At 39.2% G+C, this 55,417-nt stretch carries 55 protein-coding genes and 5 tRNA genes; 14 read left to right on the top strand and 46 right to left on the bottom strand.

Annotated features, from left to right (window positions below):
• Positions 1 to 83 precede the first annotated feature (83 nt).
• Together FWJ32_RS10855 and cmr1 are read right to left on the bottom strand one after the other, a co-directional pair.
• A complete protein-coding gene (locus FWJ32_RS10855; protein ID WP_149545977.1) occupies positions 84 to 401 on the bottom strand; it encodes a hypothetical protein in 318 nt (105 codons plus the stop codon).
• The gene (cmr1, locus tag FWJ32_RS10850; RefSeq protein WP_149545976.1) at positions 380 to 1,189 is read right to left on the bottom strand and encodes a type III-B CRISPR module RAMP protein Cmr1; all 810 of its coding nucleotides are present in this window, start codon (positions 1,187 to 1,189) and stop codon (positions 380 to 382) included. Before cmr1 ends, FWJ32_RS10855 begins: the two co-directional genes overlap by 22 nt.
• A gap of 510 nt (positions 1,190 to 1,699) precedes the next feature.
• Here cmr1 and FWJ32_RS13780 point away from each other — a divergent pair.
• A complete protein-coding gene (locus tag FWJ32_RS13780; protein ID WP_338028705.1) occupies positions 1,700 to 1,924 on the top strand; it encodes a recombinase zinc ribbon domain-containing protein in 225 nt (74 codons plus the stop codon).
• Positions 1,925 to 1,990: 66 nt separating this feature from the next.
• A complete protein-coding gene (locus FWJ32_RS10845; RefSeq protein ID WP_149545975.1) occupies positions 1,991 to 2,230 on the top strand; it encodes a hypothetical protein in 240 nt (79 codons plus the stop codon).
• A gap of 198 nt (positions 2,231 to 2,428) precedes the next feature.
• Here the strand turns inward: FWJ32_RS10845 and FWJ32_RS10840 are convergent.
• The 3 genes from FWJ32_RS10840 to FWJ32_RS10830 form a co-directional block, all read right to left on the bottom strand.
• Positions 2,429 to 2,505 (bottom strand) — tRNA-Met (locus FWJ32_RS10840).
• Positions 2,506 to 2,510: 5 nt separating this feature from the next.
• A tRNA-Met gene (locus tag FWJ32_RS10835) sits at positions 2,511 to 2,586 on the bottom strand.
• Positions 2,587 to 2,608: 22 nt separating this feature from the next.
• A tRNA-Leu gene (locus FWJ32_RS10830) sits at positions 2,609 to 2,698 on the bottom strand.
• Between the two features lie 438 nt (positions 2,699 to 3,136).
• Here FWJ32_RS10830 and FWJ32_RS10825 point away from each other — a divergent pair.
• Entirely contained in the window at positions 3,137 to 5,140 is a 2,004-nt protein-coding gene (locus tag FWJ32_RS10825) for an oxidoreductase (RefSeq protein ID WP_238988866.1), read from the top strand.
• Positions 5,141 to 5,185: 45 nt separating this feature from the next.
• On the opposite strand, the gene FWJ32_RS10820 is transcribed toward FWJ32_RS10825, so the two are convergent.
• Entirely contained in the window at positions 5,186 to 6,100 is a 915-nt protein-coding gene (locus tag FWJ32_RS10820; RefSeq protein ID WP_149545974.1) for a LysR family transcriptional regulator, read from the bottom strand.
• Positions 6,101 to 6,660: 560 nt separating this feature from the next.
• Between FWJ32_RS10820 and FWJ32_RS10815 the strand changes: the two genes are divergently transcribed.
• From FWJ32_RS10815 to FWJ32_RS10800, 4 genes are all read left to right on the top strand, one after another.
• Positions 6,661 to 7,539, top strand: a complete 879-nt coding sequence (locus tag FWJ32_RS10815) for a shikimate dehydrogenase (protein WP_149545973.1) — start codon at positions 6,661 to 6,663, stop codon at positions 7,537 to 7,539.
• A 388-nt stretch (positions 7,540 to 7,927) separates the two neighbouring features.
• Positions 7,928 to 9,127, top strand: a complete 1,200-nt coding sequence (locus tag FWJ32_RS10810; protein WP_149545972.1) for an MFS transporter — start codon at positions 7,928 to 7,930, stop codon at positions 9,125 to 9,127.
• Positions 9,127 to 9,882: a type I 3-dehydroquinate dehydratase gene (aroD, locus tag FWJ32_RS10805; protein WP_149545971.1), complete on the top strand. Its 756-nt coding sequence runs from the start codon at positions 9,127 to 9,129 to the stop codon at positions 9,880 to 9,882. Before FWJ32_RS10810 ends, aroD begins: the two co-directional genes overlap by 1 nt.
• Positions 9,883 to 10,013: 131 nt before the next feature.
• The gene (locus FWJ32_RS10800) at positions 10,014 to 11,198 is read left to right on the top strand and encodes an MFS transporter (RefSeq protein ID WP_149545970.1); all 1,185 of its coding nucleotides are present in this window, start codon (positions 10,014 to 10,016) and stop codon (positions 11,196 to 11,198) included.
• Between the two features lie 249 nt (positions 11,199 to 11,447).
• Here the strand turns inward: FWJ32_RS10800 and FWJ32_RS10795 are convergent, their stop codons facing one another.
• The 5 genes from FWJ32_RS10795 to yabP form a co-directional block, all read right to left on the bottom strand.
• On the bottom strand, positions 11,448 to 12,323 hold the full coding sequence (locus FWJ32_RS10795) for a Ppx/GppA phosphatase family protein (protein WP_162523605.1): 876 nt from the start codon (positions 12,321 to 12,323) through the stop codon (positions 11,448 to 11,450).
• A gap of 57 nt (positions 12,324 to 12,380) precedes the next feature.
• Complete coding sequence (locus FWJ32_RS10790) at positions 12,381 to 12,794, bottom strand: S1 domain-containing RNA-binding protein (RefSeq protein WP_149545968.1); 414 nt, start codon at positions 12,792 to 12,794, stop codon at positions 12,381 to 12,383.
• A 76-nt stretch (positions 12,795 to 12,870) separates the two neighbouring features.
• Positions 12,871 to 13,167, bottom strand: coding sequence for a cell division protein FtsL (gene ftsL, locus FWJ32_RS10785; RefSeq protein WP_149545967.1), 297 nt, complete (start codon positions 13,165 to 13,167; stop codon positions 12,871 to 12,873).
• Positions 13,168 to 13,207: 40 nt separating this feature from the next.
• Positions 13,208 to 13,627 carry a spore cortex biosynthesis protein YabQ gene (gene yabQ, locus FWJ32_RS10780; protein WP_149545966.1) on the bottom strand — a complete coding sequence of 140 codons (420 nt, stop codon included), beginning with the start codon at positions 13,625 to 13,627 and terminating at the stop codon, positions 13,208 to 13,210.
• 43 nt (positions 13,628 to 13,670) lie between these two features.
• Positions 13,671 to 13,955, bottom strand: a complete 285-nt coding sequence (gene yabP / locus FWJ32_RS10775) for a sporulation protein YabP (RefSeq protein ID WP_149545965.1) — start codon at positions 13,953 to 13,955, stop codon at positions 13,671 to 13,673.
• A 293-nt stretch (positions 13,956 to 14,248) separates the two neighbouring features.
• Between yabP and FWJ32_RS10770 the strand changes: the two genes are divergently transcribed.
• Complete coding sequence (locus tag FWJ32_RS10770; protein WP_149545964.1) at positions 14,249 to 15,799, top strand: S-layer homology domain-containing protein; 1,551 nt, start codon at positions 14,249 to 14,251, stop codon at positions 15,797 to 15,799.
• Here the strand turns inward: FWJ32_RS10770 and FWJ32_RS10765 are convergent.
• The 10 genes from FWJ32_RS10765 to FWJ32_RS10720 all read right to left on the bottom strand — a co-directional run bounded on the left by FWJ32_RS10765 (position 15,796) and on the right by FWJ32_RS10720 (position 28,037).
• The gene (locus FWJ32_RS10765; protein WP_149545963.1) at positions 15,796 to 17,028 is read right to left on the bottom strand and encodes an MFS transporter; all 1,233 of its coding nucleotides are present in this window, start codon (positions 17,026 to 17,028) and stop codon (positions 15,796 to 15,798) included. The genes FWJ32_RS10770 and FWJ32_RS10765 overlap by 4 nt on opposite strands.
• A gap of 200 nt (positions 17,029 to 17,228) precedes the next feature.
• Positions 17,229 to 17,438 (bottom strand): hypothetical protein, encoded by a 210-nt coding sequence (locus FWJ32_RS10760; protein ID WP_162523604.1) that lies wholly within the window; start codon positions 17,436 to 17,438, stop codon positions 17,229 to 17,231.
• A gap of 95 nt (positions 17,439 to 17,533) precedes the next feature.
• Complete coding sequence (locus tag FWJ32_RS10755; RefSeq protein ID WP_149545961.1) at positions 17,534 to 18,460, bottom strand: transketolase family protein; 927 nt, start codon at positions 18,458 to 18,460, stop codon at positions 17,534 to 17,536.
• A complete protein-coding gene (locus FWJ32_RS10750; protein ID WP_149545960.1) occupies positions 18,453 to 19,283 on the bottom strand; it encodes a transketolase in 831 nt (276 codons plus the stop codon). Before FWJ32_RS10750 ends, FWJ32_RS10755 begins: the two co-directional genes overlap by 8 nt.
• Before the next feature lie 56 nt (positions 19,284 to 19,339).
• Entirely contained in the window at positions 19,340 to 20,176 is an 837-nt protein-coding gene (locus tag FWJ32_RS10745) for a YitT family protein (RefSeq protein ID WP_149545959.1), read from the bottom strand.
• Complete coding sequence (locus tag FWJ32_RS10740) at positions 20,158 to 20,904, bottom strand: WecB/TagA/CpsF family glycosyltransferase (RefSeq protein ID WP_149545958.1); 747 nt, start codon at positions 20,902 to 20,904, stop codon at positions 20,158 to 20,160. Before FWJ32_RS10740 ends, FWJ32_RS10745 begins: the two co-directional genes overlap by 19 nt.
• Positions 20,891 to 21,979: a polysaccharide pyruvyl transferase CsaB gene (gene csaB / locus FWJ32_RS10735; RefSeq protein WP_238988867.1), complete on the bottom strand. Its 1,089-nt coding sequence runs from the start codon at positions 21,977 to 21,979 to the stop codon at positions 20,891 to 20,893. Before csaB ends, FWJ32_RS10740 begins: the two co-directional genes overlap by 14 nt.
• A gap of 5 nt (positions 21,980 to 21,984) precedes the next feature.
• On the bottom strand, positions 21,985 to 23,970 hold the full coding sequence (locus tag FWJ32_RS10730; protein ID WP_149545956.1) for a DUF5693 family protein: 1,986 nt from the start codon (positions 23,968 to 23,970) through the stop codon (positions 21,985 to 21,987).
• 146 nt (positions 23,971 to 24,116) lie between these two features.
• Entirely contained in the window at positions 24,117 to 26,009 is a 1,893-nt protein-coding gene (locus FWJ32_RS10725; protein ID WP_162523602.1) for an HD domain-containing phosphohydrolase, read from the bottom strand.
• 303 nt (positions 26,010 to 26,312) lie between these two features.
• Positions 26,313 to 28,037, bottom strand: a complete 1,725-nt coding sequence (locus FWJ32_RS10720; RefSeq protein ID WP_149545954.1) for a methyl-accepting chemotaxis protein — start codon at positions 28,035 to 28,037, stop codon at positions 26,313 to 26,315.
• Positions 28,038 to 28,373: 336 nt separating this feature from the next.
• Between FWJ32_RS10720 and FWJ32_RS10715 the strand changes: the two genes are divergently transcribed.
• Positions 28,374 to 28,934 carry a tyrosine-type recombinase/integrase gene (locus tag FWJ32_RS10715; RefSeq protein WP_149545953.1) on the top strand — a complete coding sequence of 187 codons (561 nt, stop codon included), beginning with the start codon at positions 28,374 to 28,376 and terminating at the stop codon, positions 28,932 to 28,934.
• A gap of 361 nt (positions 28,935 to 29,295) precedes the next feature.
• Here the strand turns inward: FWJ32_RS10715 and FWJ32_RS10710 are convergent, their stop codons facing one another.
• The 11 genes from FWJ32_RS10710 to FWJ32_RS10660 form a co-directional block, all read right to left on the bottom strand.
• A complete protein-coding gene (locus FWJ32_RS10710; protein ID WP_149545952.1) occupies positions 29,296 to 29,754 on the bottom strand; it encodes a hypothetical protein in 459 nt (152 codons plus the stop codon).
• A gap of 191 nt (positions 29,755 to 29,945) precedes the next feature.
• Positions 29,946 to 31,952, bottom strand: a complete 2,007-nt coding sequence (locus tag FWJ32_RS10705) for a methyl-accepting chemotaxis protein (protein ID WP_162523601.1) — start codon at positions 31,950 to 31,952, stop codon at positions 29,946 to 29,948.
• A 62-nt stretch (positions 31,953 to 32,014) separates the two neighbouring features.
• On the bottom strand, positions 32,015 to 32,365 hold the full coding sequence (locus tag FWJ32_RS10700; RefSeq protein WP_149545978.1) for a type II toxin-antitoxin system PemK/MazF family toxin: 351 nt from the start codon (positions 32,363 to 32,365) through the stop codon (positions 32,015 to 32,017).
• A gap of 5 nt (positions 32,366 to 32,370) precedes the next feature.
• On the bottom strand, positions 32,371 to 32,640 hold the full coding sequence (locus FWJ32_RS10695; RefSeq protein ID WP_149545950.1) for a CopG family ribbon-helix-helix protein: 270 nt from the start codon (positions 32,638 to 32,640) through the stop codon (positions 32,371 to 32,373).
• Positions 32,641 to 32,725: 85 nt separating this feature from the next.
• The gene (gene alr, locus FWJ32_RS10690; RefSeq protein ID WP_149545949.1) at positions 32,726 to 33,880 is read right to left on the bottom strand and encodes an alanine racemase; all 1,155 of its coding nucleotides are present in this window, start codon (positions 33,878 to 33,880) and stop codon (positions 32,726 to 32,728) included.
• A gap of 17 nt (positions 33,881 to 33,897) precedes the next feature.
• Positions 33,898 to 35,439: an NAD(P)H-hydrate dehydratase gene (locus FWJ32_RS10685; protein ID WP_149545948.1), complete on the bottom strand. Its 1,542-nt coding sequence runs from the start codon at positions 35,437 to 35,439 to the stop codon at positions 33,898 to 33,900.
• Positions 35,387 to 35,812, bottom strand: coding sequence for a holo-ACP synthase (gene acpS / locus FWJ32_RS10680; RefSeq protein ID WP_149545947.1), 426 nt, complete (start codon positions 35,810 to 35,812; stop codon positions 35,387 to 35,389). Before acpS ends, FWJ32_RS10685 begins: the two co-directional genes overlap by 53 nt.
• Positions 35,813 to 35,894: 82 nt before the next feature.
• Entirely contained in the window at positions 35,895 to 36,260 is a 366-nt protein-coding gene (locus FWJ32_RS10675; RefSeq protein WP_149545946.1) for a DUF6514 family protein, read from the bottom strand.
• A 442-nt stretch (positions 36,261 to 36,702) separates the two neighbouring features.
• A complete protein-coding gene (locus FWJ32_RS10670; protein WP_149545945.1) occupies positions 36,703 to 37,092 on the bottom strand; it encodes a bacteriohemerythrin in 390 nt (129 codons plus the stop codon).
• Positions 37,093 to 37,192: 100 nt separating this feature from the next.
• Positions 37,193 to 37,981: an SDR family NAD(P)-dependent oxidoreductase gene (locus FWJ32_RS10665; RefSeq protein ID WP_149545944.1), complete on the bottom strand. Its 789-nt coding sequence runs from the start codon at positions 37,979 to 37,981 to the stop codon at positions 37,193 to 37,195.
• Positions 37,982 to 37,984: 3 nt separating this feature from the next.
• Positions 37,985 to 38,215 carry a hypothetical protein gene (locus tag FWJ32_RS10660; protein ID WP_149545943.1) on the bottom strand — a complete coding sequence of 77 codons (231 nt, stop codon included), beginning with the start codon at positions 38,213 to 38,215 and terminating at the stop codon, positions 37,985 to 37,987.
• A 287-nt stretch (positions 38,216 to 38,502) separates the two neighbouring features.
• On the opposite strand from FWJ32_RS10660, the gene FWJ32_RS13355 reads away from it, so the two are divergent.
• On the top strand, positions 38,503 to 38,652 hold the full coding sequence (locus FWJ32_RS13355; RefSeq protein ID WP_162523600.1) for a hypothetical protein: 150 nt from the start codon (positions 38,503 to 38,505) through the stop codon (positions 38,650 to 38,652).
• Between the two features lie 294 nt (positions 38,653 to 38,946).
• On the top strand, positions 38,947 to 39,684 hold the full coding sequence (locus FWJ32_RS10655) for an RDD family protein (RefSeq protein ID WP_162523599.1): 738 nt from the start codon (positions 38,947 to 38,949) through the stop codon (positions 39,682 to 39,684).
• 250 nt (positions 39,685 to 39,934) lie between these two features.
• Here FWJ32_RS10655 and FWJ32_RS10650 read toward each other — a convergent pair whose 3' ends face one another.
• Together FWJ32_RS10650 and FWJ32_RS10645 are read right to left on the bottom strand one after the other, a co-directional pair.
• A complete protein-coding gene (locus FWJ32_RS10650) occupies positions 39,935 to 40,276 on the bottom strand; it encodes a DUF4064 domain-containing protein (RefSeq protein WP_149545941.1) in 342 nt (113 codons plus the stop codon).
• A gap of 29 nt (positions 40,277 to 40,305) precedes the next feature.
• Complete coding sequence (locus tag FWJ32_RS10645) at positions 40,306 to 40,851, bottom strand: DUF4352 domain-containing protein (protein WP_162523598.1); 546 nt, start codon at positions 40,849 to 40,851, stop codon at positions 40,306 to 40,308.
• A 145-nt stretch (positions 40,852 to 40,996) separates the two neighbouring features.
• On the opposite strand from FWJ32_RS10645, the gene FWJ32_RS13350 reads away from it, so the two are divergent.
• From FWJ32_RS13350 to FWJ32_RS10635, 3 genes are all read left to right on the top strand, one after another.
• Positions 40,997 to 41,170: a hypothetical protein gene (locus tag FWJ32_RS13350; RefSeq protein ID WP_162523597.1), complete on the top strand. Its 174-nt coding sequence runs from the start codon at positions 40,997 to 40,999 to the stop codon at positions 41,168 to 41,170.
• A gap of 327 nt (positions 41,171 to 41,497) precedes the next feature.
• Positions 41,498 to 42,598 (top strand): glycerol dehydrogenase, encoded by a 1,101-nt coding sequence (locus FWJ32_RS10640; RefSeq protein WP_149545939.1) that lies wholly within the window; start codon positions 41,498 to 41,500, stop codon positions 42,596 to 42,598.
• A 407-nt stretch (positions 42,599 to 43,005) separates the two neighbouring features.
• Positions 43,006 to 44,667 carry an HD-GYP domain-containing protein gene (locus FWJ32_RS10635; RefSeq protein ID WP_149545938.1) on the top strand — a complete coding sequence of 554 codons (1,662 nt, stop codon included), beginning with the start codon at positions 43,006 to 43,008 and terminating at the stop codon, positions 44,665 to 44,667.
• Positions 44,668 to 44,935: 268 nt separating this feature from the next.
• Here FWJ32_RS10635 and pdxA read toward each other — a convergent pair whose 3' ends face one another.
• The 12 genes from pdxA to FWJ32_RS10575 form a co-directional block, all read right to left on the bottom strand.
• Positions 44,936 to 45,919: a 4-hydroxythreonine-4-phosphate dehydrogenase PdxA gene (gene pdxA / locus FWJ32_RS10630; protein ID WP_149545937.1), complete on the bottom strand. Its 984-nt coding sequence runs from the start codon at positions 45,917 to 45,919 to the stop codon at positions 44,936 to 44,938.
• A gap of 16 nt (positions 45,920 to 45,935) precedes the next feature.
• The gene (locus FWJ32_RS10625) at positions 45,936 to 47,186 is read right to left on the bottom strand and encodes a four-carbon acid sugar kinase family protein (protein ID WP_149545936.1); all 1,251 of its coding nucleotides are present in this window, start codon (positions 47,184 to 47,186) and stop codon (positions 45,936 to 45,938) included.
• Positions 47,187 to 47,202: 16 nt separating this feature from the next.
• Positions 47,203 to 48,147, bottom strand: a complete 945-nt coding sequence (locus tag FWJ32_RS10620; RefSeq protein ID WP_149545935.1) for a 2-keto-3-deoxygluconate permease — start codon at positions 48,145 to 48,147, stop codon at positions 47,203 to 47,205.
• Between the two features lie 17 nt (positions 48,148 to 48,164).
• Positions 48,165 to 49,322, bottom strand: coding sequence for a UxaA family hydrolase (locus FWJ32_RS10615; protein ID WP_149545934.1), 1,158 nt, complete (start codon positions 49,320 to 49,322; stop codon positions 48,165 to 48,167).
• On the bottom strand, positions 49,319 to 49,609 hold the full coding sequence (locus FWJ32_RS10610) for a UxaA family hydrolase (RefSeq protein ID WP_149545933.1): 291 nt from the start codon (positions 49,607 to 49,609) through the stop codon (positions 49,319 to 49,321). Before FWJ32_RS10610 ends, FWJ32_RS10615 begins: the two co-directional genes overlap by 4 nt.
• Positions 49,610 to 49,940: 331 nt before the next feature.
• On the bottom strand, positions 49,941 to 50,312 hold the full coding sequence (locus FWJ32_RS10605; RefSeq protein ID WP_149545932.1) for an ATP-binding protein: 372 nt from the start codon (positions 50,310 to 50,312) through the stop codon (positions 49,941 to 49,943).
• Between the two features lie 68 nt (positions 50,313 to 50,380).
• Positions 50,381 to 52,288, bottom strand: a complete 1,908-nt coding sequence (locus FWJ32_RS10600) for a sigma 54-interacting transcriptional regulator (protein ID WP_238988865.1) — start codon at positions 52,286 to 52,288, stop codon at positions 50,381 to 50,383.
• Positions 52,281 to 53,126, bottom strand: coding sequence for a D-amino-acid transaminase (dat, locus tag FWJ32_RS10595; RefSeq protein WP_162523596.1), 846 nt, complete (start codon positions 53,124 to 53,126; stop codon positions 52,281 to 52,283). The genes FWJ32_RS10600 and dat overlap by 8 nt, the downstream gene beginning before the upstream one ends.
• A gap of 67 nt (positions 53,127 to 53,193) precedes the next feature.
• Positions 53,194 to 53,370, bottom strand: a complete 177-nt coding sequence (locus FWJ32_RS10590; protein WP_149545929.1) for a sigma factor G inhibitor Gin — start codon at positions 53,368 to 53,370, stop codon at positions 53,194 to 53,196.
• Between the two features lie 43 nt (positions 53,371 to 53,413).
• Positions 53,414 to 54,964, bottom strand: a complete 1,551-nt coding sequence (locus FWJ32_RS10585; protein ID WP_149545928.1) for a CCA tRNA nucleotidyltransferase — start codon at positions 54,962 to 54,964, stop codon at positions 53,414 to 53,416.
• A 131-nt stretch (positions 54,965 to 55,095) separates the two neighbouring features.
• Positions 55,096 to 55,172, bottom strand: a tRNA-Ile gene (locus tag FWJ32_RS10580).
• Between the two features lie 5 nt (positions 55,173 to 55,177).
• Positions 55,178 to 55,253: transfer RNA gene (locus FWJ32_RS10575), tRNA-Ala, on the bottom strand.
• Positions 55,254 to 55,417: the final 164 nt, after the last annotated feature.

The following is a 55,417-nucleotide window of genomic DNA, read 5'->3' as shown; positions in this document are numbered from 1 at the left end:
GAGTAAAGTTTTTATGTGCTGCCATTGATTTTGACCTCCCTTAAGAGAAATTTTATCATTTTGTGTGTTTTAGTCCAATTCTCTTAAGGGGCCAATATGTTTTGATTCACCTTCTCTTTTATCTGAGATATTTTTTCTTCATCTAAAAAGACTATAGAAATAAAACCATATTCATAATTATCATCATTTGTCTTATTTATCCATGGTATAATTTTTGTAGCATTAACATGGCCTTTCTCTTTGCCAAACATATAATGACGCAAAAGTTCATCTGAGTATTTGCTCTTAAAATCTGTTCTTGCTTGTGCCTTTTGAGATAAAAGATCTTTTATTATATCAGTTATATTTTTTAGTTGACTATTCGTTACCCTATACAATCCTATTTTATCAACAGTATACAAATCCTCAATTTTTTTACCTCTTCAACTACATCTTCAATATTAGATAAGTTAGTATCGTTTGTATAAGCAGAAAAATCAAAATCATTATAATTACTAAGAGCCTTGTTTTCAATACTAAATTTTACACGTCCAAAACTTAAATTATTTTTGCCTCCTATAAAACCATAATTTTCAACAAAATTTAATAATGGATAAAATATTTTTTCTATTGTGTCATTATCTCCTATTTTAAACGTGACATCAAAAGAACCAAAGAAATATTTATCTGGGAAATACCAAAAATGATAATTTTTAATTTCCTGTTGTTCCCTTAATTTTTGTTCCCTTAATTTCCTCCTTATTTTTTCGTGATCTTCTTTTGTTTTTATCTCAATAAAACTTTGATCACTTTTCTTTTTATAAATTGCAAAAGGTAAGTCTAAAGTATTACCAATATTGGTACTATCAAAATTAATTTTATCTATTTCTATCAATCCTTTTAAGCCATTACATCCAAAAATCAATGAAGGCAAAAATAACTTCTTACTCATTGACTTTATTTCTGCATCTCTTAAAGACATTCCATCATTTATAAATTGTAGAATATTCTTTTTATATTCTTTTGCATTAAATTCCTCACTCTTATAATCATAATTATTATTTAACTTGTCAGCCGCCTTCAAATAAGTTTCAAACCAAAACCTTAATGACCCTATTATAGACTGTGGTTCTATTTCGCTCATATTCCCAAAAGCATTACCCGTATAAAGTGGAGTCACGGTATCTACATTTATACTAATTTTCTTCATTACATTTACCACCTCTAATATTACAATTTATATAATATTAAAAGTCACACAAAATTACATAAAAAAGCAAATCAAAAATCCATCATAGGTAAGCTAAAAAACATTCAAATACTTCTATAAAGCTATAAGTTTTATTTAAATTCTAAAATAGCTGTCAAATTTAAAGCTTAGTAATGCTATAAAACGCAGTATTCTAAACAATTTCTGAAAATATAATAATGTCATCGATCTCTCACATTTTTCACACTATTTAAGATAGACGACAATTTACTTTTTTAAGTAATATTTTTAGTCTTCATTTAGATAATTATATTCTACACAATTCTGCAAAATCCTTCTTCAATTTCACTTTTTGTACTTAATAACAATGGCAGCAAAAAATTATGAATATTCTTAAATATCCTTGATAGCCATGGTAAAATACTCATAACCAAACATAAGTTTTGTTATACTAAATGAGGAAATAAGGTTACAAAGAAAAATCACAGAAATAATAAAGAGGATGTATTTATTATTGGCAACGCTATTCCTACAATCATTGAAAAAAATTTGTTTGAAGGAATGCAAAAGAAAATGGATGAAAGAAAAACAACACGCAGAGCTAACTCTGCAAAAAGAACTTATATTTTGTCTAGTCTTGTTTATTGTGGCATATGTGGCTGTAAAATAGTTGGATGTTTGAACCGTGGAAAATACGTAACATATAGATGTAATAAAGAAGATAGAACTAAATAATGTACAAATAGATATATAAACAAAGATAAATTGGAAATTTTTATTATTGGAGAATTAAATGAAAGGATGTTTGATCCAGAAGTGGCACCAATATTAGTTAAATTCCTGAATGAAGAAAAGCAAAAACTTAACAAAAAAAGAATGGAAGAAATAGCATTATTAAAGAAAAATTACAATAAAATAGGAGCACAAATAAAAAATATAGTCGATGCTATTGCTGAAGGCATGTACCAGCCAATAATGAAGGATAAGATAAAAAAACTTGAAAATACAAAAATAAAACTCTCTACAGACTTTCTGAAATAGAGAAGAAAAAAAACAAGTTTTATTACACATAAAATGACTACGCAAATATTCAATAAAGACAGAAAAATAATTAATTCATCAAATAATCCACAGAGGATAAAAGCTGTACTTAAAAATTATATAAAAAAGTCACCATCCATCCAGACGAAATAAAATACGAATTCTATTTCTGGATAGGTGACGATTTCCGTTCTTTGATGGTAGCGGCGAGTGGATTTGAACCACTGACACTTCGGGTATGAACCGAATGCTCTGGCCAACTGAGCTACGCCGCCATATTTGGTTGCGGGGGTAGGATTTGAACCTACGACCTCCGGGTTATGAGCCCGACGAGCTGCCAGCTGCTCCACCCCGCGATATTTAATTAAACTAAGCCCCTGGTGCCGGAGACCGGAATCGAACCGGTACGGGCTTTGAGGGCCCCCGGGATTTTAAGTCCCGTGCGTCTGCCAGTTCCGCCACTCCGGCAACTGACAAATTATATTATATTGCCTGTATGCTGTTTTGTCAATACCTTATATTAAATTAGTGTGGTTATTTTATGATAATGTCACCTTGTAGGCTATAGTGACAAAATGCCACTATGGGGAATGAGGTTTATTAAATATATATAAATATAAAATTCATAAATTTCATTTAAAACTGCTGATTGAACACCCACTGCACATTAATTAGCATTTTTTAATTGTATCTATCTTTTTATTTTAGTGTTATTCTAATATATTGTTTTTAAATTTCAAACATAAATCAAATATTTATAAAAAGGGTACTTTATCTATAGATGCAGTCTATCATAATCCAGATAAATATCTATTGGACTTATATATTTAACCGTTTTATACTTTTTATAGTTTGATATTTATTTATCGATTCATTAACAAAAATAATTTTTGGGGGGGAATTGCTTTGAAATATCCAAATATATTTTCACCACTTCAAGTAAAAGGCATGACACTTAAGAATAGAATAATCATGCCGCCAATGGGAACAAACTATGCGACTTTCAACGGAGAAGTATCTGAAACAATGATGAACTACTATGAGCTAAGAGCAAAAGGAGGAACAGCTTTAATAATCGTAGAAAATGCTTGTGTTGATTTCCCTATGGGAACAAATGGAACGAAACAATTAAGAATTGATGACAATCAATTTGTACCTGGTCTTTATGAATTAGTAGAAAGAATCCATGCATATGACGCTAAAGCATCTATTCAGTTGAATCATGCCGGAGCTTCAGCTTATGTTGCAAGACTTGGAGGAAAGCAGCCGGTTTCAGCTTCAAATATTCCGTCTAAGACAAACGGCAGCATTCCAAGAGAGTTAAAAGTTGAAGAAATTTACGAAATAGCGAAAAAATATGGAGAAGCTGCCGCAAGAGCACAGCTTGCAGGATTCGATTCTGTAGAGATCCACGGAGGACATTCCTATTTAATATGCCAGTTCATGTCCCCTTTATATAATAAAAGAACAGATGAATTTGGCGGAAGCATTGAAAACAGGGCAAGATTTGCCAGCCTTGTATTAGACAGTGTAAGAGCCGCAGTTGGACCGAAATTCCCAATTTCATTTAGAATAAGTGCAGATGACTTTTTAGAGGGTGGAAATACTTTAGAAGATACATTAGAAATAATGAAGTATCTGGTAGAAAAAATAGACATAATTAACGTATCAGCTGCAGAAAATGATTCTATACAATATCAAATAGATAAAATGGACTTAGCTGATGGCTGGAGAAGTTATTTAGGGAAAGCATTTAAAGAAAAGTTTAACAAACCTGTGGTAGTATCAGGTAATATTAGAAATCCTCAAATTGCAGAAGAAATAATTGCAAGAGGAGATGCTGATTTAATTGCTATAGGAAGAGGGCTTATAAGTGAGCCAAATTGGGTTAATAAAATAGCCAGAGGTGAAGAAAAATATTTAAGAAAATGTATTTCCTGCAATATAGGTTGTGCTGACCACCGCATAGGAAGATCACAGCCAGTTCGCTGCACCATAAATCCTGATGTAATTTTTGAAGACGCATATAAGAAAAATCATGTTAAAAAGAATGTTAATGTGGTTGTTATAGGTGCAGGTTCAGCGGGTATGGAAGCTGCATGCACAGCAGCAGAAGTTGGCTGTAATGTTACACTATTAGAAGAGAAAGACAGAGTCGGCGGTTTATGTTGGATGATAGGTTTAATACCATCTAAGAAAAGAATACATGACTTTGTAACATATTTAGAAAATAGAATGGCAAAACTACCCAATTTAACATTGAAACTAAATACAAAAGCTACAAGAGAATTATTGGATAAATTAAATCCAGACTTAGTTGTAAATGCTACAGGTTCAAAGCCATTATTACCTCCAATTCCAGGTTTATGTGATTTTGTTGACCAGGAAGGGTCTAAAATTAAATCTATATTTGGTTTCTTAAATAATGTGAAGTCTTTTGAAAACAGCAAAGGCAGAAAAATTGTAGTTGTAGGCGGAGGAGCAGTCGGCTTAGATGTTGCTGAATTCTTTGCTGAACATGAAGCTGATGTAACAATTGTAGAAATGATGCCGCAGTTAGCAAAAGACTTAGATTATATAACAAAAATTTCTATGTTTGATATTATTAAAAAGCATAATATTAAAGTATTAACAAATACAGCACTTCAACGTGTAAATGCAGATTCTTTTACTGTTAAAAATCCTGATGGCAGCATAGAAGATTTAAAATTTGACTATGGCTTTGTATGTCTTGGAATGAGATCAGAAGTCAGTGACTATAAAAACTTAGAGAATTATGTTCAGGAAAAAGGAATTAAATTGTATAACATTGGTGACAGCAAAAGAGTAAGAAAAATAATAAATGGTGTTGAAGAAGGAAGAAATGTTGTTAAAATTTTGGAAGTTATGGGTGCATTTACTAATAGATAAATATTGTAATAGAAGAGAGAGCAGAAAATTAAATCTGCTCTTTTTTTATATGTTTTCAATATGTTCATCTTCTTTGTCAATATGATACCTTTCAAATATGAAATCCAAAAACTTCTGCGGTGCAGGCGCAAGCTTTCGATTTTTTTTATAAACTAAGTATATTTTTCTCTCTATTTTGGGATTTTTAATTGGTATAACTGCAAGGTTAAAACTTGATAATGTGTAAATTTTAGGTATAACTGCAATTCCATAATTACTCTCTACAAATCCACAAATTGTGTGATCTTCTTCAATGCTGCACTTTACAATAGGTTCAAAACCGCTTTTTTTAAATATGTCTTGAATATACTTGTACAATCCACTTCTTTCTCCATATACTATAAAGGGGTAATCCTTCGCTTCTATTAAATTTATTTCATCATATTTAGCAAGAGGATGGTCTTTAGCTGTAATTAGTACAAGTTCTTCCTTGGTAATGCTTTTAAAAACTAGATCTCCTTCATTTTCAAGATATGAAGAAAAAGCTATATCACATTTTCCATCTTTTAGCATTTTCAACACTTCTTTGCTTGTACCTTGTACCAAACTAAATGTAATGTTTTTGTTTTCCTCGATGCCCGAAAAAGAGCTTACAAGCTTAGGAACAAACTGATGCCCCATATTGTAAATAAAAGCAAGATCAATATGGCCGTGTGATGGGCTGCCGTAATTTTGTACCAACTGCGTCCCTCTTTCAATTTCAGATAAGCTCTTGTTCACATATTCTAAGAAAATCTTACCATATTTTGTTAAAACAATATTACGTCCCTTTTTTTCAAACAAAGGAGTATTTAATTCTTCTTCCAAGCATTTAATAGAATATGAAAGAGACGGCTGGGTAATATACAACGCTTTAGCTGCTTTAGTGAAATTTTGTGTCTCCGCTAGTTTTTTAAAATAATACAATTGATTTAATTTCATGTTTTTACCTCCTTTTTATGGACATATTATTGTCAAAAGTTTTTATATTAATTTTGATGTATATCCGTGTTTTATTAACTTTTATCGTATTTTAACTTGCCTTCCCTTTATTTTTGAAATATTTTAGGTTATTTTAAACCCCCAAAAAACTTTATTAACATTGAGGTTTTGCATATATTTTCAAAAGATCCGCCTCGTCTTGCAAACCATTGACAAATTTCTTTAAGCCAGATAATAGAATTGATATGTTAATGACTTATTAAAGTTAGCTTTATATCTGCTTACTTCGATCTTTGTGCTTCTAAATTACTATTTGGTTCTACTTTATCAAGGGCAACAACGCTATTTTAACGTTTATTACCATTTATCTTAACATAATATGTGCCACATTCTATTTTTTTAGGCCACCACAAATATTCTATCATAAGATTATATTTATATATAGATAACATCTATAGTTAGTTCAAAATTTATCTATTTGACTAATGAATTGTTAAATATTATATTATCTTTGATAATAAAATGTTAATCTAGATTATATTAAAATTGGAGGGTAAAAAATGGGTAAAATAGCAGTTACAGAAAGAGTTACAGGGCATACAGAATTGATTGGATTAATAGGATATCCTATTAGACATAGTATGTCTCCTACAATGCATAATGAAGCATTTAAAAAATTAGGGTTAGATTACGTATATGTAGCATTTGAAGTAGATAATGATACTTTGGAAGATACAGTTAAAGGCATGAGAGCAATGAAAGTAAGAGGATTCAACGTTACAATGCCAAATAAAAGAAAAATAGTTCAATATTTAGATAAATTATCTGATGCTTCTGCCTTGACTGGTTCAGTTAACACTGTTGTTAATGACAATGGAGTACTTACAGGCTATATTACAGATGGCATAGGTTGCATGAGAGCATTAGCTGACAAAGGTGTGGATGTTAAGGGGAAAAAATTCACTATTATGGGAACAGGCGGTGCCGGAACTGCCATTATTGTTCAGGCTGCTTTAGATGGTGCGAAAGAATTATCAATTTTTAACCGCAACGATTCATTTATTGAAGAAGCAAAACAAACAGTAAAAAAAGTAAATGAACAGACAAATTGCAAAGCAACATTATATATGTTAGAGGATCAAGATAAATTAAGAGCAGAAATTGCATCCAGCGATATATTAATAAATGCAACTTGTGTTGGAATGAAGCCTCTTGAAGGTCAATCTTTAATTACAGATCCAACTATGCTTCATCCAGGTTTAATTGTGCATGACTGCGTTTATTCTCCAAGAGAAACAAAATTATTATCTATAGCGAAAGATGCAGGCTGTATAACAATGAATGGTCTTGGCATGATGTTATATCAAGGTGCTGCAGCATTTAAACTGTGGACTGGTAAAGATATGCCAACAGATTATATAAAGGATATTTTATTTTAAAGGTTCGTTGTAAAATTAATTGCAACAACAAAATGCAGTAAAAAAATGAACAACCATAGTGAGAAATCATGTATGATTAAGGTGTCTAATCTAAACATACAGGGGGTCTCTACTATGGCTGTTCAATCCAATTTCACCACAATAACACGTTTTTTTAAGCACCTAAGCGTCTTTGAACGAAGTCAAATTGCTGCTCCCCTAAAAGAAGATAAAACTCAGCACTATACTGCAAAAAAAGTTAAACCGCACATTTGCTCAATAAAGTAGCCAAGAATGACTTAAAGATGCTTTATTCTTTAAAATCTTAATCATGATGATTTTGCAATGTGTGCTGCATTTAATATTGCAATTTAGAATTTTATTTTAAATAAATCGGAGGTTTTCAGACATGAAAAATAAATATTTTCCAACAGTATTAAGCCTGTATATAAATTATTTTGTACATGGTATGGGAGTTATTATACTTTCACAAAATATGGATGCATTAGCAACTAAGTGGAGTACAAATAGTGCAGGAGTTGCGTGGGTTATATCAGCCCTTGGTATTGGACGATTAATTGTTTTGCTAGTATCAGGGAAGTTATCTGATAAATTTGGGCGTAAACCATTTGTTATTTTGGGAATGATCACATATTTGGCGTATTTCGTAGGTATATTGCTAAGCCCAAATATACAAATAGCATTTGTCTTTGGTATTTTAGCAGGAATTGCAAACTCATTCTTAGATGCAGGTACTTACCCAGCTTTGATGGAATCATATCCTAAAGCAAAGGGTACAATGAACGTATTGATTAAAGCCTTTATATCTGGTGGACAATTCTTACTGCCATTAATAGTAGCATTTATCGTAAGCAACAACATGTGGTATGGATATTCCTTCATATTATGTATTGTAATTTTAGTTATAAATGGAATTTTCATAGCAAAGGTTCCATTTCCTCCTCACACTGCAGAAGAAGCAGCTAAAGAAGGTTTAGAAGCCTCAGTAATAGAATTTAAAAAACAACCAAAATGGTATATTGATGGGATTGTCTTTGTAGTCTATGGATACATCTCACAAGCAACATTTTATTTGGTAAGTCAGTGGTTAACAAAGTATGGTTTATCAGTAGTACAAATGGGTGAATTAGCTTCACGTTCACTTATGAGTTACTATTCAGTAGGTTCTTTAGCTTGTGTATTTATATCATCATTTTTACAACAAAAAGGTGTTAAACCTCGTGCTTTAATAGTTGTTTATACATTTATCTCAATGATCACACTTGGTGCTGTTTATTTGTTCCCATCGCCAACCGTAACCAGCATTGGTGCATTTGCAATTGGATTCTCAGCAGCAGGTGGAGTAATGCAATTAGGGTTGACATTAATGAGTGAAATTTACCCCTATGGAAAAGGAACAGTTACAGGAATATTCTATACATCTGGAAGTATTGCATCATTTACAATACCAGTTATAACTGGAATAATGTCAACCACAAGTATAGCAAGTATAATGGGATTTGATGCAGTTATTGCTGTGATTGGATTTGTTTGCGGAATCATTATAGCAATCAGACATAAACAAATTGTAAAGGAGGCAACAAGATAATGAAAACAGTTAAAGTAAAAGATATTACTTTTAATGAAGGAGCACCAAAAATATGCGTTCCTTTAGTAGGAAAAACAGAAGCTGAAATTTTAGATGAAGTTGCCTATTTAAATTCTGTTGATTTTGACCTAGCAGAATTTAGAGCAGACTTTTATGAAGACGTAGAAGATTTTGCTAAAGTACAATCATTGCTTAAGAAAATACGAGAATCATACAATAAACCACTTTTATTTACCTTCAGAACACATAAAGAAGGCGGAGTTCATGAGATGTCAGAAGAAAAGTATTTTGCACTCAATCGTGCTGCTGTTGAAAGTAGATGTATTGATTTGATAGATGTTGAATTATTTAGCACAGAAGAAGAAGTAAAGAAATTCATCGCATTCGCAAAAGAAAATAATGTTAAAGTAATAATGTCTAATCATGATTTTTGTAAAACTCCATCTAAAGAAGAATTGGTAAATCGATTAGTTAAAATGCAGGAACTAGGCGCAGACATAACCAAAATAGCGGTGATGCCAAAATCTGAAGAAGATGTACTTACACTCCTTTCTGCCACATTAGAAATGAAAAAAGAAAAGGGCGATCGCCCATGTATTACAATGTCTATGGGATCACTTGGAGTAATAACTAGATTATCAGGAGAGTTATTTGGCTCGTGCATGACATTTGCAGCAGCAAAACATGTTTCAGCTCCAGGTCAGATAAGTGTAAAAGATGCAAGAAATATATTGAATCTGCTGCACATCTCCTAGTTAAACTCTAATGATGGCGAAAAGATTGTTACATACTTTTCATATATATACTTTATATATATGAAACAATCTTTTTATATTATTAAAAGTAAAATATTATAAACATCGTATGTAGTAAGAAAGGAGTACTCATGAAAAATAAGTATCTTTCTACCGGAATAGGGCTATATATTAACTATATAATTCATGGTGCTGGAACAATAATTTTAGCTCAAAATACAGAATTCTTATCGGAAAAGTGGGGTGTCAAAACAGGGGTAGTTTTGTGGGTCATATCAGCTTTAGGATTAGGCAGGATATTTTCCATGGTATTCTCTGGAGCTTTGTCAGATCGTTTTGGACGTAAACCTTTTATTCTATTAGGTATTGTAACATATATTTTGTTCTTCTTAGGAATTTTATACAGCCCTACGCCCCAAATAGGTTTTATATTTGCATTTTTAGGTGGAATAGCAAATGCCTTTTTAGACACTGGAACTTATCCAGCTTTGATTGAAGCTTTCCCAGAGAGGTCCGGTGTTGCATCTATACTTGTTGGATTTGCTGTATCTTGGGGACAATTCCTTTATCCATTATTGTTGGCATTTCTAGTTTCTAGAGAGTTATGGTTAGGATATTCCTTTATTATTCCAGCGATATTTATCGGAGCAAATGCGGTCTTCATAGCGACAAGAAAATTCCCAAAATATGTGAAAAATATAAAAAATAGTACTGATGAACAAGTTATAGGCTATGAAAAAAATGAAAAAGTCAGATGGTTTGATGCTGTTGTGTGTGTACTATATTCTTTTTTCTGTCAAGCAACCTCATATGTGGTAGTAAATTGGTTAGCTAATTATGCATCAGAAATAGCAGGAGTTAGTGTATCAGGTTCAAGAATCATAATGAGTTTGTATGGAGCAGGTGCGATTTTATGCGTTCCATTGACATATAAACTCGAAGATCATGTAAAGAACGATTCAAACATAGTGCTTATTTATTCATTAGTATCTGTAGCAGCAGTAATGCTCTTGCTGCTTTTTAAAACTCCATTAATGTGTGGAATCTTTGCAATGCTCATTGGCATTGCTTGTGAAGGTGGAGTCATGCAGCTTGTACTGACTATCATGACACAATTTTTTCCGCAAAGCAAGGGAAAATGTACGGGTTTTTATTATTCCTCATCTGGTTTAGCAACATTTAGTATCCCAATAATAACAGGTAAAATAATGATCTATGGATTACAGATGATTATGGTTTTTGACTTAATTGTCGCACTTATTGCCTTAGTATTAGCAATTATTATATATGAGAGATATAGAAGAATATTTGGATAAAACCCCCATATTCATGAAACAAATAAACAATAAATTTACTGAATAAGCTAACTAAAAATATAGATATTTAAGGAAACCGCATAATTACCTGAAGGCATTTCTTCAATGTTAACAATGTGGTCTTAATTTATTAATTGCTATGTGCAGGGAAAAAGGAATTAGCGAAAGCTTATCGTAGGCCAGGCCGTCTTCCGTGGATTTTCCCTGCCGAATTTTCTTATATACCCTAAAAGCCCGCCTAAAATACAATTATTTCTCCTTGCTCAGAATGTATCCCTCAAGGTTGTCCCAGTCGCTTACATATATGCCGTCTGATTCCAGCAAATCCAGGCACTTCTCAAGGATGGCGGTACCAGCCAGTATTATGTCCTCCCTTCCTTTCTGAAGGCCCTTGACATTCCTCATCTCATCCGGGGATATCTCGCAAAGCTTTTGCCTTATCTCTTTTATCTTTTCTACTCTTAAATAATATCCCTGTACCCTGGACTCGTCATATTCATCCAGTTCCATGCTGACTGCAGCTAGGTTTGTGATAGTACCTCCTATGCCTATTATTCTTTCTGCACCTTTAATATCATCCAGGTGAGGTCTTAAAAGATCTTCCACCTTTTTATATAGTCCGCATATATTGTCAACTACAATAAACCTCTCGGTAAATCTGACAGAGCCCATATCCAGACTGAACTTATTCAGAATATTATTCCTGCCTTTGATAAACTCCGTGCTGCCCCCGCCTATATCTATTACAAGCTTCAGTTCGTCATCTGGAAACAGGGCCGATGCCCCTATAAAGCCAATCTCGGCCTCTGTTTCGCCATCTATAACATCCACCCATATGCTTGTCTCGTCTTTTACCATACGCAAAAATTCATCCTTATTTTGGGCACTCCTGACAGCACTGGTAGCATATGCCATTACACTGCATCCGTAGTTTCTGGCTTCGCTGACATACCCCTTTATGACATTTAGTGTCCTTTTCATTGCTTCCTCTCTTAAAAAGCCACTGTCTACTCCCTGCCCCAGCCTGGTTATGGAGACCCTTTTTAGAATCCTCTTCTTTAAAAGGGTGTCCATTATAAGGAGTCTTATAGAGTTGGTCCCTATATCTACTGCTGCCTTTAACATACCCCACCTCATTGAAAAGGCATCTCACATTAGGTGAGATGCCCTGTATTTTGGTATTTAGTATTCAAAACTCTTTACCCTTGTATTCCCCCTGCCACCTCGTGATTCATGGTGCTTTTTAAGTTGCTGCTGCTTTTCCTCACTGTCTTTTAGAAACTTTGCCAGCCTATCCTCAAAAGACTGAAAGTTTTCCTGTTTTCTCCCTCTGTCATACTCCATTGGCCCACTCTTCTTTTTTTCAACAGCTCTTTTAATGGAGAGGCTTATCTTTCCTCCATCGTCTACCGAGAGCACCTTTACCCTTACCTTGTCATTTTCCTTCAGGTGATCCCGAATATCCTTTACATAGATGTCCGCCACCTCCGAAATATGGACCAATCCTGTTTTCCCATCAGGGAGCTGGACAAAGGCACCAAAGTTTGTAATGTTTTTCACCGTGCCTTCAAGAACGGCTCCAACTTCAATTGGCATAAATGTTACAATTCCTCCTTTTAATTTTCACTATGATTATACTATACTATAAAAAAAGAGAAAATACAATATATCCCTATTGCCCAGCCCCCTTTAATGGGTCACTGGCCCCACCCACATCAACATAGATGATGTCCCCATCCTTTACAAGATTGAGCTTTTCTCTTGCGACCTTTTCGACATAGGAATCTGACGAGGCTTCTTTTAATTCTTGCTGTAATCTCTTGTTTTCATTTTTTGCCTCTACTATCTGAGTATTCAGCTCTGCTTTTCTTAATTCCAACTGTCTTATGGTCATTTGCTGGTTTATTACTGTTATTGATGTATAGAGAATAAATGCTGAAAAAAGTATTATTTTAAATAACTTTTCCATGTGGACATCTCCTCGGTAATATATATTCGACAAATGTTAATCAATTCCTTTTATTTTTACAAAAAAATTTTATAGAAGTAATCTTTTTCGCCGCCCCTTTTATTGTATGCCGTACTCTTCTCAACGTTGCCGAGATAAAACTGAAGGCTTTGATTATTGTCGTAAATGCAAAGTCAAGTATTCTTACCACTAACCATCTCAATGTATGATAATATACAGTAAAGCCAACTGCAGCTCCAAGCATTGAAAACATCCGGATTTCACCGTAGTTGCTCCAGTACAAAAATAAAAAAAGAACACCTGCCTGTACTATCCAAAACAATATGTCTTCAATAGGACCCATAATTGGCCCTCTTTTGAACAGTCGCCTTTTCTCACAGTATACACTAAATAAAATACCCATAACTATCCCACAATACACCATAGTAAGAAATGCATAGACCTCTGCATTTATGTCCATATGCACACCCCTATACACAAAAATAGGCTACTTGATTTGTAGCTTATTTAAATATCCGCTTTATCATTCCGCCTTCTTTTTCTTTTGGTCTCTGGCTCTGTGTATAAGCTATGCTGTCTATCTCACCGTCAATCATTAATTTTCCGTCCTCTAAACTGTATCTGGTGATATGCATATTTTTACCTTTAATTAACAGCGTACCAAGGGTAGTCGAAAGGGTTATATTATCATCACTGAAGCCCTGAACGTCCTCAACTCCAGTAACAGTCACCTTTTTTCTTCCTTCCAGTGATATGTCATGCTCTCCATTTACTTTTTTATCATCCATGAAAAAGCACCTCCCGTATATTATTTTATGAGGTTAGGGTACATGATTAGACCTGTCATTTTATAGCATACTCCTGTATTTTTAAATACATCTTTGAATCCGCAGTTTATCCCCTGGTAGAAATGAGTTATAAACTTTCACCTGTGCCGCCATGTGATAATCATGTGAGAATAATGATACAGTGCCTGCTCATTAACCGCATCTAATATATTACTCTTATGGAAATCATATATACTTGTGATGTGCTTCTAAGTTATATAAAATGGTTTTAGAATTTCCATGGGGGGATTCACTTGAGATACTACATCAGAACAGTTTACGCTGTGCTCATCATGTCTTTGATTTTTTCAATGTCAATACATACAGCCGCAGTAAAAGGCATTGACAGGATGATTGTGATGGGTTATGCAACCAAGGATTATCCAGAGGACTATGCATCAATACAGTCTATAAACTCTAACAGGGGCAGGTTTGACATGGTCTCCTCTTTTTCCTATCTCATATCAAAAGACGGCCTGGCCGGAGAAGACCATGCAGAGATAATAAAGGTTTCCCAAAATAGCGGGGCGAAGCCTCTTATGGTGATACACAACTACAGCCATGGTTTTAGTTCTAAACTGGCTGAAGAGGTGCTCGCATTACCCGAAAACCGCAAAAAACTCATCGATGCGATTATGGAGAAGATGAAATTGGGTTTTGAGGGTGTAAATATAGATATTGAGGGTATTCCCTACAGCCTGCGGGATGAATACAACGATTTCTTAGAAGAGCTAAAAGACAGGTTTGATGGTAAATATATCCTTACAGCAGCAATCCCTGCCAAGACATTTGACAATACGGACGGGTGGTCTGGAGGTTTTGATTACAGCAAAATCGGTAAAACCGTGGATTATGTCATGATAATGGCGTATGACGAGCACTGGCCCGGAGGCCTCCCCGGCCCCATAGCATCCATCGGTTGGGTAGAAGAGGTGGTAGAGTATGCAGTGGACAACATTGACCCGGACAAAATTTTACTTGGCCTGGCCGCATACGGTTATGACTGGTCTGAGGTAGGAACCAGTGTCATCAACCAAAAAGATGCCGACAGACTTACAAACCTGCCCGGGGCTAAGGTCAAATTTGACAGCAGGGCAAAAGAGGTTAACATAGAATACTACAAGGATGGGTACAAACATACAGTCTGGCTGGAAGATGAGCACAGCATAGGTCACAAGATAGACCTGGTTAAAAAATACGGCCTAGCCGGCGTAGGGATATGGAAATTGGGCGATGAGGACAGCAAATTCTGGGACGTGCTCATGGGAGATGAAACATACAATTATATAGCATTTAATGATGTCATAGGACACTGGGCTGAGGATGAAATCATCAGTCTCAAATCGAAAGATATTATTAATGGATATGAGGATGGGGGTTTTCATCCGAACTATACCGTGACCAGGGCCGAGTTTTCAAAAATGCTGAGTACTGCCTTAAATCTCAATAATCAGGATACGTCTTTCAGAGACACATCATCCCACTGGGCAAGGGGATATATCGGTGCACTTCAGAGCAGAGGCATCATAACAGGCTATCCTGACAGAAGCTTTAGGCCCGACAGCAAGATTACAAGAGAAGAAATGGCCGCAATTCTGGCTAAATCGATTAATTTAAATCCAGAAAGCGGCAACACATTCAATGATACAGGCGGGTCATGGGCAGAGGGATACATAAATGCAGCCTATAAGGCTGGACTTATTAAAGGCTATTCAGACGGCAACTTTAAACCGTATAGTTATGCGACAAGAGCAGAAGCAGCCTCAATGATAAACAACCTGCTTAAAATCATAGAAGGAGATTAATCCTTCTGGGTTTTTCTATACTGTGCTTTTTCTTCATATGAGACACATGAACGGCCGTGTATGAAATACCATACTGAAAACAGTACAGCCACCAATCCGCTGCATACAAAGTACACATCAGCGTCTATATAGTTTAAAAGCACACTGGCCACAGCAATGCTTAACGGCACGGTCGCCACGCCTATTACTGCCAGTGTGCCCGATACCCTGCCCAAAAAATCCGCTGGTGTGGTCTTTTGTATAAGGACTGTCACTAAAACGTTAATTATTCCAGTGCCTATCCCCACAACAGCCATAGCAAATACTGCGTAGTACAGGTTTTCAAAGACACCTGTTGTGGCCAGGCCAGCACCTATAGAGATAATCCCAACCCCAATTAACATACTAAAGCCCAGGTAATTCACAACAAAATTGACAGCAGCAGCGCCCATCAAAGAACCGACAGCGTAACTGGAGAGCATCATGCTGTACCCCTCTACAGCCATCCTTAATGCATTTCTTGCATAAACGGGCAGTATGACATTCAGGGGACCTAAAAGAGCATTTAAGATAAACATCAAGGTTAATACGAGCTTCAAGTCTTTTCTCCCCAACACGTATTTAACCCCTATGGCAAGGTCAGTATAAAGACTCTTAATCCCCTTTATCTCTTCAGCTTTTCCAACCTTTCCTTCAATACGAATAAGATATGTAAGCAGGGCTCCAATGAAAAAAGAAAAAGAATCAGCATAGATCGTCGCAGTAGTGCCATATAGCTTGACAACAACTCCAGCTAATGAAGGACCAACTATGTTTATGACCTGAATGGTGGTAGTCAATGTAGAGTTCGCCAGTACCAGTGAATCATTCCCCACTATCTGCGGGAGGATTGAACTTGAAGCAGGACCATAAAACTGGCTTACTGTAGAAAGTATGAATGTTATAACATAAACTGAGGCCAGCGACCACCTGTCATTATTTATAAATACCGGAAGGATTAAAAGTATAATGCCACGAGCCATGTCACTGAGCACCATGATCAGTTTCCTGTTGTACCTGTCTGCCAGTATCCCGCCAAAAAAACCAAACATAACAGAGGGCAGGAAGAACATTATGAGGTTCATACCCATTGCAATAGTGGACCCCGTACGGTCATAGATGAATAGCGTAAGTCCAATTTCAAAAAGGGCATCTCCAAGTAGAGATATGGTCCTGGCACACCATAGCAGGTCAAAGGATCGGTTCTTCATTATGCTGACATCCAACGGCAACACGTCCTTTTAATTATAATATAATTATATAAAATTTATAATCATTTATTCCACAGATATGGTCATATATAATTATATCACATTAATTGTTATAAGATGAAAAATTTTTTAAACCTCATAAAAATTTTTCTCGGGATATGTTGCCATATAAAAAAGCTGCCATTAAGGCAGCAAATAAACTATTTCTTGACAATTTCAGCTTCCCAATACTCTTTTGCTTTTGTCATCCTCTCAATCTCTTTCTCCCTTTCCACGATGATGTCATGATACATTATCTCGCACCCCTCTACTGGGGCATCTTTGGCATACTCCTTGTAAAGCTCCAGGTTCTTTTTCTCCATCTCTATGGCTTTTTTAAGATTTTCTACATGCCTTTCGGGATTTCCCATTTTTATCCTTCCTTTCTTAATTCCAATCATACCACTTAATATAACACATGCAAAATAAATCCCCATTTAAGCAGTTGCTCAAATGGGGATTTATGCTACAGCAGCTCCCTCGCTGCCATTACTATATCCTCTGATGTAAGGCCATATTTCTTCAGGAGCTCGTCGGGTGTGCCTGATTCTCCAAATGTGTCTTTTACTCCTATCCTCTTTACCCTTACCGGGTAGTTTTCTGATAGGACCTCACATACCGCTGAGCCCAGTCCTCCATATATGTTGTGCTCTTCGCATGTGATTACCCTGCCTGTCTTCCTGGCTGTGTCTATTATAAGATCTTTGTCTATGGGTTTTATGGTGTGTATGTCTATGACTTCGGCTGTTATGCCTTCTTTTTGTAGCGCATCGGCCGCTTCCAGGGCTTTTGATACCATTATGCCTGCGGCTATTATGCTTATGTGTTTTCCTTCTTTGAGTTTTATTCCTTTGCCTATTTGGAATTGTTGTGTGTCTTGATATATTACGGGTACTGATGGTCTGCCCAGTCTTATATATACGGGGCCTTTGTGTTCTGCTGCGAGTTTTATGAGGGCCTTTGCGGATGTGCCGTCGGCTGGTGTTATTACTGTCATGTTGGGTAGGCTTCTCATGAGGGATATGTCCTCTAAGGCCTGGTGGGTGGCTCCGTCTTCTCCTACTGTTAGCCCGGCATGGGTGGCTGCTATTTTTACGTTGAGGTTGGGGTAGCATATGGAGTCTCTTATTTGGTCATAGGCTCTGCCTGTGGCGAAGACTGCAAAGCTGCTGGCAAAGGGTATTTTGCCGCAGGTGGCCAGGCCTGCTGCTGTGCCTATCATGTCCTGTTCTGATATGCCCATATCAAAGAATCTTTCGGGGTATGCCTTGGCAAATTCGTTGGTCTTGGTGGATTTGGATAGGTCGGCGTCTAATACTACTATGTTATTGTTTTGTGAGCCTAGTTCTAAGAGGGTTTTCCCGTAGGCGTCTCTTGTAGCTATTTTATCCAATCCTTTCACCTCTTTCTTTTAGCTCTGTTATTGCTTTTTCCATTTGTTCTTTGTTAGGGGCTGTGCCGTGCCAGCCTACCTGGTTTTCCATGAATGATACTCCTTTGCCTTTTATGGTGTCTGCTATTATTATTGTGGGTTTGCCTTTTGTTGTTTTAGCTTCTTCTATGGCATTTATTATTTGTCCTATGTTATGGCCGTCTATTCTTATGGTGTGCCATCCAAATGCTTTCCATTTGTCTTCTATGGGTTCTATGTTCATTATGTCTTTGTTGGGACCGTCTATCTGAAGGCCGTTGTGGTCTAATATGGCTGTGAGGTTGTCCAGTTTATAGTGGGCTGCTGTCATGGCTGCTTCCCATATTTGTCCTTCCTGGCATTCTCCGTCTCCTAATATGACGTATACCCTGTAGTCTTTGTTGTCGAGTTTGCCTGCTATGGCCATGCCGTTGGCTGCAGAGAGGCCCTGCCCCAATGAGCCTGTGGTCATGTCTACTCCGGGTGTGTCGTTCATGTTGGGGTGTCCCTGGAGTCTGGAGTTTATTTTCCTGAATGTCTTTATTTCTTCTCTTGGGATGAAGCCTTTTTCAGCTAAGGCTGCATACCAGACTGGTGTGGCGTGCCCTTTGGACATTACGAGCCTGTCCCTGTCTTCCCATCTGGGGTTGTTGGGGTCTACCCTCATTTCGTGGAAGTAGAGTACTGTTAGTATGTCTGCTGCTGACAGGGAGCCGCCAGGGTGCCCTGACTGGGCTTCATATGTCATTTCTATTATGTCTATTCTTATTTGGTTGGCTATCTTTTGTAGTTCTTTTGTGTCCAAGTATATCCTCCTTCCGTTTGCTCAGGCTATATCTCCACATCTATTATACCTTAAATTTAAATTTCCTCAAATCCTTCTCCCATTATTTCATGGGCCTGGAATATCACCACAAAAGCATCGGGGTCTACACCCTTCACAATTTCCTTAAACTGTGTTATTTCATTTTTGGATATTACACAAAAGAGCACCTTTCTCTCCTTGCCCGTATACCCGCCACGGCCTGGAAAGGATGTGACCCCTCTCCCCAGTTTTGTGAGAATTTCGGCTTCTATATCATCACTTAAATCTGATATCACATAGGCCGCCCTGTTATCATTGGCTCCTTCCTGTATTATGTCTATGACCCTTATGGCTATGGCATCAGCAATGAGTGCATAGAGGGCATGTTCTGCTGAGAACACAAAACCGGCCAGGCCAATAATTACTGCGTCTATTATAAGAAGCAGCATACCGATAGACACCTGAGGGAAAAATCTCTTAAGTATAGCTGCGGCCAGGTCTGTCCCTCCTGTGGTGGCATTATATTTAAATACCATCCCAAGTCCTATACCCATGAGTATTCCCCCATATACACCAGCCAGAAGGTAGTCGTGGGTGAGTACGGGCAGAAAAGACATAAGGTCAATGGTAGCTCCCAGAAGAAATGTGGCATAAAATGTCTTTATTCCAAATTTTGCTCCAAGGAGCAGTATGGAGATTATGAACAGAGGTATGTTAAACGCTAAAGTCAGCATACCTACAGGCCATCCGGTAAAGCTATGAACGATTATGGCCAGGCCGCTTATCCCGCCCGGGGCAATGTCATTTGGGGTCAGGAACATATTCAGTGAGACAGTCATAAGCACCACCCCAACCGTTATACCGGTAAAATCAACTATTTCTTTCCTGACCATAGCACCCCTCCAATCCTATCCTTAATTACCGTGAGCACAAAAAGAGGCAGGCTCATCATCCTCCTGTACCTCCACGGTTCCTGGATAAGCCTGTAGAGCCACTCCAGCCCAAATTTTTGGTAAATCTCCGGTGCCCTCTTTACCACACCGGCCAGGACATCAAAACTGCCCCCAACACCCATTATCACCTTGGCCTTTATCTCTGGATGCTCATATATCCACCTTTCCTGTTTTGGTGCGCCCAACCCCACAAAAAGAAAGTCCACACCCCTGCTGTTTATTTCTTCTATTACTCTTTTTTCCTCCATCCTGTCAAAGTAACCATCATGGAAACCTGCGATATTTATCTCCCCATACATGGACACTGCTTTTTTTGCAGCCTTTTCCGCTACACCCGGTTTGCCGCCCAAGAAGTACACACTGTAGCCTTCAGCCGGTGCATTTTTAAGTATGTAATTCATGAGGTCAAAGCCTGCCACCCTCTCTTTTATCCTGCAGCCATACAGCCTCGATGCCATCACCACGCCTATGCCGTCAGGCACATTCAGGTCTGAAAAGTTTAAAACATCAACAAGGCTCCTATCCCTCTGTGCCGCCATAATAATCTCTGCATTGGGGGTATATACTATATGGCGCCTATCCTCTTTCAAAAAAACCAGTATATTTCTGTAGGCTTCATCCATGGTTACATTGTCTATCCTGATATTTAGTATCTCAACTTTTTCCATACCTTCCTCCGTTAATAAGTGATAAAGCCAGTTCTCCATTCTCATATGCCTTCTGCTTTAATATCTCCACTCTCGCCTTTATCTCCCTACCCATTCTTTCCCTCCCATCCCATATGGACTCTACATATCTTACTATCTGCTCTGCAGTGACAGTCTTCATCGTTCCCACAGGCTCGACACCTATATCCTTTAAAAAACCATTTATCTTGGGGTCATAGGATATTCCCGCTATGGCCCGGCCTGCCAGGGCACCAAATATCAGGGAGTGTAGCCTCACACCTATTACCATATCAGAAAAAGAGACAATGCCAATCATATCCTCCGGGCTGTACACCTTAGAGAGGATATGATACGGGCACTTCATAAAACCTGCTATGCTGCGGCATTCTTCCATGTCATCCTCATGAAAAGGACAGTATACGACCCCCACACCCGTCTTTAAATATATCTCATCTGCAGCCTTAGCCATTTCTATCCTAAAAAGTTCATTATCATACCAACTTCTTGGTGCTATTAATATGTAATTGCCGTGGATACCCTCGGCATCCAGTATTTCCCTTATCCTGGCATCAGGAGAAGGGGCCAAAGTAAAGACAGGGTCTGCAGTTACATGCACATTTCTCTTTACGCCCAGCTCATTTAACAAACCCAGTGAGGAGCTATCCCTCAGTGTAATCATGTCAACCCTTCTAAGGACAAATGAAGTGATTTTCTTATCCATATTATCTATTAGCGGGCCCATCCCCTGTCCGTAAACCATTACCTTTTTCCTGAGCAGTATGCCAAGAAACACTACGGACAGATAGTAAAATAGGCTTGTTCTGCTGGTAATATCCTGAAAAAGACTGCCCCCACCACTTATTAACATATCACATCTAAATATAGACCTCAACACAGCCAAAAAATCAGTACGGTTTATTGCCTTTACACCATACCTCGCTGCTGTCACATCCGGCCTGGCTGAAAGGACTGTTATCTCCAGACTCTTATCCAGAGATCTCAAGGTCTTTATTATGGACAGCAGGACAGCCTCATCCCCAAGGTTATCAAAACCATAGTAGCCGGATATCAGCACCTTTTTCAAACCCCAACACCCCATTTCCTCTTAAGGTATCCAAGGATATATCTTGCAACCACAAAATAGACAAAACCGATAATTATGCCAAGGACCATGCCGTAGATTGTTCTTTCTATAGAAATGCCAAGTGGTGCCCTTAAATGGCTGAATGTATTTACCAGGGACAGCTGTCCTATACTGGCAAAGATACCCCAGACAAAACTCCATTCTTTTTTGAACCCTTGATACACAAAACCGAGCATAAGTATGAGCGCAGGATAGCCAACAAGGAATTCCTTCTCCCTTGGCCTGGCCACCAGCGTATGCTCAAGCAAAGAACGGAACTGTAGCTCCAGATCGCTCACACCAACTGCAGGATTATTGCCAGTCCTGGAAATGTAAATAAACGCAACCACTGCCGCCACAACAGCTATCACCACATACCAGACCTTCACATTCAGGTTCAATATATATGCGATCTTATCCCTCAAGTTCAAGTCCTTCCTGAAATATCGTACAAAATACAGCACCAGGAAGTATACCACCGGAGCCACAAAGGATACCTTGACCCCCCTAAAAAAGTCCAGCTTTAAGAGATATTTGCTGTCAGCCATTATAGAGGCTATATACAAGGCACCAACCGCTGAAATCAAGGAGGCCTTGACAAAATTGACCACGGTATATGAGATGAACGACCCCTGTTTTTTCTCACAAACCCTCATTATATAAGCCATGGCTAAGGAGGGAAATACAACCGAAGACGCCAATGCAAGGGCCTTGACCCCCAGGTCAAAAAACCTGCTGTACAGGGTGCCAATGGTTATAAGAGTCCCCAGTACCATAAGCAAATGCGCCATCATATCGCTTAATGGTATGAGGGTATCTAAAAGCATCACGCTGCCTGCAACCACCCCAAGACCTATTACAACCTGCAGGATTCTCGGCACGTGATATTCTTTAAACGGCACTATCTTGCCTATCTTCTCTCCTATATCATCCATGTATCCCTTAAAAACAGCTATGGTATCACCGTAAAAATTCACGTTGTATACCCCTGGTTTATCTGCCCTTATCTCAGGCCTTACATATATCATCCTCACATTCCTGTCTATCACTGCCCTATACCACTTGTCCGCCATTTCAATCTTGTCGTAGGCCGCCATTTCCTTTTCAGATAGACTGAAAAGCTTAAATGCGTTATAACCGGCCCGTTTGGCAAACCTGCTCATTCCCTCCTGAGTCTCGTAGTCCTTGTCAACAGGTAATTCTATTATGCCAAAGGCTATACCCTCCTCTTTAAACCTTTTGCCAGCATAGTCAATTTTCTCCTCATTTCCCAGCACCTCATCCCCGCCAAATACAACCTGATCTATACCATAGCTTTTAAGCATATTGATGTACTCATCTATATCCCTGTCCCTTAACCCCTCATAGTTTTCTATTCTTGCTACAGGTATAAGGCCTGAGGCCTTAACCAGCTCAAAATCCCTAGTGTCAAACCCCAGGCCGTCAGTCTCCAAATTCTTGATGGGTTTATTAACAGCAATGGCATAATATTCCCCATCTGTACTATATACCACACCATCATACCTCTTTGTAAGGTTTTTAGCCAGAAACTCATAAACGCTCCTGTCACCTGTGAGTATTACAGTAGAATCAGGCAAAAAGCCCTCAGCAGATGCCAAAATTCTCTTCAAGGCAAGATTACCCGATGTTATACCTAAGGCAGCAGCATCTGTACGGGTCATATATGAGAGCTTACCTTCGCTCTGAAGCACTTTCAGCCTGACCTCGTTTACAGCTATGGAATTCATGCCCTCAGCCTTGTACTTACTTATGAGCTCTTCCGTATCCATACCGGCATAATCGGCCATGGCCTTAAGAGCATCCAGGTCACCGGTAATCTCAACATTTTTATACCCACTCTCTACGGTATATCTTCCATAGCCTGCATAAAGAGCAACAACACATGACAATATAATTATTCCTATAAATATCCTGTTTCTCATCTGTCCATCTCCTTGTTTTAAGCTAAGTATATTATACCATTACTTTGCAGATTAAATCGTTAAAAATCAGTAAAAAAATAACCGCAATCAATGCGGCTATTTGAATATTGATTGTAAATTACTTATAATTCCATTTATTCAGATAATTATGGGTTATTCAATACTTTTTCTATGAAAACGTCAACCACATTGGGGTCAAATTGAGTTCCCTTATTGCGAATAAGCTCTCCAATGGCCGTATCCTTATCCAGTGTCTTCTTATATGTCCTTGCGTTTGTCATTGCATCATAAGAATCCGCAACAGCTATTATTCTTGATAAAAGAGGAATCTCTTCTTGTTTTAATCCCCGTGGATACCCACTCCCGTCAAACCTTTCATGATGGAATAAAACATATTGAGCTATCTCCATCATTTCTGATGATGAACTTAATATCCGATACCCGATATCTGGATGCCTTTTTATCTCATTCCATTCCTGGTCTGTAAGACATCCTGGTTTATTGAGGACCTTATCTTCTATGGCAATTTTACCAATATCGTGGAGCAATCCGCTAACTTTAAGTTTATTTATTTCTGTTTCAGGCAATCTCATCGCTGCCCCTATCCTTTGGCATAACTCACTTACTCTTTTTGAATGTTTCTCCTCCCTTGGATTCTTTTCATGGAGTGTATTTAGAATTGTATTTATTATATTTCCCCTCATGCTATTACTTTCAACGACTTTATGGTTATACATATAATCTTCTGCACTTTTTAATATTTTAAATATGTCTTCATCTACATTTTCCTTTGTATCGTATCCAAAAGAAATTGAAACATCAATAGAGTCAATCTTCATCTCAGAACATATATTTTTAATTCTCTTTACCATTGCTTCTGCTTCTTCTTTCTTAGTTTTGGAAAGCAAAATAATAAATTCATCCCCGCCCCACCGTGCTACAATATCATCTGCTCTGCATGCACTTTTAATCGCCTCTGCTGCTTTCCTTAAGAGTCTATCGCCCACACTATGGCCAAAAGCATCGTTGGTAAGTTTTAGACCATTAACATCTCCCATGATAATAGAGATCGGAAGGTTCTTTTCAGTATCTATCCTCTTAATTTCTTCTTCAAAGAACCTTCTATTATAAAGTCCTGTCAAAGAGTCATAGTAACTCATATAATAAATCTCATCCTGCTTGCGTTTTTCTTCCGTAATATCTCTAAATACCAGTATTACACCTTGAACATTGCCGTCACTATCCTTAATCGGTGCTGCACTGTCAGCTATAGACCTTTCCGTCCCGTCCTTTGATATTAACGCCGTGTGGTTTGCAAGACCGATAATCGTTCCTCTTTCAACGACCCTTTGTATCGGATTTTCACATTTAACTCTTGTATTTTCATTTATTATATTAAACACTTCTTCTATAGGTTTGCCTAAAGCCTCTTCCTGTTTCCAGCCTGTTAATTTTTCCGCCACCTTATTAAGTATTGTTATTCTGCCATTTATATCTGTGGAAATGACGCCATCACCTATAGATGTTATTGTTATCCTTAACTTTTCCTTTTCTTCTTCCAAGGATTTCTCTAATAACTTCCTTTCAGTTATATCAAGCAAAGAACCTATGAACTTTTCAGCTTCATCATATTCATTGGATTCAACATAACCCGTTGATAATATCCAGCGGATGCTCCCATCTGACCTTACTATGCGGTTTTCAATTGTAAAACTGCATTTTTCATTAATTGCCTTATCTATACTTTTCCTTACAAGCTCTTTATCATCAGGATAGGTAAATTCTATCCTCTTCTCCTTTGTAGGTTCAAAACTACCCGGCTCATAGCCAAATATCCTGAACATCCCATCTGACCATATGGTCTTGCCCGTTTTTAGGTCCACTTCATAGCTTCCTAAATGGGACAGCATTTCAACTTTCTTGAACTTTTCAATATCATTTTTGAGCATTTTATTCAAATTGGTAATTTTAGATTGCTGAACTTTTATCCTGTCAGTTAATTTATATGTTAACAACGCAATGGCAATAAATATAAACAATCTTACGAGTTCATCCCAAAGGGTTTCAGGACTATATTTTAGGGAAAACAAAAAATATGTTGCAGCTATAGCTCCAGAATATATAAACCCTTTCTTACCATACCAAAAACATGACAATAAAATCGGGATATAAAATAAATTCTGATATATTATGTAAACCCTATTGGAAAGGCAAATATAACTAACCGCAAAAGCTATAACGGTTGTAGATATTATCATAGACAGTTTTAAATTCAGTCTAGTTTTTGTATTAACCATTCTCTAGTCTCCCTTATTACTCCCTAAGAACGCATTTTGAAATCTTCAACTTATTTTAAATTTCATAATCATTTCATTAAGCTTTTGTGCAAGCTCTGCCTGTTCCTGTGCTGTCTTTGCCACCTGTTCAACTCCTTGGGAGGAATCGCTTATGCTGCTTTCTATCTCATTTGTATTTTCCGATACTTTTTGAGATGTGCTTGCCATAGCCTGTACGGCCTCACTTACCTGCTCTATAGCTGCGTTAATTTCTTCCGTCATGGAAGCCAATTCCTCCGACATCCTGCTTAAAAAATCAGCATCTTCATAATATTGGGTTCCCATTTCTACAAAGGAGTTAAAGTGCGGTTCTATATTTTCTTCTATGAATTTAAGTATTTGGCTACTATAGTTTGATAAGTTGTCAAACGCACCCTCAACCATTTTCACGGTAGTTTGTATTTCCGCTACTGATTGTGTAGACTGTTCAGCAAGTTTCCTCACTTCTTCCGCCACTACTGCAAAGCCCTTTCCATGCTCTCCGGCCCTTGCTGCTTCTATAGCCGCATTTAGTGCAAGAAGGTTGGTTTGTGAGGCAATGCTTGCAATAGTATCTGCCATTATCTTTATTTTCTCTACCACCTTGCCGTCTTCTATTGCTTGCAAAATAGCCTTCTGTTTTTCTTTGTACATTTGTTGCGTACTGTTTAGAGATTTTTTGCCCTCCTCCTGAACATTTAGTGCCCTCTCTTTTATGTTCCCTGCATTATTACTTCCTTCAATCGCCCTCTCTGAAAGCTGTGAGATGCTTGCTGTTACTTCTTCTACTGATGCAGTTATTTCTTCTGCCGAAGAACTGGTATCCTGAACATCGCCTGCTATCTCTGATGTAGAACTGCTTATGCTTTCAAGCCTTGCTGATATTTCTTCCACAGATGAAGAAAGTTCTTCGCTTAATGCACTTAAGTTTTGTGAGCTGTCCATAATATCTTTAATTAGATTGGTTAAATTGTCCTGCATTGCTTCAATAGAGTTTATCATGTCACCTATTTCATCTTTCCTTTTCAGATATCTCTCAGGTGTATGTTCTGTAAAATCTCCATTTGAAACAATCTTTAAATGATTTACTGCAAGCATGAGGGGTACTGCTATATCCTTATTTAAGATAAACCCGAGTATAATAGAAACAATAACTCCTAAACACATTAATATTATCATTATAAGCCTTGAGTTGTCATAAACAAAAATGCTGTTGTTATATGCTGTTTCCCCATCAACCAAATTAGACTGGATTATCTTATCAAGACTGTCAGACATTTTTTGCCTTACATCAGAATATTGAGGATGTACAGCTAATGCTTCATCATATTTTCCTTCGTCTATTAAACTGATAAGTTTGCTTTTCAAATTTTCATATTGTACATAATCATTTTTAAATATTGTCCATTCCCTTTTTTCATCCGCATTCATTGGAAGTTTTTCGTACTGGCTTATATATTTGCTATTCTCGTCATCATTTGCTTTTATATCCTGCTCCAGAGTTTTATTCTGTTCTGGGTTATCCCTTTCATAGAGCAGCTTAAGCACATCAGCACGAATTTGCGATAGGTTATCCTTCATATCCATCAGCATATAGATTGATTGGTAATTTTTATTATAAAGACCGTTCGTATTACTGTCTACTTTTGCCAAACCATTGATGCCTATGTACCCCACTACCCCCATGAGCAGAGCTATAAGCATAAACGATGCCAACAGCTTATACTTAATTTTAAAATTTTTAAACATCATTTTTATTCTCCCTTCAATAAACCTCATCCTTGAATACCCATAGCAATTAACAACCCGACCCTCTTCTTATTAAAGTAACAATATGCCCATTTTGTTACATTTACAATAATGATAAAAGGCTTACATTTAGCATATTTATTTATTAATATTATTCGCTTTGTATATTTTTTGTATAAAAAACTATGTATCTTTTTTATAATATTTATGATAAATTTATATATAAGCAGCCGCTCGGCTACCATATATTATAGAAGTACTCATGTATTTAATTAGCGTTATGGAATTATTAAATACACTTTAATAATTAGTACTTTATGGTCAAGGAGGGACAGGTTAATGACCGTAGAACCTATTCGTAATAAAGCAAAAATTAAACAAATGTACTATTATTTAAACGGTAAAGACCCAAAATATGCACTATTGTTTAAATTTGGCTTGAATACAGGCTTAAGGATTAGCGACATTTTACCCATTAAAGTCAAAGATATTTATACAACCAATAATCGGTTCCGTGAATATCTTATCCTGAAAGAAAAGAAAACTGACAAAGAGAAAAAAATTAAGATCAATGAGTCTCTCAAAAAAGAGATAGAGAATTACATAAAGACACGGAATTTAACGCAGGAAGATTACCTCTTCTCAAGCAAAAAAGGTGGACATATAGGTAGGATTCAGAGTTACCGAGTACTACGGGAAGCCGCCGAAGCTGTAGGCATTGAAAACTTTGGCACTCACAGCCTACGCAAAACCTGGGGGTATTGGACTTATAAAATGTCCCGCTATAATATAGGGCTTATCATGGATACTTTTAATCACAGTTCGCAACGGATAACCCTGCGTTATATCGGCGTAAACCAGGATCAAAAGGATGAACTATACTCCCTGGTGCAGTTCTAAAACAGTATAATAGTGCCAAGCAACCATCTAAACAGTTTGAGACTCTTATTTTTATTTTAAAATATATTAATATGCAGGAAAAATTAAAATCGTGTCGAAATATATGTTTTAAGGTAACAAAATGGGCATATTGTTACATTTATGTATAGGAAAACTCTTTCTTTTTATATAGAAATAATACGGCCTTTTGATGCTATTTCCCCATGGCACTGTAGGGCATCCAAAAGTACAGGACTACATTAGTATCGGATTAGCATCGGCAAATTGCCTTTTGGCTTGAGGATAGGTTTTTACCAGTATGTGCATTGCAGGCCCATCAAGGTAGTGAAAATCAGTAAAAAAATAACCGCAATCAATGCGGCTATTTTGAATATTGACCCCTAACCATGAGAACTGCAGCTGTCTTTGCCACGACCCCCCTGCCATCCGATCTTGGGGTTATCAGCAAATGGTTTAATGGTATCGGCGTACCGCTTACCATATCCTTGCCCCCTGTGACATCAGACAGGCCGTTAGGAGTCGGTGAGTATATGGTTGCCTCCCCTGCCCTTAAAATTATCTCTGTACCTGCCTCTAATATTATCATCTCTCCAGGGTTCAGGTTTACAACCTCCAGCTCAGCGCTACCACCATGTCCAACCTTTGACAGCATATCGTCAACATAGGTCTTGAGCTGGTCCATCAGCTGATCTACATAACTTTTTGTTACCACAGGATCTTCCTTGGAACCGGGTACCGGACTTGTATCTGCAAAGGCAATTCCGATGACTAAAAACAACGATAATACAACTCCCGACAGCATCAGTATCTTTTTATTCATTTTATCTCCTCCCCAATGATGTTTATTTTCCGCAGCAAGTTCCTGTCTATGAAAAAAATCAAATTTGACCGACTCATATGGCACCCTTTCCAACATTACAGTCCCGCTTGCCTCACACCAAAAGCATCTTTGTTACCTTTTAATGATGCTCTTCATGCTGTATACCATCTACTGTTAGTCTCATAATTCTGTCATACCTTAAACCCTTCTATTACTTCCTTAAGCCCTTCTGCTGTAGCAGACAGGTCTTCAGCCGTTGCACCCAGTTCCTCCATGGTAGCAGACTGTTCCTCAATGGCCGCGGATATATTGGCTATATTGTCCACCTCTTCATTGATGTCCTCCGTCACACCAGCTATACTGGCTGAAAGTTCATCTATGGCGATTGTCTGACTTTGAACCGCAGAGTCTATATTGAACATGGCGGCGCCGATGCCTTCTATGGCACCAATTATCTCCCCAATGCTTTCTCTTGCAGCATCAGCCTGTGACACGGAACTATCCACAGTCTCAACTGTATTTTCCATATTCTCTGCAACTTCCTTCGCCATATTGCTTACATCCTTTATGAGGCTCTCAATGCTTACAGCGGCATCTCTGGACTCTCCGGCCAGCTTCCTTATCTCATCAGCCACAACAGCAAAACCTCTACCTGCCTCACCTGCCCTGGCTGCCTCTATAGCAGCATTTAGAGACAGCAGGTTTGTCTGGTCGGCTATATCAGCTATGGTGTTGGTAAAATCTATAATCCTTCTCATCACTCCCATCAGCTCTCTTATAGATGTAGATGTCTTATCAACTGACTCCTTAATGTTATTGACCTTGTCTATGATGTTTTCCAAAACTCCTATGGCAACTCTTGCCTTCTCCTCTCCCTGCACCCCGCTATCCAGGGACTGCTGTGTACTGGCAACAACATCCTGGGCACGCAAAGCCAGATCATCGGTGGTTGCCTTGGCACGGTTGAGATTTTGTGCATTGGTGGTCGATGTGGATGCTATACCCTCGGCCTGTGATGCTATCTCCTGTACTGAGGCGCTCACCTCCTCCACCGCTGCGGCCAGGCCTTCAGACATTTCCGTGACACTGTTCGAGGCCTCAATGACTCTCTTCACCAGCTCACCAATCTTCTCCATCATGTTGTTAAAGCTCTCAGCTAATTTCCCAAACTCATCCTTGGCTTTTGTCTGAACCCTGACCGTAAGGTCGCCATTTTGTGCTTGTCCCATAGCCTTCATTATCATCGTAAGCTCATCAGAAAACTGCTTTGATATCAAGGAAGAAATGATAAAGGCGAGTATGGCAAATGCTATAACGCTATATACTGTTATATGCATGATATATGAGCCTGCCGCTGTAAAGGCAGATTCAGGTATCCCCCGAGCGACAATCCAACCCGTGGTCGGTACGGTGTCATAAAAGATCATCATGGCTTTCCCAAGGATATTTTCATTGAAATTTCCTGTCTTATTCTGCATCTTGTCAAATAACTGCATGTCCATCTTGTTTAAAATCTGCGTCTCATCATTGTAAAACAGTATGGTGCCTGTTTTGTCTATCAGATAAATAAACCCATTATTTTCAATATGCTCCTTCAAATATCGTGTGAAGTATTCGAGTCTGTATGTAATAATTGTAGCGCCTATGGTAAGTCCGCTATCATCCTTGACAGGCACAGACATCGTAATAATAGGTATAACCTGGCCACCGTTTCGATATGTCGTGGGCGAAGAAATGTCATAGTTTGAACCCATCATTATGTTCTTAAAGTAACTGGCCTTTGACATATCTGTACCAATGCTTGTCCCTCCAATGGAGTCAGCTACAACCTTCCCATCTTTTGCAATAAGGGATATATTTACAATATCCCCGCCTGAGTCCTGTATAAAGTGTTTAAATGAAGTCTCTATATCCTCAATATATCTTGCCTTTGTGGCCTCATCCCCTGAATTGCACGCCTCTATAAATCTTATTGACCCGGCATTTCCAGCGATATTTTGCAGCATACCCTTTATGTTTGTAAAATTGGTCTCAAGAACATTTTTTATCCCATTTATAGTTGCATATGATTCCTCTACATTTTCCTTATAAAGGCTGTTGTATGATATGTAGTAAGCCATCCCACCCAGTATGGCAAGCGGTATTATGGAAAGCAGTAAGATAAATACTGTGAGCCTTACTCTTACGTTTCTCTTCAAATTTCTCCCCTCTCTCATGCGCATAAAAATAGCAGGTATTCTTATCCGAATACCTAATTAAACTAAAAGTCAACCAGACCCAGGCTTATCTCCAATGCCCTATTAACACTCTCCATTATATCGTTGTCAAAGTGCGCAATCTTTTCCCTCAGTCTCTTTTTATCTATTGTCCTTATCTGTTCCAATAATATGACAGAATCTTTCGCAAGACCATATTCAGTGCCTTCAATTTCCACATGGGTTGGGAGTCTGGCTTTATTAATTTGAGATGTGATAGCCGCAACAATAATGGTAGGACTGTACTTATTACCAATATCGTTTTGTATGATGAGTACAGGTCTTACGCCACCTTGCTCCGACCCTATAACGGGACTGAGGTCAGCGTAGTAGACATCGCCACGCTTTATATTCATAGTATTCACTTGGCCAATCTTTTTTCATAGGAATTGAGGCACTCGTTTTCTGCTGTAAATCCCAACTCAGCCATTTCCAGGTTAATAGCCGCCATCTCCATGTATCCTTTCTTCATACTCTCCCTGATCTCTCTCTTCTTTTTCTCGCTGATATACAGTTTCATTGCTTCCCTTATGAATTCGCTTCTGTTCCTGTTCTCCATAGAAGCCAGGAGATCCACCTCCTCAAGAAGACTCTCTGGAAGACTTACCAGTATCCTCTTAGTCTCTCCCACTATAAAACCTCCTCGAACCATATATTTGATTATATATTACTGTATATAATTATGTCAATAGAATAGGATATTATACCAGGTTTTGTTAGAACAGATAATTTGTAACCCCTATTACCTTTCCTCCTTTAATATATATTCGGGGAACCCTCCTGGATATTCCACATAATATTTCATAACTTATTGTCCCTATGTCACCAGCTATATCATCGGCATCAATCTTTTTACCATTGGATGTCCCCATCAGAATGACCTCATCCCCCACGCTTACCCCTCCTATATCCGTAACGTCTATCATACATTGGTCCATGCATATCCTGCCAACTACATCAGCGATTTGTCCATGTATAATGACCCTTGCCCTTCCTGAACGCAGCCTGACAAAACCATCAGCATATCCAACAGGCACTGTTGCAATAACTGACTCCTTTTGAGTTATAAATGTCCTGCCATAGCTGATGCTGTCTCCGGGGGGCACTCTTTTTACAAAAGATACAGTGGTCTTAAGGCTCATCACAGGCTTTATGTCCACCGTATGCTTCACCTCGTCCGAGGGGTAATATCCATAGGTCATGATTCCTGCCCTTACCATATTGAGCCTCATTTCTGGCAGGTCCAGTATAGCCGCACTATTTGATACGTGTTTTACCGGTATCTCTATGCCCTTCTTTTTAAGACCATCTACCACCTCCATATATCTTTCAAATTGCTGATTGGTATAGGACTTGTCCTTAATATCAGCAGCAGCAAAATGGGTAAACAAACCTTCTATCTCTATGTTTTTCAGAAGTGACATCTTTTCTATGTCACTTATTGCCTTCTCCTTATCGGTATATCCCAGCCTACCCATACCTGTATCAAGTTTTACGTGGATTTTTGCCGTTTTGTTTAAAGAAGAGGCGGCCTCATTAATCTTTAATGCTGTGTTATAGTCAAATACAGAAATGGTTATGTCATTCTTTACGGCCTTTTCTAACTGTTCCAAAGGCGTATATCCAAGTATAAGTATTGGAGCATTTATGCCTGCATTTCTAAGTTCCAGGGCCTCATCTAAGAAAGCGACAGCCAGCCTTGTGGCACCGGCCTGCAAAGCCACAGGGGCCAGTTCACAAGCCCCATGCCCATAAGCATTGGCCTTTATTACCGCACACACCTCAGCATCCTTTACCCACTCTTTGATGTTCTTTATATTGCTATGATAGGCATCCAGATCTATTTCTGCATATGTTGGCCTTATGTTCAACTCAGATTACCTCCCAACTACATTCTCTTTTTCAACTCATTTATTGCCACAGGGATATATGAGGCTATGTCTGTGGCCGTTATACCGTATTCACCTCTTTTCTTTGCAAGCATGTCCCCGGCCAGGCCGTGCACATACGCTCCCAGTATAGCAGCATCAGTCGGGCTGAAACCCTGGCCGATAAACCCTGCAATTACACCAGTCAGCACATCTCCACTTCCGGCTGTAGCCATTCCCGGATTGCCGGTAGGTATAATATAGTACCTGTTTTCCACTGCTATAACGGTTCTCGCACCCTTAAGGACACATGTAGCCTTATACCGGCGTGTAAATTCCCTTGTGATATTGATCCTGTCACTATTCACATCCTCTGTCTTTCTTCCGGTTAGTCTGGCCATCTCTCCCGGATGAGGGGTGACCACTACTGGGGCCTTAGACTTAATTAAGGCAGTTGGCTCTATATTATTGAGACCGTCAGCATCTATCACCATGGGAAGAGGACAGTTTTTTATAAGGCCATCCATAAATGCTTTCACCGGCTCACCCATGCCAAGGCCAGGCCCTACAGCCACCACATCAAAACGGTCTATCATTGTCAGGACCTCATCTAAAGCCACTTTACCCAGATACCCGTCCTCATCGCCAAGAGAAAGTGGTATCACCTCTAATATCCTGCCTGAGACCATACCTGCCACACAGGATGGCACAGCCATGGTGACAAGCCCTGCCCCACTCTTTAACGCCGCCAGCGAGCTTATTGCCGGGGCACCTACAAAGTCTTTGGAACCACCTATGACAAGGACATGCCCATAATTTCCTTTGTGAGTGTCCCTTTCCCTGTCCCTTATAAATGGCAGCTCTTCACGGGTGGCAAGTCTTCCAGCCGGGTTTATCTCCTCTACTATCCTTGCAGGATACCCTATATCCGCCACTACAAGCCTTCCCGCATACTCAGCCCCCGGGTATATCACCTCTCCAACCTTCGGGTAGCCAAATGTTACTGTGATATCCGATTTGACTGCGATCCCCATAGGTCTCCCGGTATCAGAATCAAGCCCTGAGGGTATGTCCACAGACACTACCGGTTTGCCCACCGTATTTATAAACTCAATGAGGTCTCTATTAATACCCCTTACATCTCCTTTGATACCTGTTCCCAGTATGGCGTCAATAATCACCTCACTCTCTTTTACCTGCTTTTCTATAAACTTAATGCTCTCTTTCTGTGTCACCTCCGCGATATAGCCTCCTACACCCCTCAGGACACCCAGGTTAGTCCCGGCGTCGCCGCCTATCTCTTCCATGGTACCTGACAGAAATACATAACATTCAGCGCCTTTTTGTATCAAAAGGCGTGACAGGGCCAGGCCATCACCCCCATTATTGCCTCTTCCGCAAAATGCAGCAAACCTTTTTCCCTTTACATCCCCAAAGCTTTTTTCTATCTCGGCCAGAACTGATAAGGCAGCGTGCTCCATGAGCACCACTCCCGGTATCCCTATCTCTTCAATAGCAACCCTGTCTATTGCTCTCATTTCCTCCGCCGTCAAAAGATACATCACAATCACCTCCCTTAGCCACAGCAAAGGCTACAGCATAATCACTGGAATGGCTGATGGAAACTGATATGTAACCTATACCCATCAACTCAGCCTTTTGTTTAGCTCTCCCCCACAGTCTTACCTCAGGCCTGCCTCCACGCAATACCTCTATGTCTTTGAGCTTTATACCTATAAGGCCTCCAATACACTTGGACACAGCCTCCTTGGCAGCAAAACCGGCGGCTATATGTTCTGCTTTCAGTCTCTTATCAATAAAATACGACATTTCCCTCTCCGTAAAAAACCGTTCTATAAAGGCAGGATGCTTTTCCATAATCGACCCTATCCTTTTTATCTCTACAATATCCACACCTGTGTAAAGCAAACCCATTACCTCCGCAAAGTTATATATAATATCTTCTATATTTCTTCCCAAAATCCTTCAAAAAAATAAAAGTGGTTTTAGCCACTTTTTATATTGCCATGCGGGATATCTTCTGTATCACCCTATCAAAGTCTTCAATATATTCCTCAATCCTCTCCTCCATAATGTCAATTAAGTGTACAGGAGAGAGAAACATGTCTGCAAAGTGATTTATCAGTTCCACAACCCTCTCACAGTATGGACTGATATTTTCGTACCTCTCCCTTCCCTCATCAACCTTTTTACCGTTTCTGTATGTCTCGCTCATAACCTCTATCCCGTAGGATGGCAAGATCAATTCTTCTCCTTCATAACTTACGGTAATCTCCCCCGAGACAAGGTAATAGCTCAGTACTATTATCTCATCCCGCTCTTCAATTGTTCTTGCATTATTCGCAATCTTTTTTATGGTCATGCCAGTCCCTCCTCTTGAGTTTTTCGTTTTCCTTTATTTTCTATTGTATCTATTCTATTAAAATTGCATTTTCCCTTTTTATCCTTCAATTTTTCGCATGACTAAAATCGACTCAAAGCAGCTTAAAATGTGGATCCAAAAGGATTTTGGTATATTTTTAACAAAAAACCATGTCGAAGTTTGGACAAACATCCATATATTTGTCTCATAAATTTATTTAAAATTCTCTCGAATATATAAGGAAGGTTTATTTGTAAATTTAATTAAAGCTTTAATGCCCTCTTTTTCAGGCTCGCCAATGCATCATTTCATCTAATTGACATAGGAAAACACAAAAAACCACTGGCATAAGACCATACATAACAGAATATGGACTATCATAAATGGATTTGCACAGGAATGTTTTCTCCTGTGTTTGCCAGACGCATTCAATATGCCGGCATTAAGAGACTATCTGCTTGTCCGTACCCAGGATGTGCTGTTCTATCCAGTCTACAACAAAATTTAATAGCTCCAGTATATACTCATCCTGGTTTTCATCCAGTTTGTCCAGATCAATGCTGTTTATCTTCTCGACAAAGTCATTGTGTTCCACCTTATGGGACAGGAGTTTTTTATAGCCTATGCTCTTCATATAGTCCTCTTCAGAATTGAAGTGATATATGGTGTAGTCCCTGAGCTCCTTCAAGATGGCAACAATCCTATCATATTTGTCTATATAGAAATCATTCTTTAAAAGATCGTACGCCTCATTTGCTATGGCAAACAACTTTTTATGCTGTTCATCTATCGTCTCTATGCCCAGTCTGAACTCTTCTCTCCATTTTATCATCTGTATCTCTCCTTTTTATAATGTTCGTATCCGTTACAAACTCACCGGTGCGTGATCCCATACGCTGTACATCTAATGCTTACTGGATGGCAATCGTGACTTAACTTTTGCTGAATGCCTTTAATACAAGGCGGTCAGAAAGGCCAGGCCAGAGCCTTGTGACAAAAGCCAGTACCCAATCCAACCTCGTTATGTAGATATCCCTCCTGCCTTTTTCTATACCTGAGATGATGCGTGACGCCACAAATTCAGGAGATACTCTTGAAAGCCTCGGCTCGTTTGGTGGGTAACCCTCTCCCAGCGCATTCTCACGAAAACTGGTCGTAGCAGATCCAGGGAAGACATTAATCACCTTAACCCCCAAGGGAGCGAGTTCCAATCGAGCTGTATCTGCCAAAGACATGAGTGCTGCCTTCGTTGCTGAGTAACCGCCGATATTAGGAACGGGTCTTACAGCCCCCAAAGAACATATATTTACTATCACACCTCCATTCTGCCTTTCAAAAATAGGTATAACGTTTTGCATCATATATAAAGGTCCAAACAGGTTCACCATCATTGCCTTTTCAAGGTCTTCAGGCTTTATATCCCTGACGCCAGCCCTCAGGCCAATCCCTGCATTGTTTATGACAATATCGATCCTGCCAAAGCGTCTATAGCCCTCATCTACCAGATTCTTGACCATATCCCCACTGGATACATCAGCAGGAAATAAAAAAAACCGACCTTTATATGATGATAGCTCATTCTCCAGTTTAGACAGCTCGTCCTTTGACCTGGCGGTTAAAATCAGGTATACATTCTTGCCTATCAGTTCTTTTGCTATGGCCAGGCCTATCCCTTTAGTAGCCCCGGTTACAAGCACAACCTTTCCATCCCAGAAACCCATGATCTACTCCCTTCCATCAATCCTTATATCTGATAAGATCTGCATAATCTCACCACTGTAATCCTCAAACGAGGCCACGTATCCCCATCCCTCAACAATTTGAAAGATACCATCATACGCGGCATCATGATAAGACCTTATAACATAGGGTATCCCTCGTTCCTTCAGGACTTCTTCCAGCAGTCTCGCTTCAACCTCATTATCCAGCACCGCTATCTTTATGTAGTTATCCATGGGAAAAGCCCGCCTCCCTTAACAAACCCACCTGCAAACTATCCAGGCCACATAACCTGTCTGTTCACCAATTAATTGCCCAACAGGTAGAATGCCAATAAAATGTTTATGGAAAACAAGCTACACATTAATATCTGTCATCATCTGCCCACATCCATTATATGTTATAAGTTTATACCGTTCAATACTAAAAAGCGTTCAAGAGCTACTGTCTAATTTATGTCTGTATTGCAAGTTCATGTATTATTTTCAAAAATCTATTGATAATATTAGGGGAGGTGAAACATGTGAGTAAAGATAAACAAATGCGCCCCAACACCAGTGACGTGAAGAGGAACACAAAAAATAGGGACGAGAACAGGCCCACATCTATTGAAGACGTGGAGATTGGAAAAGAGTTTGCATTAGAGAAAAAAGACAACAAAAAGAAAAGATAGACACGGCATAGGGAAAACCACCAATCAGGTTTTCCCTAATACTTTGCTTGTTACGCCTCCATTCGGCGTCCTTGCCTCAGGTCGGCCCACCTGGCGTCCATGCCAGATGCCACTGCCACACCTGCCACTTATTTGAAAGTGTCATAAACTCACTTTAAGGATGCATTTGATGTTACATATCTTTTTAATATATGTTCTTATTGTAATCATGCCGTCAATAGAAAATAAACAATTCCGGCATATAATTATGATATAATTATGTATAAAGGAAAGAATAACAAGGGGGATAGCTTTATGAACAGATATGTAAACAGAGAATGCCCATATTGCCACAGGATTATCAGAGCAGATGACAATATAGTTGTATGTTCTAAATGCGGTATAGCTCATCATGTAGAATGTTGGAATGAAAACCATGGCTGTACTACCTATGGATGCGATGGAGATCCGCGCGCAGCATTGAATCTTGGGTTTAACACCTCTGAAATTTTGACACAGGCTGTAGAATATTCAAAAGCTCCCTTATGGCCTCGTTTATGGGCCAGTATACTGGACTCCATTATTGCAGGTGCCGCTTTCATGGTTGGTATTATAATCCTGATTGTAGCCGGAGTTTTTGACTCCTATACTTACAATGGATATTATTCTGACTACACACCATATAATGGAGTATCCTATGGGTGGTATATCTTTGGTATATTATTGATAGTAGGCGGTATCATATGCGCTCTGACCTATAACTTCATAAAAGATGGTATTGGAAAGGGGCAGAGCTACGGCAAAAGAGCGGCAGGACTTATGGTGGTAGACCTCAAGGACAACACACCATGCAGCAAAGGAAAATCTGCTTTAAGGAACTTAATCTGGACGGCCTTAAATATGATACCATACATCGGCTGGCTCATTGAGCCTATTGTGGTCTTGGCCAATGATAAGGGAAGGAGACTGGGTGACCTGGCCGCTAATACCCAGGTGATAACAGTAAAAGAATATGAAAAGTTGACTAATTCTGACCAATGGAAGACACTCTAAGTGCCTTCATGGCCCTTGGTATGGGAGCCCTCCTTAGGCTTATCTGTGTCATAGTAAGGTACTTTCAGCTCATATTCTATGCATCACAGGTAGTGCAATTCATTTCCCCAATGTATGATGGTAGGCCGCTAAAAACGGCTTTATGAAGGGCTACAATAAACATATATCCAGTCACTTCCGCAAAATTACTTTTTAACTTAATAATAAGGAGAGGCACCCTTATACAGGATGCCCGAAAAATTCTATAAAATCATTTGTTTAATGCCTTCTCTTTTCTTGCTAAAGATAAGATGCCTGCAATAATAAGCAATACACCCGGGAGAATGTATGCCGCAGAGATAGATATGATACCACCTATACCAGCAATTAAAAACATTATACCCGATGCTTTAGGCCTGCTCCTCACCATTACACTCGCCACTATACCTAATATGCTAAAAACCACCGCAGCCCAGCCTAACCCGGAAACTGTCCCGGCTCCTTCGGCATTAAAGGCTGCGCCTATCCCTCCTATAAACAAGGCAAATGTTGCTCCAATAACGCCAAAAATACCTCCCAGCAAACCCAAGACAAACTCAGCTGTTCTTTTCATTATTATTCACCCTTCCCTTCTTTGAATATCTATCTATCCAGCTTCACTATGGCCTGGCCACTTCCCCAGACATCGGCATCAAATATAAGTTCAAGGCCGCTGGCGTCCTTCGGTATCTCATACGCCAGCTCTCCCCTCATCTTCCTCCCGGGGGCCAGTTCCCCATCCAGACTGCCCTTTGTATCTGCCCCAAATGCCTGGTCATAGCTGTACCCTTCGCCATCTGACAGTTTAAACATAAGCAATGAGCTAACATTTACAGGCTTGTCTGATTTATTCTCAACAGTCGCATCGATTATATACCATGTATTCCCTTCGTCAGGCTTTAAAAAATCATCGCCATTAGATGTCCTTGTGCCATTCACAGTCAGGACATAGTCGCCTATGCTTATAACATCACCTATCTTAAATGTCTCTGCTGCAGGTTCCTTTTCTCCTCCATTGCTTGCACTCCCTGTCTGTCCTGACGTTGTGCTGGATTCACCCACCTTCTCTGGAGTAGCCGTCTCCCCGCAGCCTGCAACAAGGGTAAATATAAGGAGAAGCGACAGGATAACAGCAAATCTTTTTAACATAAAAAACACCTCCATAATATATTTTCTAATTTCATAATATCATGGAGGTGTGTCAGGTTATTGCACAATAAATGAAAATATTATCTTTTTATTCTCCTGAAGTATTCATATAAACAATCTAATAATATTATTGGAGGTGAATCCAATGAATAAAGACGATGCTTTAAATAATCAAATAAAAAGAGAAGCCAAAAATAAGATGGTATTGCTTGGTGTAATGTCCATAATGCCCTCATCATTCCCATTAAAAATAACAGTTCTCTCTTCACCTGCATATACAGTCTTATTATCCTCATCAAATGCAAATTCAGTTATTTGACCATCACTGTTTATAAAAGTTTTAACAGCAGCAGCATCCATTTTAAGCCATGTCATTTATACTGATAATTATTATCAAAATTTGTACGTAAAGTTTCAGTATAAGGGAAATATCTAAATAAAGTTCAACCATGACCGCAACATATGTAGTATGAAGCTGCCATACCATAAATAGAATTCAGGAGAAACTGATTAGCCAAATTCATGGATATAAACTTTAAGTACCCTATAATTTAGTATTGCATACGCCAATTTTCGTAGACTATTGACGCATTCTTTTAAGAGTGATAAAATATTAACAATCAATATGAGAGGAGGAAATCCCAAAATGATTAAAGCCATTATAGGACCAGGAAAATATGTTCAGGGAAATGGTGTTCTGAAAAATATAAAAGACTACGTTAAAGACCTGGGCCATTCATTTTTCATAATTGCCAGTGAGAACGGTATAAAGAGGACACGACCCATCATAGAGGAAGGTTTTGCGGAGGAAAATGTAAAACTGACATTTGAACCTTTCGGTGGGGAATGTTCGGAAAATGAAATAAACAGGCTGAAAGCACTTGTAGAAAAGAGCAATTCCAATGTAATAATGGGAGTGGGTGGCGGGAAGGTTTTTGACACCGCCAAGGCTCTCGCATATTATCTTGGCCTTCCGGTTGTAATAGTTCCGACCGTGGCATCCACTGATGCTCCTTGCAGCGCTCTTTCGGTTATATATACCGACGAAGGCGTATTCAGCAAATATCTGATGCTGCCTAAAAACCCGGATGTTGTCCTGGTGGACACCGGAATTATTGCCAAAGCTCCGGTAAGACTCCTTGTTTCCGGAATGGGTGATGCTCTCGCTACATACTTTGAGGCCAGGGCATCTGTCAGGTCAAATGCATCCAGCATGGCAGGCGGAAAAAGTACAAAGGCTGCAATGGCCCTTGCCGAACTTTGTTACAGGACATTGCTGGAGGATGGCCTAAAAGCAAAGCTAGCTGTGGAAAGCAAGGCATGTACTGGTGCTGTGGAAAATATAGTTGAGGCAAACACCTATTTAAGCGGCATAGGTTTTGAAAGCGGAGGACTCGCTGCAGCCCACGCCATTCATAACGGGTTTACGGTCCTTGAAGAATGTCATCACATGTATCACGGTGAAAAGGTGGCTTTCGGAACTATAGCACAACTGGTACTTGAAAACAGTCCCATGGAAGAATTGAAGGAAGTGATAGATTTCTGTCTGGATGTAGGACTCCCCGTTACCCTTAGGGATCTGGGCATCGAGGAGGTTAAAGAGTCGGATATAAGAAAGGTTGCAGAGGTCTCCTGCGCCGAAAATGAGACTATTCATAATATGCCCTTCAAGGTGACGCCTGAGGATGTGTATAACGCCATAATGGGCGCCGACGCTCTCGGGAAATCCTTTAAAAAATTGCAGTAAATATCAGGAAATAAAGTAGAGGATATTATAAAAAGCCACAACATGATTCCCGAGAGTAACTTTCTCCACCATCAAACCAATCTCTAATGTGCCCCTCTGTGTTTACAAAAGGACTCAGCAAGTCCTTTTTTTGTTTAATCAAAAACATAAAAAAAATTATATTCATCTTTTATTTAATCTTATCATATTATTTTGTAAAATTTGCCAGATTTTTCATTTCTACTTGTTAAGTAATTGATAAGAAAGTTGTTAAAGTTAATTTTTAATTTTATTTTTATTTTTTTTTTTTTTTTTTTTTTTTTTTTTTTTTTAAATTAAAAGCATTTTGATTTTTTTATGGAATAGCTTATAATAATATTGGGTGCTTTTATTTTCATAAACAGTATAAATAGAGGGGGACAAAAAGAATGTTTACATATTTTGATAATGATATCGAAATCAATTTAGATTTAATTGAAAGTCTTTCAAACTTTAAAGCAGAATTTAACATAAACTGTTTAAGTATTCATTTGGTTGATAATAAAAAAATATATAATGTTGAAGAAATTGGAACTGAAATTATTGATAGTGCCTTCTCTTCACAAATAATACAAAATAATAATATTATTAGTCTTGCATGTGACAGCTTAAAACCTGTTTATCATCTTGTTGAAGGTGATGATACTATTGTTCCAATAAATAAAAATTTTATCGAAGAAGTATGTATTCCTATAAAAGTAGAAAAACATAAAGACATTATTGTTTGCGTGTATTTTGGATTCACCAATAAAACTAAAGACATCCCAGAACTATTATCTTTATTTTTTAGCAAATTTAATCTATTTGAAATATACTCTTATGCATTTTCAAAATACAATCAATTAATCGGTATTGAAAGAATTTCAAAACTTCTTATGGTGCTTGAAGATAATATAAAATTTAACCAGCCGTCTTTAAGGATGCACGCTTTCAATGTAGCATTCTGGACTATTGAAATAGCCAAAAAACTGAATTTCCCGAAGGACGAGCTTGAAAAACTCTACTACGCAGCTTTATTCCATGATATAGGGAAAATAAGAATCAAAAGCAGTATAATTAACAAAGAAGGTCCATTAACCGAAGAAGAATATGAGGAAGTTAAACACCACGTAGAGTATGGATATATAATTACAAAGGAATTGTTTGATGATATATATTCTGACATCCCTTTATGGGTAAAATACCATCATGAAATGTATGATGGAAGCGGTTACCCCAATGGATTGAAAGGTAATGATATCCCTCTCCCAAGCAGGATTATTAAGGTTGCAGATGTAATCGATGTCTTACATTCGCCAAGAAGTTATAAACAACCTGTTTCCGTTGACAAAATAATTGCCGAACTCAAAAGATGCAGCAAAAAAGATTTTGATCCAGAAGTTGTAAATGCAGCGCTAGAAGTAATTAATGAGAGAATTATTCTACCTATGGATATATTAAAGTCAGATGGTGAAAAAATTTTACCTGCAAATCTTTCACTGCAAACTTATAAAGATATATTTAATTTGGAGGGATATTTTTACCTTAATGAAGAAAAAAGTTATTTTAAATCTACTAATGCCATTAAAGATATAAAAGACCTGTGGAATTTACTTTCAGCTTCTCTTATTATAGAAAAATTTAATTCAATATATGAGTATGAAGTTGATGTAGTTCCATTAGATGAAAACAATTATCTAATTTCAAACATAAGGCTTCTTGAAAAAAAGAGCTATGTATCCATATTATGGGAGTTGGAAGCCATTTTAATTACACAGGACGGTAAAAACATAAACGTCAAAGTCAAAAGACTTTCAGCTGATGATCTATTATTTGTATGTGATAATACATATACTTTCAATATGGCAACTCTTTACAAGATGAGGCTGCAATTTGAAGATGGTGAAGTGTTAATTTTAAATGGAAGAATTACTTACAGTTACCCTGCATCTGCCGATTGCGTTTATTATAAATATACCTTTACAAATATTATAGAAACAACAAGAGATAAATTGTTCAGACAAATTTTTAGAAAGCAAATTGAGTTAAGGAGGCAATTGAGAGGATTTTAAAATAGCTTTTTAAAATCACGCCATTAAAAATTTATCTCAAATACCCCAAGCCAGCCCTATATGAAGCTTAAATTCCTCAAACCGGGATTTTGCCTTAAGCTTCCTTTACCACCCACCTCTGGTGGGTACCCGGACCTCACGACGGACACCCTTGCTCTTGGCAGGTTTAATACCAAGTCCATAGCGGACTTTCACCGCTTTAGCTTAGCCCATGCCGGGCGCGCTAAAAGGCCGCAGCTTGATTATACAGCTGCGGCCTTTTTTATAATTATCGGTTTGTTGCAAATTGTACTGCCATTTCAATAGCTTTTATCATGCTTGTTTCATCTGCTGTCCCTTTGCCTGCCTTTCCAAATGCCGTACCATGATCTACCGATGTCCTGATTATAGGTAACCCTACCGTAACATTCACTCCACCCATAAAATCTAAGAGCTTCAAGGGTATGTGTCCCTGGTCATGATACATGACTACTGCAATGTCATACTTGCCATCTTTGCAATGCAGGAAAATAGTGTCAGGTGGCAGAGGGCCATTTACATTAATCCCTTCTTCCTTCGCCTTCTCTATTGCAGGTATGATTTCTTTTATCTCTTCATCGCCAAATAATCCATTTTCACCAGCATGGGGGTTCAGGCCTGCCACGGCTATCCTGGGAGATTTTAAACCAAGGTCATTCATGGCCTTCTTCGCCAGCTTTATTACCTTGTATACCCTTTCCTTTTTAACCCTGTCACAGGCCTCTCTTAGAGATACATGGGTGGATACATGGATAACCTTCAACGGCCCACCTGTAAGCATCATTGCATAATCCTTTGTACCGGTGAGGTCAGCAAAAATCTCCGTGTGCCCCGAATAATGATAACCTGCCAGGTTCAATGCCTCTTTATTAATCGGTCCGGTAACAACGGCGCTCAATTTCCCGGCCAGAGCCAGTTCAATACCCTTTTTTATATATTCAAATGCAGCCCTGCCGCACTCTGGTTGTATCATGCCAAACTGATAGCTATCCTTCATATTGTTTAAAGAAATAAGGTTTACTTTATGGTCAATGCAGTCATCCGTATTATCAACGACGTTAATATCCGACTCGAAAGCAACTATTGAAGCGGCTTTCTTGACTACATTAATATCACCTATTACTACAGGTACACACGAATCAAGGATTTCTCTATTTTTGAGTGCTTTCAAGGTTACCTCGGGACCCACGCCAGCAGGGTCACCAATAGTAATCCCAATTAATGGCTTGTTCATCTTTTCATCCCTTCTATTACATTCCAACATCTTTGAGATATTTTATAGCGTGACTTATGGAATCAGCCTTTCCAAAACCCCCAGCCTTGGTTATGAGGTTTGTCCCATCATAGGGCCCTCCCAGAATCTTTAATACAGGTATGCCTGTTTCCAGCTCATCTACAACCACAGAACCATCAGCCCTCATCGCCTTTATTGCACTTATAGCAATATCCCCGCCTGTTATAAATAATCCTGAAAGCCTGTGCTTATCCATCAGGTTATTGACAACAGTCCCCAGTGAGTCCGCAATTTTTTTGCTCACATTGCTCATGTTCATATTTTTGTTTTTTGCCCACTTTACTATGTCTTCGTAATCTGCCCTTGCGCTGGTGGTTGAAATGATGACATCCATCCCCATACCAAGAAGCCTATCTGCCTCATTTATTATCCTATTAATTTCAATTTTTTCATTATCTAACAGATTGACTGCATTCATCACAATCCCACTGGCTTTATTATTTTTTACAACATAGTTATATTGTTCTATGCTTACGCTATTAACACTTCCAACCACACTCAGGACAGGCTTTTGTGGCTTCTTACAGTTTTCAAAAAGGGCATTGGCTAAACCTGCAGAACCAACCCACAGAATCTTTTTGTCCAGTAAAGCTGCTACCTGTGTTATCATGCTGAGGTCTTCTGGTGTCTCCACATCAAATATGGCGGCATATGGTGGTCTTATTTTTTCGAGTTTCTCACGCAGATTATGCCTTAAGTCATTTAATGTAACAACATCGCATGGGATATCAAAGTCGGCCGTCAATACGTCCTTTAACACTGCAGTTTTAACCGGATTTTTTGGGTCATTTGCAAGTTCAGTTTCATTGATAGGTACCCCGTTTAAAAGATGTACACCGCCTACTGTGGTTCTTCCTATCTGCGGATATGCGGGAGAGAACACAACTATATCTATATCCATGTGTTCACATATGGCCCTTATCTCGGCACTGATATTTCCACGCAGTGTGGAATCGATCTTTTTATATACGATTGAGGGCTTAAAGTTCTTTTTTATTGTTTCCGACACGTCCGATAATATGTTATAAGCCTCTTCTTTTGGAACAGACCTGGATTCTGTATCAATTACAATTGCGTCCCATCTGTTCGGGTTCTCAATTCTGGTTGGGTCAATAAAAACCCCAGTGTCAAACCCACATTTTCTAAGTTGTACTCCTGTGTCATTTGCCCCGGTAAAATCATCTGCAATTATTACAGCTTTTTGCATCATGTATCCTCCACTTTTATGATTTAGCAGCCGCTTTTTCTCTTTTGTCCAGATATGATGTTAAAAGAGGGCATAGTATGGCTGTTATTATTACAGAGGCTGCAACCTGTGCCGTGGCAACCGGTGCTAAAGCTGCAAGGCTTGGGTCTGCTGCCGCTACAGCAGCCGGTGTGGCTACAGCATTTCCTGCGGTCGTTCCTATGGCTGCTCCAACACCTTTTCTCTCTTTAAAACCGTATTTAATTGTATAGTAGCCACCAAGGCCTGTCAAAACAACCGTCATAAGCCCCAATAGCACACCCGGTAAGCCGGCTGTATATATTGTTCTAAAGTCAAGACCGGCACCTAATGGAAATGCAAAGAATGGAATCAAGAGGTCCTGCCCTTTAGCCAGAAGCTTTCTCCAGTCCTCATCCAGGTTGCCCAAAATCATCCCAACTACAATAGGTACCAGAACAGCCACGAATGCTATAAAAGGAATATTGGCCAGGCCAGTTGCGCCAAGCGCAACCATGGTGAGAAATGGGCCATCATTTATAGACAAAACCGATATGGCACCGACATCACTGGCGTCTCCAAATTCACCGGCCAATGCTGCATATAGCCCACCATTGGAATTGGTCATAGCGCCTATTATCGCCAGCGGTGTGAGGCCAAATAATCCGCTGGGCCCCATAAATCTTCCAACCAGCCATCCAATTACAGCACCAATAAGAAATTTGACTGCAGTGAGGGCCACACCCTTGGCCAGTGGAATTCCTGCCTGTTTGAAATTTATCTGTGACCCCATGCAGAGCACAAAAAGCCCGATGAGCGGCATAGCACCCTGTTTGAAAAGAGCTGTTGTAAAACCGCCGATATTTAAAGCCTCTGGGAACAGGGTGTTTATAACGGCACCCAAAAGCAGTGGAACAACCATCATACCCCCTGGTATCTTTTTCATATACTTCATTATTGGCATTTACATTACCCCCATTTTTAAAAAGTTGATATCAGCTTATAAATTCCAAACTCCCTGTGGCCAAGTGCCTCTGCCTTTGTCAACTTGCCGTTTGCCACATTGACTATCTCATTAAAAATAATTTCCCCTACTTCTTTTAAGGACTGATCCCCTTCCACTATTGTTCCAGCGTTTATATCTATGTTATCTTTCATATTCTCATATGTCCATGGATTACCGGTAACCTTTATAACCGGACATATGGGAGAACCAGTTGGCGTACCCCTGCCCGTAGTAAAGACCACTATCTGCGAGCCGCCGGCTGTCATACCTGTAATAGACTCTATGTCCTGTCCGGGTGTATCCATGATATACAATCCTTTGCCCTTTGGGGCCTCACCATAATCCAGCACATCTTGTATGGGTTTGGTACCGCCCTTGTAAATGCAGCCAAGAGATTTTTCTTCGATAGTTGTGATCCCACCCTCTATGTTTCCCGGGGTAGGCTGGCCTCCTCTCATATCCACACCCATTGTCTTGGCTTTATCCTCACAGGCCTTTACAATGTTCAGTATCTTTTGACCAACCTCAGCGGTAACTGCTCTCCTTGCAAGGATATGTTCCGCACCAATAAATTCAGTGGTTTCTGAGAAAATCGATGTACCACCCATGTCCACCAGCTTGTCGGAGGCATAACCTACGGCAGGATTTGAGGCCAGGCCGGATGTGGTATCAGACCCACCACACTCAATAGAAAGTATGAGTTCTGATATATCCCCCTCGCTCTTCTCCATGGACAAAACTTCCTGTGCCATTTCCCTCAATAATCTTGTGCCCACCTCTTCAGCTTTCAATGTTCCACCGCACTCCTGAATGATTATATATTGTACTGGCTTACCTGTAGAAGCGATTTCATTTGCTACGCGTTCCGTGGGTACCCCCTCACAGCCCAGACCAACCACAAGCACTCCACCTACATTTGCATTTTTACCAAGCCCAATTAGTACCTTTATAACCTGCTCCATATCTGCTCCAACCTGGCAGCAGCCGTGCTGATTTGGTATAGATACAGCTCCCTCCACATTGGAGGCTATCCTTGCTGCGACCTCTGAGGCACAAACTGAGGATGGAATTACAAGCAAATGATTTCTTATACCGAAACTACCGTCTTTTCTCCTATACCCTTTTATTTTCATTTCCAGTCACCCCTCCCTCTCTCGCTTTCCACATTGTGTACATGGACATAATCACCGGGATATATGTCGCTGGTTGCCCTGCCTATTGTTTCCCCATATTTGATTACTTCCTCTCCCTTCTTAATCTCTGTGATGGCAAACTTGTGACCAAATGGGACCTTTTGATTTAGCACTATTTCCTTTGTACCACCGTCTACGTCCAGTAAGACCTTTTCTGCTGCCTCTAATTCTTTGACAGCAGTGGCAACGTTATCCTTTGCGTTAGCGACAACAGCAAACCTTTTCATACAATCCCTCCTGTTTTAATTTTACACGCTGTTATATAGCAAGTTTTATGCCAGAACGATTTTACACCACTTCCGGACAATTAAAAACCTGTACTATTGCATAATACAACATATTGCTGTTGTATTATGCAATAGTGTTGCAAAATACAATACAAACTCATTTTTGATGCAACTGCTTTATTCAATCAGGTTCTCTATAAGTCGTGTGTATAATTTTAATGCTGTATACATGACGTCCTCGTCTATATCAAAACTGCTGTTGTGGTGCCCTGCTTTTCAAGCTAATTTTAAACAATGCACAGTCAAAAGTCCAGACCATAAGGTCTGGACCCTATCCATGTATCAATCTCGGCAAACATTTAACGCAAACATGCCTCTTTATACCTTGAAACCTAAAGTCAATTATTGCTGCCTCATACTCGGAATTGCCACAAAATATACATGTCTCTTCTCTCTTATTATCATCACCGTAATATTCATTTACTGCCCCCTTGTTAAACTCCTCTGCCTCCCTCTCCTCTATGGTAAGAGCACCTGTGGGACAGAAAGCAAGACACACGCCGCCGCCATCACAAAATTCCTCTTTTATGACCTTAGCCTTCCCATTCTCCAGGATAAGCGCACCTTCTATACATGGTGTTATGCACTCTCCACATCCATTGCACTTATCCTCATCTATTTTTATTATCTTCCTTAAAGCCATCCTGTTCACCTCTGGATTGATTTTTTATCAATTGTATTACATCTATCGTCAATTTGCTGTGATATATATCACTTCTCCAGCTTTCTTAACCTCCTCCAGAGCGTAGTCCTGTCTATGCCAAGAAGCTTAGACGCCCTGGTCTTATTGTTATCAGTTATTTCAAGGGCTTCCTTTATTGCCTTGAGTTCTATATCCTTCAAGGTCATACCGCTATCGTATATCTCATATTCTTTAGTATCCTGTCTGTAACCGTCTACCTGCCTTATGTCACTTACATCTATATACCTACCATCCGATAGCGCCACAGCCCTCTCAATGATACCTTCAAGCTGTCTAACATTTCCCGGGTAATCCCATTCCAGGAGAACCTTCAAGGCATCTTCTGTAATCCCTTTTATTTCCTTACCCATCTCAGATGAATGAACCCGCGCAAAGTGTTCAGCAAGCAGTGGTATATCCTCCCGTCTCTCTCTGAGTGGCGGTATCTTCAGGCTGAGGATGTTGAGACGGTAATACAGGTCTTTCCTGAACTCTCCTCTTTCTATACTTTCTTCCAGGTTTTTATTGGTTGAAGCTATTATCCTTACGTCCACAGGTATTATCCTGTCATCACCTATTCTCATTACCTCTTTCTCCTGTATTACCCTAAGGAGCCTCGATTGGAGATCCAAAGGCATATCACCTATCTCATCCAAAAATATGGTGCCTTTGTGTGCCAGTTCAAAAACACCCATCTTACCGCCTTTTCTCGCCCCGGTGAAAGCCCCCTCTGTATATCCAAAAAGCTCGCTCTCCAGTAAATTTTCTGGAAGTGCAGCACAGTTTATTGCCACAAATGGCCCCTTTGAGCGAGGGCTTTCATTGTGTATGCTTTGAGCAAAGAGCTCCTTACCAGTACCTGTCTCACCCAGTATTAAGACAGTAGAGTCCAGGTGGGCATATTTCCTGGCCTGGCCTATTACATCCTCCATAATCCTGCTTTTATGCACTATATCCTCAAAGTGATACCTTGCAACAAGGCCCTTATGATACAGTTCTCTCCTTATCTTCTGTTCTATCTTTTGTATCTGGGTCACATCCTGAAATGTAGCTACTGCTCCATATACCCTGCCATCCACTATTATCGGCACTCTATTGGTAGCAATCATGATATCTCCAACCTGCTGCAGCTTACCCAACTGGGGCTTGCCTGTCTTTAAAACCTCTGGAAGTTTTGAGGTTTCGATAACCTCATTTACATTTTTACCCACAATCTGGGTACCGGATTTTTTAAATATGCTCTCAGCCATGCGGTTAAATATAGATACATTCCCCGAAGAATCTACAGCTATAATGCCATCATGAACAAAATCAATTATAGCCTTGAACTGCTCAGTCCGTGCCTTCTCCTGTGTCCTCACCTGCAGCACCCTGAATGCCTCATCTATAGCCTGCAGTATGGCCTCCTTGCCTGAGGTGATGAGGTTGCCCTTTAGCCCCATCTCTTTAACTGTCCTTATCCCTATGGTATCGCCCACAAATACCTTTATGCCCTTCCTGGCAGCCTCGTAGACCTGTCTGGGTGCCTCATCTTCATCTTTGAATATCACCTTATATATGTTAAGGTCCATAATTTCTGCCAGGGTTTCTACCCCATAGACCACATTTTCGTAACCTACCGCCCCTATAGTATCACCAGTACCCAAAAAACCTTTAAGCGCCCTCAATATATCAAAGGCACTCACCTGTATCTCTACTACAGGAACCGACACTGCTTCTTTTATCATCTGATATGTGCCACCACGGCTTATTATTACTCCAACCCCTTTAGACTCAATCTCCTTTGCCACCCGTACCCCTTCGCTAAGGTCTCCCAGCACAACATCCACCGGGAGATTTTTTTCTTTTACAATCTCTTCCGCTGTGCTTTTTAAACCCTCAAAGGGCGCTATAAGCACTATATCCATAAACAAAAAGGACCTTAAGGTCCTAAACACTCCTCACCATCTCATAGAATGAATGGAGGAGTTTAAGGGTAATCTCTCCCGGTTTCCCATTCCCAACCGTCTTGCCATCTATTTCTACAAATGGGGAGATTTCTGAAAGGGTACCTGTCATGAATACCTCATCAGCAGTAAAGAGATCCTCTTTATAGAATATCTCATTTCTGAAATGTACACCGTTTTTTCTGGCCACTTCTATGACGTATTTTCTTGTTATACCAGAAAGTATTCTGTTATCGGCTGGATGAGTTTTCAATATGCCATCTTTTATTATGAAGAGGTTAGATGAACCACATTCTGTAACCTCTCCGTTGTCCCTTACAAATATAGCCTCATCACATCCAGCATCCTTTGCCTTCTGTTTGGCCAGTATGTTATATAAGAGGCAGATGGTCTTAGCCTGGCACATATCCCATCTTCCATCGTGGACTGTTATAGCTTTAAAACCACCCTCATAATAGCTTAAGGGTTTATCATCCAGCGGCTTGGAATACATGAAAACTACAGGTTTCATGCCTCTCTCATAGGTATGGTTTCTTACAGCAGCACCGCGAGTTATCTGCAGATACACTGCAGCCTCAGGATTTCCGCTTTTATTATAAAAATCGGTAATAAGCTTTGACATCTCGTCTGGTGAATATGGAAGTTTTAAATCTATATATGAGGCACTGCGGAAAAGTCTTTCCACATGATCCTCAAGGGCAAACAGCTTACCCCTATAGCTTCTTATCACCTCATAAACACCATCGCCAAAGTTATATCCCCTGTCCTGGGCAGATACCTTTGGTTCTTCTTCCAAAATTTCCCCATCTAAATAATAGAGCAAAGCCATAACTACACCCCCATGAATCTTTTCTAACATCATTGTATATTATTGATGGAGGTAATTCAATAAACTTTTAAAGATTGTTAACATAATTTTGAAGTATAAGCTTTACTGCCCCTATGTAATACTCATAATCCGGGTCCCTGGTGCTGATATTTTTTATCTTTTCATAACATTTATCGCACACCTTCTGGTTCAAAAGTGTGCTCTCATTTTGTGTCTCTCTCCCACACACGAAACATCGACCCATAAGAAAACCTCCTTTGAGGTAATTATTGCCACAAAGGAGGTTTTTAATACCTCTTCAATATTTCTCTGATAATATTTATAATATCCCTTTCATTATTCAAACTATTGTCTCTCAAGACCCTGTCAAATATATCCTCTTTTATCCTCTTAATCTCTTCCTTAGGCCGTCTGCCTTTCATCTCATAATAGATATCGATAATCTTAGAACCCAACCCATCACAATTTAGCTCATTCACGCTGTAAGGGAAATCCTCATCTAATAACCTCATGTATTCTTTCAAAAACCAGTCCTGGTCCACCTTTCCCTTACCCTTGGCATCACCATCTGCCCTATAAAGTTCTATAAATCTTTCAACATCCCTTCGGCCAATGCTTACCATAATCCTCTTTATGTCATACTCCGTAGCTGGCCTGTATTTGATTACATCCATATGATGCCTCACCAAATTTAAAACCGCATCCTTTGTATCGTTGTCAAACCTTAGCCTATTTAAAAATTCTCCCCCTATCTGCTCTGAAAACACTTCGTGTCCAATGAATTTAATGTCTGTTTCATCAATAGATTTCTCAACGCCAGTCTTTGTTTCCTCAATGTGCTTTACTATTATCCTGCGTTCGGGATGGTTGTACTGATAATGCCCCTTTACCAACACCTTTTTGTTGATATACCTTGTAAATTTCCTGCCATATAAGAGATATTCATTGTCTGCATGAAGATATATACTGTCTCCACTCTTGTATACCACACCGCTTATTGTCATGAGATATGAACGGGTAAATACCTTGCCCACATCATGGAGCAGGGCAGCAATCCTTAAGACCTTATCCTGCGGGACTCCAGTAACAACCCTCTTTATATGTTCGTACACAGTAAACTCATGATATTTATTCTGCTTCATTCCAACTGCCTGTTCAATTTCAGGTAGTATTATATGGAATACGCCAGTTTCTAAAAAATAGTCCATAGCCCTGTCTGGATTGTCAGATGTCATTGCCTTCACAAACTCTACCTGTATCCTCTCGGCCGATATCTCTTTAAGTTTATATGATAATTCCCTCATTGCACTTAAAGTATTTTTTTCTATCTCAAATCCAAGCACTACCGCCAGCCGGATTCCTCTCATTATCCTCAGGGCATCCTCGTTAAACCTTTCATACGGGTTCCCAACGCATTTTATTATTTTATTCTTTATGTCTTCAGTGCCATTGAAAGGATCGATAATTTCCCCATCCAGTGATTTAGCTATAGCATTTACGGTAAAGTCTCTTCTGGATAAGTCTGAACGTATATCAGATGCATAGACTACCATATCAGGGTGTCTTGAGTCACTATAACTTATATCCTGCCTGAATGTCGTGACCTCATACCCTGTCCCGTCATCCAATACTGTAATTGTTCCATATTTAAGACCTGTGGGTATAACTTTAAAGGACGCTTCTTTAAAAACCATCATGACCTCTTCAGGTTTTAACGGGACAGCAAAGTCAATATCGCTGCTTTTACGCCCCATAATTTCATCTCTTACCGAACCGCCTACAAAATATGCCTCAATGCTATTTGACTTAAACACATTAATAACATCATTTAAAGACATACTTAAAACACCTCAAAATAATATTCCATATCAAATTATTGCCATATCTACATACAAAAATTCCCTTGCTAATCGCAAGGGTTGCAAAGGGGGCTAAAAACTCCCCATAAGGGGCATTTTTTACTTACTTATGGTGGGCCTGGATGGACTCGAACCATCGACCTCACGCTTATCAGGCGTGCGCTCTAACCACCTGAGCTACAAGCCCATATATGGTGGAGATGAGCGGATTCGAACCGCTGACCCCCTGCTTGCAAGGCAGGTGCTCTCCCAACTGAGCTACACCCCCATGTCAATCGACGTTTTTTATTATACTATGGAAAAATACACATGTCAACACTTTTGTTAAAACTTTTGTGGTTATTTTATGATAATGTCACCTTGTAGACTATCGTGATAAAATGTCACTATGGGGAATGAGGTGCGTTATCTAATGTCTCAAGAACAACTAAA

Source organism: Calorimonas adulescens (genome assembly GCF_008274215.1).
GTDB lineage: Bacteria > Bacillota > Thermoanaerobacteria > Thermoanaerobacterales > UBA4877 > Calorimonas > Calorimonas adulescens.
This window is presented reverse-complemented; position numbering and strand designations above follow the sequence as displayed.

Coding starts and splice junctions, on each gene's coding strand:
- cmr1 (WP_149545976.1), bottom strand. CDS start 1,189: ATGAAGAAAATTAGTATAAATGTAGATACCGTGACTCCACTTTATACG.
- FWJ32_RS10845 (WP_149545975.1), top strand. CDS start 1,991: ATGTTTGATCCAGAAGTGGCACCAATATTAGTTAAATTCCTGAATGAA.
- FWJ32_RS10820 (WP_149545974.1), bottom strand. CDS start 6,100: ATGAAATTAAATCAATTGTATTATTTTAAAAAACTAGCGGAGACACAA.
- FWJ32_RS10815 (WP_149545973.1), top strand. CDS start 6,661: ATGGGTAAAATAGCAGTTACAGAAAGAGTTACAGGGCATACAGAATTG.
- FWJ32_RS10810 (WP_149545972.1), top strand. CDS start 7,928: ATGAAAAATAAATATTTTCCAACAGTATTAAGCCTGTATATAAATTAT.
- aroD (WP_149545971.1), top strand. CDS start 9,127: ATGAAAACAGTTAAAGTAAAAGATATTACTTTTAATGAAGGAGCACCA.
- FWJ32_RS10800 (WP_149545970.1), top strand. CDS start 10,014: ATGAAAAATAAGTATCTTTCTACCGGAATAGGGCTATATATTAACTAT.
- FWJ32_RS10795 (WP_162523605.1), bottom strand. CDS start 12,323: ATGTTAAAGGCAGCAGTAGATATAGGGACCAACTCTATAAGACTCCTT.
- FWJ32_RS10790 (WP_149545968.1), bottom strand. CDS start 12,794: ATGCCAATTGAAGTTGGAGCCGTTCTTGAAGGCACGGTGAAAAACATT.
- ftsL (WP_149545967.1), bottom strand. CDS start 13,167: ATGGAAAAGTTATTTAAAATAATACTTTTTTCAGCATTTATTCTCTAT.
- yabQ (WP_149545966.1), bottom strand. CDS start 13,627: ATGGACATAAATGCAGAGGTCTATGCATTTCTTACTATGGTGTATTGT.
- yabP (WP_149545965.1), bottom strand. CDS start 13,955: ATGGATGATAAAAAAGTAAATGGAGAGCATGACATATCACTGGAAGGA.
- FWJ32_RS10765 (WP_149545963.1), bottom strand. CDS start 17,028: ATGAAGAACCGATCCTTTGACCTGCTATGGTGTGCCAGGACCATATCT.
- FWJ32_RS10760 (WP_162523604.1), bottom strand. CDS start 17,438: ATGGGAAATCCCGAAAGGCATGTAGAAAATCTTAAAAAAGCCATAGAG.
- FWJ32_RS10745 (WP_149545959.1), bottom strand. CDS start 20,176: ATGGTCAGGAAAGAAATAGTTGATTTTACCGGTATAACGGTTGGGGTG.
- FWJ32_RS10740 (WP_149545958.1), bottom strand. CDS start 20,904: ATGGAAAAAGTTGAGATACTAAATATCAGGATAGACAATGTAACCATG.
- FWJ32_RS10730 (WP_149545956.1), bottom strand. CDS start 23,970: ATGAGAAACAGGATATTTATAGGAATAATTATATTGTCATGTGTTGTT.
- FWJ32_RS10720 (WP_149545954.1), bottom strand. CDS start 28,037: ATGATGTTTAAAAATTTTAAAATTAAGTATAAGCTGTTGGCATCGTTT.
- FWJ32_RS10715 (WP_149545953.1), top strand. CDS start 28,374: ATGACCGTAGAACCTATTCGTAATAAAGCAAAAATTAAACAAATGTAC.
- FWJ32_RS10710 (WP_149545952.1), bottom strand. CDS start 29,754: ATGAATAAAAAGATACTGATGCTGTCGGGAGTTGTATTATCGTTGTTT.
- FWJ32_RS10700 (WP_149545978.1), bottom strand. CDS start 32,365: ATGAATATAAAGCGTGGCGATGTCTACTACGCTGACCTCAGTCCCGTT.
- FWJ32_RS10685 (WP_149545948.1), bottom strand. CDS start 35,439: ATGTATCTTTTGACGGCGGAGGAAATGAGAGCAATAGACAGGGTTGCT.
- acpS (WP_149545947.1), bottom strand. CDS start 35,812: ATGGGTTTGCTTTACACAGGTGTGGATATTGTAGAGATAAAAAGGATA.
- FWJ32_RS10675 (WP_149545946.1), bottom strand. CDS start 36,260: ATGACCATAAAAAAGATTGCGAATAATGCAAGAACAATTGAAGAGCGG.
- FWJ32_RS10670 (WP_149545945.1), bottom strand. CDS start 37,092: ATGATAAAATGGAGAGAAGAGTTCAGACTGGGCATAGAGACGATAGAT.
- FWJ32_RS10665 (WP_149545944.1), bottom strand. CDS start 37,981: ATGGGTTTCTGGGATGGAAAGGTTGTGCTTGTAACCGGGGCTACTAAA.
- FWJ32_RS10660 (WP_149545943.1), bottom strand. CDS start 38,215: ATGGATAACTACATAAAGATAGCGGTGCTGGATAATGAGGTTGAAGCG.
- FWJ32_RS10655 (WP_162523599.1), top strand. CDS start 38,947: ATGAACAGATATGTAAACAGAGAATGCCCATATTGCCACAGGATTATC.
- FWJ32_RS10650 (WP_149545941.1), bottom strand. CDS start 40,276: ATGAAAAGAACAGCTGAGTTTGTCTTGGGTTTGCTGGGAGGTATTTTT.
- FWJ32_RS10645 (WP_162523598.1), bottom strand. CDS start 40,851: ATGTTAAAAAGATTTGCTGTTATCCTGTCGCTTCTCCTTATATTTACC.
- FWJ32_RS13350 (WP_162523597.1), top strand. CDS start 40,997: ATGAATAAAGACGATGCTTTAAATAATCAAATAAAAAGAGAAGCCAAA.
- FWJ32_RS10640 (WP_149545939.1), top strand. CDS start 41,498: ATGATTAAAGCCATTATAGGACCAGGAAAATATGTTCAGGGAAATGGT.
- FWJ32_RS10635 (WP_149545938.1), top strand. CDS start 43,006: ATGTTTACATATTTTGATAATGATATCGAAATCAATTTAGATTTAATT.
- pdxA (WP_149545937.1), bottom strand. CDS start 45,919: ATGAACAAGCCATTAATTGGGATTACTATTGGTGACCCTGCTGGCGTG.
- FWJ32_RS10625 (WP_149545936.1), bottom strand. CDS start 47,186: ATGCAAAAAGCTGTAATAATTGCAGATGATTTTACCGGGGCAAATGAC.
- FWJ32_RS10620 (WP_149545935.1), bottom strand. CDS start 48,147: ATGCCAATAATGAAGTATATGAAAAAGATACCAGGGGGTATGATGGTT.
- FWJ32_RS10615 (WP_149545934.1), bottom strand. CDS start 49,322: ATGAAAATAAAAGGGTATAGGAGAAAAGACGGTAGTTTCGGTATAAGA.
- FWJ32_RS10610 (WP_149545933.1), bottom strand. CDS start 49,609: ATGAAAAGGTTTGCTGTTGTCGCTAACGCAAAGGATAACGTTGCCACT.
- FWJ32_RS10605 (WP_149545932.1), bottom strand. CDS start 50,312: ATGGCTTTAAGGAAGATAATAAAAATAGATGAGGATAAGTGCAATGGA.
- dat (WP_162523596.1), bottom strand. CDS start 53,126: ATGGCTTTGCTCTATTATTTAGATGGGGAAATTTTGGAAGAAGAACCA.
- FWJ32_RS10590 (WP_149545929.1), bottom strand. CDS start 53,370: ATGGGTCGATGTTTCGTGTGTGGGAGAGAGACACAAAATGAGAGCACA.
- FWJ32_RS10585 (WP_149545928.1), bottom strand. CDS start 54,964: ATGTCTTTAAATGATGTTATTAATGTGTTTAAGTCAAATAGCATTGAG.